This window comes from Mycobacterium simulans (assembly GCF_900232995.1).
GTDB classification, from domain to species: domain Bacteria; phylum Actinomycetota; class Actinomycetes; order Mycobacteriales; family Mycobacteriaceae; genus Mycobacterium; species Mycobacterium simulans.
Genome location: NZ_OCVX01000003.1, coordinates 2,404,429 through 2,447,987, shown reverse-complemented (window position 1 = coordinate 2,447,987; position 43,559 = coordinate 2,404,429). Strand labels below are relative to the sequence as shown.

The window sequence follows — 43,559 nt, the reverse complement described above, 5'->3', positions numbered from 1 at the left end:
TTTTTTTTTTACAACAAAAGGCGGCCTCCGGATTTTTCGCCCTGTCGCGGGGGCCGGGAGTTTTTTAAAAGAGCAGGGGGGGCCCCCCCGTTGGGGAAAGGCGCCCCCCCCCCCCCCCGCCCCCCCCGCCCCCCCCGTTGCCGAACAGCCACCCGCCATTACCACCCTGACCGCCCGCCCCGCCGGCCACGAAGCTACTTTGGTCGCCGCCGCCGGCGCCACCACGTCCGCCGTTGCCCCACAGCCCGGCGTTTCCGCCGTTGCCGCCGGCCTGGTTGGCCACGGTGCTGTTCCAGCCGTTGCCGCCGTTGCCGTACAGCCAGCCGCCATCCCCGCCGTTGGGCGAGGCCGCCGTCCCGTCGGCGCCGTTGCCGATCACCGGGCGCCCGGTCAGCGCCTGGAAGGGCGCGTTGACCGCGCCCAATGCGTCCTGTTGCACCCCGCTCGCCGCGGCCAGCGCCTGCTGCATCGGGTTCGCGTTAGCGACTTCGGCGCCGCTATAGAGGCCCGCGCTGGTTGCCAGGTTGTGCACAAATTGGTCGTGAAAAGCCGCCGCGTGCGTGGCCAAGGCCTGATAGCTCTGCGCGTGTGCGCGAAACAGCGCCGCAATCCCCGCCGACACCTCATCGGCGCCGGCCGCCAGCACCGAGATAGTCGGAGCCGCCGCGGCCGCGTTGGCCGCGCTGATCTCCGACCCGATACTCACCGCACTCGTCGCCGCCGCCACCAGCGCCTCGGGCGCTGCGAATACGAATGACATGCGAAACCTCCCAACGGGGTCCTCGAACGCATCGCGGCGAAAACTGGCTAGGAATTTCCCTTTTACGAAACGCCGCTATCCGAGGAAAGATAAACACGAGCGATCGCTCGCATTCAATTCGTTTTCCGTAGCGCAGTCTCAGGTCAAAAACGGCTGGTCAGCGCGGATGTATGGGGTGACGCGCCGACAACTGCTCGCATTCGGTTGCTTGGTCGCGGTGGTTGGTTGAGCGGAGTACGACTGAGAAGGTGATCATCGTCGGATGCTGAAACCGCGCTGCCGATGTGCACCGAAGCGCGACCTCGAAGAAGCCAGAGCGTGGGACGGGTCGAAGCTAAAACGTTCTGCCGCGAAGCGGCTGTTGACGCGCCTATCATGACTCCGTGCCCCATCTGATTGCTCGCAAGACACCAGCGCAAGAGCGGTCGAGGGAAACTGTCCAACGCATCCTTGATGCGGCCGCAAGGATCCTGAAAGAACGCGGGTACGGCGGTGCGTCGACGAATCGGATCGCCGCCGCGGCTGGCATCAGCCCTGGCTCGCTGTATCAATACTTTCCCAATAAAGACGCGATCCTGAAGGCGATGGTCGCCGACTATACGGAGCAACTGCAGGACGAAATTTCGACCAAATTGCACGATCTGTTCAAACCCGACGGCAACCGCTTAGCTCTGATACCGCAGGCAGTGCGGATATGCGTCGACGCCATGTTTGAACGACCCGAAATCTTGCGCGTGATCTCCGGACAGCTGCCGGGATATAGCGCCGCGGACGTGATCAAACCCGTCGAAAATCTGGTCAGCGAACTCATCAAGGGATACATGCTGGCAGTTCCCGATCCGCCCGCCGATCTGGACGTCGATGGCGCGACGTGGGTCATCGTCCAGCTCCTTGAAGTGCCGATACGCTACGTCGTCGAGCGACCGCCTATCGCCAAGGATGTGTTTGTCCACGAGCTGACGCGACTGGTGCTGGGCCATCCGATTGCGCAGGCCTTTCCAGGAACCGGCGGTTGAAGTCAGTGCGCAACCGGCCTACAAACCGGGCGCCGTCGCTTGAGTCTCTAGGCGTAGCGGTCTCGCCGATCGCCAATACGCAACCGAATAGTCGACCAGTGAGACCGCGGTAGCTAGGAACGCGGCGGTGACGACTACAGAACTCAACATGAGCCAGGCCGCGGTCGGGTGCGACGCTAATGCGTAATAGCTGGTCAGGGTCACTATGCAGAAGCCCTGAGCGATTCCTTTGATCTTTCCGCTACGCCGCGTGCCGGCGCCAACGCCCGACCGGCGAAGCGAGAGCTGCCGAACCGTCGCAACCACGGCATCGCGCCCGATCATCACCACGAGGAGTGAGGCTGGAAAGACGCCGACGGCGACGAGAGCCACCGCCTCGGTCGTACGCGCCACGTGGTCTACGGTGCTGTCGGCCATTGCCCCTAGTGGCGTTACTACGCCTAACCGGCGCGCCAGGTAACCGTCAAGAACGTCGCTGACCTCGACTAGCACGCAAAGCGCGACCATTGTCGATCGTGCCTGACCGTTCGAAAAATACGAGCAGAAGAAAAACCCGAGAGCGAGCGGCAGCCTGGCGATCGTGACACCGAACACCAGTCGGCGTAGCGCCGTCGCTGACATGCCCGCGAGCGGCTCCAACGGCGTGACCTTCACATCGACCTCCCGGCGTAGTGCGGTTGAGCGCACACGAGAGGCCCGTCGACGGCTGCCCTCGGCTCCGCTGGCGTGGCGATCACAAACGGCATATCAACCCCATTTCTCGACGACCCAGCAGCTCATATCAACTCCGTCGCGACGGCATCGCGGGGATCGAAACTGTCTAGGAATTTCTTCCTTTTGCCGCTATCCGGGGAAAGATAAACACGAGCGATCGCTCGCATTCAATTCGTTTTCTGTAGCGCAATCTCAGCGCAAAAACCGCTGGTCAGCTCGGACACATACGACGACACGCCCGCAACTGCTCGCATTTAATTGCTTGGTCGCGGTGGGTTGCTTGCGTTGTTTTGAGTGGAGTACCGAACCCTCGAGGAAGCCAAGCGCGCTCGGCAAGTCGGCGCTAAACCTTCTCCCTGAGGGGTCGTTGACTGACATATCATGACCGCCGTGCCCCATGTGATTGCCCGCAAGACGCCGGCGCAGGAACGGTCGAGGGAAACTGTCCAACGCATCCTCGATGCGGCCGCGAGGGTTCTCAAAGAGCGCGGCTACGGCGGTGTGTCGACGAATCGGATCGCTGCCGCGGCCGGCATCAGCCCTGGCTCGCTGTACCAATACTTTCCCAATAAGGACGCGATCCTGGAGGCGATGGTCGCAGACTATACCCGGCAGCTGCAGGACGAAGTCTCAACCAAATTGCACCAATTGTTCAAATCCGAGTGCAGGCGCTCAATTCTGGTGCCAGCGGCTGTGCGAATATACGTCGATTCCATGCTTGAACGGCCCGAAATCTTGCAAATAATCTCCGGACAATTGCCGGGTTATAGCGGAGCGGACTTGATCAAGCCGGTGGAAAAACTGATCAGCGAAATCATTAGGGGATATATGCTGGCAGTTCCCAATCCGCCGGCAGACATGGACATCGATGCCGCGACGTGGATCATCGTCCAACTGCTTGGTGCGCCGATACGCTACGTCGTCGAGCGACCGCCGATCGCCAAGGATGTGTTCATTAATGAGATGGCTCGACTCGTGCTGGCCCATCCGATTGCGCTGGTTTTTCCGGGAACTCCCACCGAGAAATAAGCGCGGTAAGGCGTGTGAGCTTACAACCGCCACCACGGGTTGAATCGCAACGGCGCAGCGGGGTCGATCCGCTGGCCGGGCAACGGCACGGCCACCTGAACCCCGTCCGGTTCAGCCGCTTTCAGCACCCGCTCGACCGGCTCCGCCCACGGGTGCGGAGCCAGCCGGAACGTGCCCCAGTGAATCGGCACCAACAGCCCCGATTCGCTGACATCCAGGTGTGCCCGGACCGCTTCCTCCGGGTTCATGTGGATGTCCGGCCACGCCGTGTTGTAGGCCCCAATCGGCATCAGGGTCAGGTCGAACGGCCCGTGGTCCGCGCCGATCTGGGCGAAGCTCTTGGTGTAGCCGGTGTCACCGCCAAAATACGCACGATGGCCGGGCCCAATAAACGCCCACGACGCCCACAACGTGTTGTTCCGGCTAAAGAAACGCCCCGAAAAGTGCCGCGCCGGCATGCAAATCACCGTGAGCTCGTCGACCTGTGCGCTCTGGTTCCAGTCCAGCTCGACGATCCGTTGCTCCGGAATCCCCCATGACCGCAAATGGGCACCCACGCCCAGCGGGACGAAGAACGGCGCTCGCTGCGTCCGGGCCAACCCGCGCACGGTGTCGATGTCGAGATGGTCGTAGTGGTCATGACTGATGACCACCGCATCAACAGCGGGCAGGCCTTCCAGCTGCACCGGTGGCGGATGCAGCCGCTGCGGGCCGACGAGATCCGACGGCGAGCACCGATCACTCCACACCGGATCCGTCAGCACCCGTTACCCGTCGATTTCCACCAGTGCCGTCGAGTGCCCGAACCAGCTCACCGCGAGCCGGCTTGCATCACCCCGAAAAATCTCCGGCGCCGCCAACGGAATCGGCGCCGCGGGCCGTCTGGTACTGCGCGCCCCGACCAACTCCCATGCGATGAGCCGCAATTGCTCGCGGTCCATGACGTACATCGAGGCCGGGTCGAGGTTGACGAAGGAGCCGTCGCGATAGTTCGGAGAGCCCTCCGACACGGCCTGGATCGACGAGGGATCGGCCCCGGGGGCCGCGGGTGCGCCGTGCAGCGCACGCAACAGCCAGCCCCCCGCCGCTAGCGAGGCGGTACCGGCTGCCAGTCGCAGCGCTCGGCGCGTCATGGCAGTTAAGCCCCCTGGAACCTCGGCGGCCGCTTCTCCACCCGGGCAATCTGCGCCTCGATGACATCCTGGCTGCCCCAAGCCTTGTCGAAGAGCTCCTTGTGTTCGGGCCCCGGTTCCTCGATGGAACCGTCGTCGTTGAGTACCCGCTTGGCGTGCTGTATGGCCAGCGGCGCCAGACCCGCGATCTCGGTGGCCCACTCTTGAGCGTCAGCCAAGGTCCCGATGCGGTTGGCCATACCGGTGTGCAGCGCCATCTCGGCGGTCAGCTTCTCCGCGGTCAGCAGCATCGCGCGGGCCCGTCCGTGACCGACCAGCGAGGACAATCGGCGGATGCTCCAATTATCAAGGGCCAAGCCATATTTCGACGTCGGAAACTGAAAGAACGCTTCCGGAGCCACGACCCGAAGGTCGCACTGCATGGCCAGCTGCAGGCCCGCGCCAATGGCGGGCCCGTTGATGGCGCCGATCACCGGTATCAATGTCTGATCCAGGACCCGATGTAGCTCGATGAGCCGGTCGGGGTAGTCCGCGGCGAATGCGTCTCCGGAGAGGTCCGCCCCGGCGCAAAACGCCGTGCCCTGGCCCGTCAACACGATGGCCCGAACGGACCCGTCGCCGGCCTTCAGCACGGCCTCGCGCAGCTCCTCGACCAACTGGGAATTCAGCGCGTTGCGCCGCTCGGGCCGCTGCAGCTCGATGGTCATAACGGCTTCGGTCTGGGTAATGCCGATCATGGGGGTCAGGATATATAGCCTCGTCGCTGTGAGTCGTATCACGACCGATCAACTGCGGGACGCGGTGCTGGACGAGGGCTCTTTCGCCAGCTGGGACAGCGAGCCGCTTTCCATACCAGTCAGCGAGTCATACTCCCGCGACCTGGCCGCCGCCCGCGCCGCCACCGGCCGTGACGAATCGGTGCTGACCGGCGAGGAGCGCGTCTTCGGACGCCGGGTGGCCGTAGTGGTCTGCGAATTCGACTTCCTGGGCGGCTCGATCGGGGTGGCGGCGGCCGAACGGATCACCGCGGCGGTGGAGCGCGCAACAGCCGAGCGGCTGCCGCTGCTGGCGTCGCCGAGTTCGGGCGGCACCCGCATGCAGGAGGGCACAGTCGCGTTTCTGCAGATGGTGAAGATTGCCGCGGCAGTCCGGCTGCACAAACAAGCACATCTCCCCTATCTGGTTTACCTGCGCCATCCGACCACCGGCGGGGTTTTCGCGTCGTGGGGTTCGCTGGGCCATATCACCCTCGCGCAGCCGGGAGCACTGATCGGACTGCTCGGCCCACGGGTCTACGAGCAGATCTACGGCGAACCATTCCCCCCCGGCATCCAGACCGCGGAGAACCTACAGCGCCGCGGGTTGATCGATGACGTCGTTCCGCTCGACGGGTTGCGACGAACGCTGCACCGGGCGCTGACGGTGATCTCCGACGCCCCCGGCCCGCTACCCGCAGCACCGCAGTCCGAACCGATACCCGAGATAGCGGCGTGGGACTCGGTGGTCACATCGCGACGACCAGACCGGCCGGGGGTCGATGACCTGCTACGACACGGCGGCACGGAGGTCGTGTTGCTCTCCGAAACCGGGCCCGAAGAGGCGGCGACCATGCTGCTGGCGCTGGCGCGATTTGCCGGTCAGCCCGCGGTGGTGCTCGGCCAGCGGCGGGTCGTCGGGGGGATCGTTGGGCCGGCCTCATTGCGGGAGGCGCGCCGCGGAATGGCGCTTGCCGCCGAACTACGCCTACCGCTGGTGCTCGTCATCGACACCGCCGGCCCGGCGTTGCCGGTCGAGGCCGAGCAGGGCGGGCTGGCGGGCCAGATCGCGCAGTGCCTCGCCGAGCTCGTCACACTGGACACCCCGACGGTGTCGGTCCTGCTTGGCCAGGGCAGCGGCGGACCGGCGCTGGCGATGGTGCCAGCCGACCGGGTGCTGGCCGCGCTGCACGGCTGGCTGGCGCCCTTACCGCCGGAGGGCGCCAGCGCCATCGTTTTCCGCGACATCACTCATGCCCCGGAACTGGCTGCGGCCCAAGGCATTCGGTCGGCGGACCTGCTGGTGTCCGGGATTGTCGACGCGATCGTGCCTGAGCTTCCCGACGCGGCGGACGAGCCGGTCGAGTTCTGTGAGCGACTGTCCAGCGCCATCGCCTCCGAACTCGACGCGCTGCGTGAAATGCCAGCCCCCGAACGCCTCGCCGCTCGACTGCAGCGGTACCGCCGCATCGGCCTGCCCCTCAACCCGCGACACTAACGTCACGCACACGACGCGCCGAAAAACGTGTGCCTGACTTGAATCTCAGCGAAGTGAAACCCCCCAGCCGGCGACGGCGTCCTACGGAGCATGAGGGAAGTCATCGTTGGCAGCGAAGCCCTACGCCAAGGCAAGCTAAGCCGCTACCAGCTGCGGACCCGTTACCGCGCAATCTATCCCGACGTCTACCTCGCCGCAGACACACCACTCACACTGCGCAGACGCTCCGAAGCGGCGTGGCTGTGGTCGGGTCAACGCGGTGTCCTCGCCGGGCTCGCCGCTGCGGCACTGCACGGGTCCAATTGGATCGACGACGACGAGCCCGTCGAGCTGATCTGGCGCACCCCCTCCCCACCCGCTGGCGTGATCACCCGCAACTGGCGCCTCGACCGCGACGAAGTCACCCGCGTCGCGGGGCTACCGGTCACCACACCCGCGCGGACGGCGTTCGATTTGGGACGGCAATTGCCCGCCGCAGCGGCGGTGGCCCGGCTCGACGCGCTCATGCGGGCCACACCATTCTCTGTCGAGGAGGGACTGCTGATCGCTAAGCGGCACCCCGGTGGCCGGGGCATCCGGCAGGTCAAGAAGGTCCTCCTCCGAGTCGATCCTGGCGCGGCATCTCCAAAAGAGACATGGCTACGGCTGCTGCTGATCGACGCGGGATTACCGACTCCGCAGACCCAAATTCCGCTGGTAGCCAACTACCGAACGGTCGCCCTCCTCGACATGGGCTGGGAACGGTTCAAGGTCGCGGCCGAGTACGACGGCGACCAGCACCGAACCGTCCGGCGCCAATATGTGCACGACATACGCCGACAGAAGGCGTTAGAAGAACTTGGCTGGGTCGTCATCAGGGTGATCGCCGAAGACCATCCCGAACACATCTCGCGCAAAGTCTTCGAGGCGCTGCACCGCCGTGGATACCGTCAGCCAGCCGGCCCCAGGTAGCGCTGGATCGTCGGGCCGAGCCACTCGACCACCTCGTCGCGCGTCATCTCAACGACCGGCTGCAGCCGTAACACGAAGCGGCACACCGCCATTCCCAAGATCTGGGTGGCAATCAGCCCTGCCCGCACGCGGGCCTCGGAAGCCGGCACCAGGGAAGCGACCAAGGGCTGCAGCTGTGTCCCGAAGATCTCGCGCATCCGTTGCGCGGCTTCGTCATTAGTGGCGCTGGAGCGCAGCAGGATGACGAGCGCCTCGTCCCCCTCCCAGCGTTCGAGAAAGTGCCGCACCAACAACCCCCCGAGTTCGTCGCGGTCGGCCCCTTCAAGAGAAGGAAACCGCAAATCGAACTCGACCGCGGCGGCGAACAGTTTGTCCTTGTTGCCGTAGTAGCGCATCACCATCGCGGGATCGATCCCGGCATCAGCGGCGATCGCCCGAATCGTGGCGGCCTGAAAGCCCGATGTGCCGAACCGTTCACGCGCCGCCGCCAGGATGACGGCCTTGGTTTCCTCCGACGACCTCCGCATGTCAACAATTGTAGGCCAACAACTGTTGACATCAAGTCCAGGCGGCGTCAACATGGAGTTATGCCAACAAGCGTTGACTAAACGCGACGAGGAGGAACCACTATGAACGACACCGATGTCCTGGTCGTAGGCGCGGGCCCCACCGGCCTCACCCTTACCGCTTCCCTGCTCAATCAAGGCATCCAGGCGGCCATAGTCGACAAGCTGCCGGCGGGTGCAAACACTTCCCGCGCGGCCGTTGCCAACGCACGCAGCCTTGAGGTACTCGAGAACCTCGACGTGTCCTGGCGCATGGTCAAGGCCGGACTCGTCGCGCCGCGATTCTCGATGCGCCAGGGAGACCGCACGCTGATCCCCATCGACTTCAGCACCCTGCCAACGAACTACCCCTACTCACTGATGATCTCCCAGGCCGACACCGAGCGCCTACTGGAGGAGCGCCTCAACGAACTTGGGGGTGAAGTGCTCCGCCCCAAGACTTTGAGCCGCATCGCCCAGGATTCGACCGGCGTCACCGCAATCTTTGACGACGGTGAAACCCTAAGGGCGAGTTACGTTGTGGGCGCCGACGGCACCCACAGCACGGTTCGTCATCAGGCCGGCATCGGGTTCGCCGGTGGCGAATTCGCAGAGTCTTTCGCGCTGGCCGACGTTCGCGTTGCGGGCGAGGCGCCCCGCGACGAGGTGATCCTGTTCTACGGCAACGACGGCCTCACTGTGCTGGCACCCTTGCCCGACGGCGTGTTCCGCATCGTCGCGCCGCACCCGGACGCACCGCAATCACCGACGGCCGAGTTCGTCCAGGACCTGCTGGACACCCGCGCTTTCGGACCGGGCCGCACCGAGGTCACCGACCTGCTGTGGGGATCGCGATTCAAGATTCACCACCGCGTCGCCGATACCTTCCGGGCCGGTCGCATACTGCTTGCCGGCGATGCCGCCCACGTGCACAGCCCCGCGGGCGGTCAAGGCATGAACCTCGGCATTACCGACGCCATCGAACTAGCCACAGCACTGGCCACCACGCTCCACGGCGCGCCCGACACGGCATTGGACGCCTACAGTGCAAGCCAGCGTGCACGGGCACAGCAGGTGCTGACCCTGACCGGACGGCTGACCCGGGTCTCCACGTTGCCGCGCCCGTTACGCCCGATCCGCAACTCGGCCATGCGGTTGGCCGCACACGTCCCCGCCGTGCGCCGCCAACTCGCCTGGCGGTTGAGCGGCCTGGTGTACCGATGATCCGATCGTTCCGCCGATCGGTATGCAGGGGTTGTCAGCCCCAGCTGGACCCTACTGCGGAGTCGGTGCTAGCCATGTTGCTGCCGGCAGCCTGGATCTTGGCGCCATGAGCATTGGCCTGCTCGCAGATCACTTGGAAGTTGCGGGCGTCATTCGACTCGGTGATTTCGGAATTGGCCAGTGGGTCGTGGACGGGTCCGGCGGCGGCGGCCATGGGGGCGGTGGCGACGCCGTATGTGGCGTGGCTGAGCATGTCGGCGGGACTCGCCGACACGTGCAAATCCGCGGCCAACCCCTCCCACGCCGTTGCCGCCGTGAGCCGTGGGCAGAATCGGATCTCGCCAGCGCGCTCGATGTGCATATCCGTATCCGATGTGGCAATGTATCGTTACCGCAGCGATTCGGAGGCAACACAGATGACGTCACCAACAACCTCCGCCCCTAAGCCGGCGCGCGTGACCAAGCGTCGCGCCGAAACACGCGCTCGCCTCATCGACGCGGCGTTCCGAGTGTTCGCCGACAAGGGCTACGGGCACGTAACCATTGAGGATGTATGCGAGGCGGCCGGCTACACCCGCGGGGCGTTCTACTCGCAGTTCGACAGCCTCGAGGAGCTTTTCTACATCCTTTACGACCAGTGGGCAGCCCGCACTGCCGAACAGGTTCGCACCGCCATGGCAGGCGGTGACGCCATCACCGACCTACCCGGAGTGGTCGAGCGCATCGTCGAGACCCTGCTGCTCGACCGCGACTGGCTGCTCATCAAGATCGACTTCCTGATGCATGCCGCGCGCAACCCCGAACTGGCCCAACGCTGGTCCGTCCACCGCGGCCAATTGCGACGAGTCATTGAAGAGCGGCTCATAGCTAGTGGCATCGAGTTACATAAATCGATCGACACGGTCGGCGACACGGCCCGTGCCATCATCGCCGCCTACGACGGGGTCAGCGTTCAACTCCTGCTCGACAACGACCAGGCGGCCGCCAAGGCCTGGCTCACGCAACTACTCAACGTTGTCCTGACCCGTTGACGCCGCGAATTCTCATGAGCGGTCAATGCGAGACGCTCCGATAACAACTGCTGGGAGGCTGTCGCTATGGACGCTGACGTCATCGTGATCGGTGCGGGTCTGGCAGGGCTGGTCGCGACCCACGAGCTGACCCGCCGAGGCAAGAAGGTCGCGGTGATCGATCAGGAAAACGAGGCCAACTTGGGCGGCCAGGCGTTCTGGTCGTTCGGCGGGCTCTTCTTGGTCGACACTCCCGAACAGCGCCGCCTGGGCATCAAGGACTCCTTGGAGTTGGCCTGGAACGACTGGTCGGGCAGCGCGGCATTCGACCGACTCGACGACGAAGACATCTGGGCCGCGAAGTGGGCGCGCTCCTATGTCGAGTTCGCCGCTGGCGAGAAGCGCGCATATCTGACCGATCTCGGGATCGAATTCATGCCCACGGTGGGGTGGGCCGAGCGCGGGGACCTGCGCGCGAACGGCCATGGCAACTCCGTGCCTCGTTTCCACATCGCATGGGGCACCGGCACCGGAGTCGTAGAGCCGTTCGTGGACTCGGCCCGGCAAAGCGCGGCGGACAAGCTGGTGACGTTCTACCATCGCCACCGCGTCGACGAGTTGATCTTCACCAACGGTGTCACCACCGGGGTCAAAGGCGCAGTGCTGGCGCCCGATGACGCAGTGCGCGGTGCGCCTTCCAACCGCGACGAGGTCGGCGAGTTCGAGCTGTCCGCACAGGCGGTAATCATCACCACCGGCGGAATCGGCGGCAACCACGAGATGGTGCGGCGCTTTTGGCCGGAGCGGATGGGCACCCCGCCGGCCTCGATGATCACCGGCGTGCCCGCCTACGTCGACGGCCGGATGCTCGACATCGCCAATGACAGCGGGGTGCGGCTGGTCAACCGCGACCGGATGTGGCACTACACCGAAGGCGTCAACAACTGGGACCCCATCTGGCCCAAGCACGCCATCCGGATCATCCCCGGCCCGTCGTCGATGTGGTTCGATGCGCTGGGACGGCGGCTACCGGCCCCCTACCTGCCCGGTTACGACACCCTGGGTACCTTGCGGTACCTGCGCACCACGCCCGACATCGCGAACTACGACCACTCCTGGTACATCCTCACCCAGAAGATCATCAAGAAGGAGTTCGCGCTGTCGGGCTCGGAACAAAACCCTGACATCACCGGTAAGAGCCGTAAGGCCGTTCTGCAGGAGAGGTTCCTCAACAAGGACGCCACGGGTCCCGTAGAGGCATTCAAGTCCCACGGCGCCGATTTCGTGATCGCCGATAACCTCGAGGAACTCGTCGAGAAGATGAACGCCCTGACCGACGAACCCCTGCTGGATCCGGCCAACATCCGAGCGCAGATCGAAGCCCGCGATCTGCAGGTGGTCAACCCGTTCTGCAAGGACGTCCAGGTCCAGGGCATCCGCAATGCCCGGCGCGCACTCGGCGATCGACTCGGCCGGGTCGCCGCCCCGCACCGCATCCTGGATCCCAAGGCGGGACCGCTTATCGCTGCGAAGCTGCACATTCTGACCCGAAAGACATTGGGCGGCATACAAACCGACCTTGACTCGCGCGCCCTGGGCATCGATGGTCAACAGATCCCCGGCTTGTATGCCGCCGGGGAGGTCGCCGGGTTCGGCGGCGGCGGGGTGCACGGCTACAACGCGCTGGAAGGCACCTTCCTGGGGGGATGCGTCTTCTCCGGACGCGCCGCCGGACGTGCCGCCGCGCAAGATATCTGAGTGCGCTTACGGGGAAGTGCGACGAGCTGGCGCTGTCCATCGACGGATGCGTCACACCGGGCACTCCACCAGCCTGCGGGGCTGCCTGGCGAAATCAGCCAACCGACGCCTTTCCCGGCCAGTCGATCAAGCGCCAATCCGCGCCAACCCGGTTGAAGCACCAGCCGCTCGGTGTCTAGTCCGCGCGGATCGCGGCACACTCCATCTATTGGGGTATGCCGTTAAACATAGCCGTACTCTTTCGCAGTAAACTTTGTGAGGTTATAAGCCACAGTGTACGAAGTAAAGATCGCAAAGAGTATCCGATGTCCAAACAGCAGGCAATAAATGAGCGTGGCAATAGGATAATACAGCATCAATTCATTCAGCCGCGCTGGTATGCCTTTAGAACGAAACCTGCAAAGCACTAAAATCTGCGGTCCCCATAAGTAATAAGGCTGCCGAAAATGCCCCCACAATAGCCCGAACAGAATGTCGCCGTGCTTGAACAACTTGAGCCCGTGTTCATTCAGTAAATCGGCCATTTTCATGGTAGCACCAAATAATATCGCACAAACGACAAGTGCGGGTGGACTAGCAATTAATTCCACCCCTGAAAGCGCTTCCTAAGTAGACCAGGCAAGAATCGGACAACACGCCACCGCCGGCTGGAGTTGATTTGTCATCCGCCACTTTCACCAGATAGCTGCTGACGGAAGGAGGTGAGCAGATGCTGGTGGCCAACAGGAGGGGCCCGAACCGAGTTTTACAAGCTCAGAGACTTGGTCGCGACACCAGGGCGACACGACAAACGACCCATCTGCGACGCTGTCGGCAAACCTGCACCAGTCGAGAAAGCGAATGGCGTCGGTTTCCTTCGGGTTGGGCTGCGGTATTTGCGATGTTGTCGCCGCCAACACCGGGCATAGCTCATTTTCCACGATGCCGTTGTTCATGACGGCTCTGTACCGGAAATCGGGCAACATCAGCCTGACGTTGTCAATGGAAATGCCAAGCTCCTGACGCGCTCGTCTCCTTGCGGCGTCAGCAAGAGGCTCGCCGGGCGCTGGATGCCCACAACAACTGTTGGTCCATATGCCCGGCCATGTCCGTTTTGTAAAGGCCCGCCTTGTGACCAAAATCTGACCTTTCGAGTCGAAGATATAACAGGAGTAGGCCAGGTGCAGCGGCGTCTGCAGGTGGTGAATCGAGAGTTTTTCGGCCAGTCCGGTTGCACAGCCGTTCTCGTCGAGCAGAATAACTTGCTCCATTCGTCCCCTTATTGCAGTGGGTTCGGTACGGCCGCACGGATGCGCGGTGCGGGATCACACTGCTATATGTGGTCCCTTTCTCGGCGCGGTGTGCACACGGAATTTTCGGCGTTATGAAGCCGCCGTCTATCCTTAGCGGTTTTGGCGCCCCGGGGTATCCGGTGAATGGTTGATCGTGAGGTTGAGATAACCTCCATCGGGCAACGACCGCTGCACGGTGTTTAGTGAAGTTGTCGCGCAGCACATTCGCGGCGACAAGCCCTGCCGAACCCACAGATCGCTAGGCGCGCCGTCAGCGACGATCTGACCCCGCCCGCCGAGCACCACCACTCGGTCGACGCCTTCGACGACGCGATGCGAGATAATCAGCACAGTCCTGTCCGCAAACATCGTCTTCAGGGCCTGTCGCACCGCGCGCTCACCGGGGGCATCCAGCGACGACGTCGCCTCATCCACGATCAGCACGGCCGGGTCGGCCAGGAATGCCCGCGCCAGGGCAATGAGCTGGCGCTGACCGGCGGATAGCAGCGCACCCCCGTTGGTGATCTCGGTGTTATAGGCGTCGGGGAGTGCCGCGATGAACCGGTCCGCGTCGATCGCCCTCGCCGCCTCGACTACCTCCGCGTGCGTGGCCCCGGGGCGGCCAAACCGGATGTTGTCGGCGATCGTGCCGGAGAACAGATGGCTCTCCTGGGTGACCATCACGACATGGCGGCGCAAATCGGACCGCGCGAGATCACGCAGATCGACGTCATCCAGCATGACCGATCCCGACGTCGGGTCGTGGAACCTGGCCAATAGTTTGGCCAGGGTGGTCTTGCCAGATCCGCTCGCCCCCACCAGCGCGACGATCTGACCGGCCGGCACGGTAACGGAGACCCCCGATAGCACCGGCCGCCCCGGCGCATAGCCGAAGTGCACGTCATTCACAGCGAGCGCGCCCCGGACCGAGTTCCGTATCGGTGCGTCGACGAATTCGATTGCGGGCCGTCTGCCTAGTACCGCGGCCAACTTCTCCAGCGCTGACGTCGCTGCCTGAAAGGCATTGACGAAGTGCGTGATTTCGTGCATCGGCTCGAAAAACATGCGCAGGTACAGCAGGAAGGCCGCGAACGTCCCGATCGTCATTTCGCCGCGCAGCACCAGCAGCCCGCCGTACAGCAGCACCACACCGATGGTGACGTTGCCGATCACCTTCACCCCCGGCGCGAAGACCGCCACGAGTTTGAAGGATTTTTCATTGATCACCCGGTAATGGTCGGCGATGTCTTCGAAGACGACCTGGTTGCGCGGCTCCTGCCGGTACGCCTGCAAGGACTTGATCCCGGCCATCGCCTCGATGAATTGCATGATGACCAGCGCGGTGCTCTCTCGCACCTCCCGATAGGTCTTGGAAGATTCGGCGCGAAACCACGCACCGAGGGCGAGCATGATCGGGAACACCGCCAGGCACATCAACCCCAGCTGCCAGTCGAGCACGACCAGCAGGACCGCTATGCCGATCGGCGTGAGCGCCGCGGTGATCAGGCAGTCGAACCCGGCAGCCAACATGTCCTGGACGGCTTCGACGTCATTGGTCAGCCGGCTCACCACCCGGCCGGTTGTGTAGCGGTCGTGAAAGGCGGTGTCGAGTTGCTGGAAGTGCCGAAACACTCGACGCCGCAGATCCAGCAGCACCTGCAAACGAACGACCCCGGCGCGGTTGAGGAAAAGCCATCGGCTGAAGCCATGGACAACCACCGTCAAGCACAGCATGGCGACGATCAGCAATAACGCACGCGCCGACCCGCCATGCATGATCGACGGAATGCCGTAATCGATGCCGCGCCGTACCAGCAGTGGAACCGTAAGGCGTGCAGCGTTTTCCACTATCGCAACGAGAAGCAACAGTCCCAGCGTCAAAGCATGCGGCCGCATCAGCGAGCCCAGCAGCATGCGTGCATCTCGCCCGTGCGTCAGAGTCTCGTCGATCGCGGGATCGACGCTGGCGTTGGTGCCCTCGGGGACTCGAATGGGCCGGGTGTCCAGTGTTGTCATAGTTGTTTCGCCAACTCTGCTGGCGCGCAAGTCATTAGGTTCCGATACCGCGGCACCTGGGCGAAAAGCTCTGCGTGCGTGCCAATGTGGGTGATCGTCCCGTCCTCCAGCAGCGCCACCCGGTCCGCGAGCGCGACGGTGGACGGCCGGCGCGCCACCACAATGCCGGTCACCCCGTTGAGCACCCGGCGCAACGCGGCGGTCACCTCGGCCTCGGTGCGCGGGTCCAGGCCGGACAAGGCGTCATCGATCACCAGGACCGTCGGAGCGGCAACCAGCGCCCGAGCCAGGCACAACCGCTGGCGCTGCCCACATGACAGCCGTAGGCCCTGCTCCCCAATGCGGGTGTCCAGCCCGAAGGGCAGCTCGTGGACGAACTCCGCCGCGGCGATCTCGATGGCGTTAGCCAGGTCGGCATCGGTGGCATCGGGCCGGCCCAGGCGCAGGTTCTCGGCCACCGACATCGAGAACACCGTCGGATCCTCGAACGCCGTGCTCACCGCCTTGCGCAAGGCGGGCAAGGACAGCTCACGGATGTCGTGGCCGTCGATGAGGATCTGCCCCTCCGAGACGTCGTAGATCCGCGACAGCAGCGACGTCAGCAGGGATTTACCGGAACACATGGCGCCGACGAGAGCGAGCGTCTCCCCTGGCGCGACGGTCACGGTGATATGGCGCAACAGCCATCTGTCGCCCTCCGAATCCGGGATCCGGAAGCCAACGTCGCGCAGTTCCAGCCAACCGACCAGCGCTGGATCCGCTGTCCCGCCGTCGATTTCACAAGGGGCATCGAAGATTTCGGCGATCCGGTTGGCCGCGGTCATCGCTTCCTGTGTCATCGACAACAAGAAGCCCATCGCCGTGACGGGCCAAACCAGCGACAGCGTCATCGTGATGAACGCGGCCAGGGTGCCGATCGTTACCATCCCGTGTCCTACCGCGTACGCGCCGAAGCCCAGCAGCACGATCAAGGCCAGGTTCGGGATGACTTCGAGCGTGGTCCAGAACTTCGCGGCCACCGACACCTTGCGCCGGCCGACGTCATATAGCGTGGTCGCCTCCGCGTCGAACTGGTCGAACACGTGGTCTTCGCGCCCGAATGCCAGCACCACATCGCGGCCCAGCGTGGACTCCTCGACATGCGTTGCGATGTGGCCTGATTGGTCCTGGACGTGGCGCGACAGCAGGGTGAACTCACCTTGGTAGTGCAGCACCGTGGCGACGATCGGCACGATCGACCCCAGCACCACCAGGCCCAGCGGCCAATACATCACCAGCAGGCACACTGTTACCACGGTGATCTGGAGAATGTTGAGCATCATGAATATCGCACCGAAGGACAGCAGGTCGCGGATGGTGCCGAGATCGTTCATGATCCGCGACACCAGTTGCCCGGACTGCCATCGCTGGTGAAACGACATCGGCAGGATCTGCAGACGAGCGTGCAACTCCCTGCGAATATCGGCTTCGACGCCCATGGTCGCGTGCGCGGTGAGCCAGCGACGGATGAACAGCATCGCCGCCTCGGAGAGGCCGAGGGCCATGGCCGCCGCACCTAGCGTCCAGAGTCCCCGCAGGTCGTGGTGGCGTACCGGCCCATCGATGACGACCTTCGTCATGATCGGGATCCCCACCGTGGCAACGAGGCTGGCCGTCGCGGCCCCGACGATGACGATCCAACGCGTCCGGTAAGGGATCAGGTAGGTCGTCAGCCGTCGTAGGTCCGTGACCGCCCGTCGGCGCTTCGGCGCACACGTGAATTCACCCACGACGAAACTTGTCTCCCGATCCCATTACGAAAGGCGGCCAAGACAACGAAAGTCTTGACCTGCCATCTGAATTCGATGATGAGGCCGGGCAGTCGCAGGCGAGCGTCAAAACCGTAACCATTCGATGTCCCGCTCGATCTCCCGCGAGCAGTCGCGCCTAACAGCGCCCCAGCCAACAATCGGGCAAAATGGGCCGCATGGACACTGGTGTCACCTCACCTCGGGTCTTGGTTGTCGACGACGATTCCGATGTGCTCGCCTCGCTGGAACGCGGCCTACGGCTGTCCGGATTCGAGGTGTCCACCGCCGTCGACGGCGCCGAGGCCCTGCGCAGCGCTACCGAGACCCGGCCGGACGCGATCGTGCTCGACATCAACATGCCCGTGCTGGACGGCGTCAGCGTCGTCACCGCGCTACGAGCCATGGACAACGACGTCCCGGTCTGCGTGCTATCCGCGCGCAGCTCGGTCGACGACCGAGTGGCCGGCTTGGAGGCCGGCGCCGACGATTACCTGGTCAAACCGTTCGTGCTGGCCGAGCTGGTGGCGCGGGTGCGCGCCCTGCTGCGGCGCCGCGGCGCCACCGCGACGTCCTCCTCGGAAACCATCACCGTGGGCCCGCTGGAAGTGGACATTCCCGGTCGGCGGGCCCGTGTCAACGGCGTGGACGTCGACCTGACCAAGCGGGAGTTCGACCTGCTGGCGGTGCTGGCCGAGCACAAGACGGCGGTGCTGTCCCGGGCCCAACTGCTCGAGCTGGTCTGGGGCTACGACTTCGCCGCCGACACCAACGTGGTCGACGTCTTCATCGGGTACCTGCGACGCAAGCTAGAGGCCAACGGCGGCCCCCGGCTGCTGCACACGGTCCGGGGAGTCGGGTTCGTTCTCAGGATGCAGTAAGGCTGCAGCGGTGCTAATGAACATCCTGTCGCGGATCTTCGCCCGTACGCCCTCGCTGCGGACCCGTGTGGTGGTCGCGACGGCCATCGGCGCCGCGATTCCGGTGCTCATCGTCGGCACCGTCGTCTGGGTTGGGATCACCAACGACCGCAAGGAGCGGCTGGACCGTCGACTGGACGAGGCCGCGGGTTTCGCGATCCCCTTCGTGCCGCGTGGCCTCGATGAGATCCCGCGTTCGCCGAACGACCAGGACGCCCTGATCACCGTCCGGCGCGGGAACGTGATCAAGTCGAATTCCGACATCACGCTGCCGAAGCTGCAAAAGGATTACGCCGACACCTACATCCGCGGGGTGCGCTACCGGGTACGCACGGTGGAGATCCCGGGGCCCGAACCCACGTCGGTGGCCGTCGGTGCGACCTATGACGCCACCATCGCCGAGACCAACAATCTGCATCGGCGGGTGTTGCTGATCTGTACTTTCGCCATTGGCGCGGCGGCGGTGTTCGCCTGGCTGCTGGCGGCGTTCGCCGTCAGACCGTTCAAACAGCTGGCCGAGCAGACCCGGTCGATCGATGCGGGCGACGAGGCGCCGCGCGTCGAAGTGCACGGCGCCAGCGAGGCCGTCGAGATCGCCGAAGCGATGCGGGGCATGCTGCAGCGCATCTGGAACGAGCAGAACCGGACCAAGGAAGCGCTGGCGTCGGCTCGCGACTTCGCGGCCGTGTCCTCCCACGAATTGCGCACCCCGCTTACCGCTATGCGGACCAACCTCGAAGTGCTGTCCACCCTGGATCTACCCGACGACCAGCGCAAAGAAGTGCTCAACGACGTGATCCGCACCCAGTCGCGCATCGAGGCCACGCTGAGCGCACTGGAGCGGTTGGCCCAGGGCGAGCTGTCGACGTCCGACGATCACGTGCCGGTCGACATCACCGACCTGCTCGACCGTGCCGCGCACGACGCCACCCGGATATACCCCGACCTCGACGTATCACTGGTGCCGTCACCGACCTGCATCATCGTGGGATTGCCGGCAGGGTTGCGCTTGGCCGTCGACAACGCCATCGCCAACGCCGTCAAGCATGGCGGCGCAACCCGGGTCCAGCTGTCCGCGGTCAGCTCGCGGGCCGGGGTGGAGATCGCCATCGACGACAACGGAACCGGAGTGCCCGAAGACGAGCGCCAGGTGGTGTTCGATCGGTTCTCCCGGGGGTCGACGGCGTCGCATTCGGGCTCGGGACTGGGACTCGCGCTGGTAGCCCAGCAGGCTCAGCTGCACGGCGGGACGGCTTCGCTGGAGAACAGCCCGCTGGGCGGCGCGCGCTTGGTGCTGCGCCTGCCGGGGCCGACCTAAGTCACTTTCGTTGCGCGCTCTTGCGCCACGGCGTGAAAAACGCTCGCGCGGCGCACTCTTCGTCCTCGAACCAGACTTGCGCGACGGTCGGGTCGTAGGCCGGATCGTCGGGAGTGTAATAGAGCCTGGTATCCGAGCGACCCTTCACCAGCCATCCGTCTGGTCCGCTGCCATCTGCTTCGGCGCGAGCCGAGCCGGGGCCGTACGGCGCGAACCGCGCCCCTGCGGCAACAGCACCCTTCGCAACCGGAATCCGCTCTGTGGGAAGGTCTTTCGCGACCGGAATCCTCGCGGTGGGCGCCCCTTTGGCTGCGGGCACTCTCTTCCGCGGCGGGCGCTTGGCGACGGCTCTCTTCTTCGGATGTGCCCCTGGCTTTTTCGCGGCGCCGGGCTTCTTCGCCGGAGCCGCCCTGGCGGGCGTCACTACCGCACGGGGCGTCGCCAGCACCGGAACCCGCAGATTGACGGGGCGAACCAACTGCGTGAATGTCAGCAGCATGCCGAGCACAAATGACAGGGCGACTAGCCACCAGTGCACCTGGCCCATCACGGCGCTCCAGTTTCCTGCGGTAATTCCGCCGTGGGCATTTCCTCTGTGGGTGCTTCCTCGACTTTGGGCGCTTGTTCGTTCTTCTCCTTAATCGACACGGCGACGATCACCCAGGCAACTGCCGAGCCGGCCACGAAGGCAGCCAGGTAGCACAACCACTGGATCACGAAGCCCATCCTGGATTCTCCTTAGCTGACCACGATCTCGGCGCGGCGATTCTTGGCCCGGCCCTCGGCAGTGTCGTTGCCGGCGATCGGGTTGGTCGAACCGAGACCCTTGGCGACGACGTGATCGCGCGCGACGCCGTGGGCAACCAGAAAGTCGGCCACCGTGTTAGCCCGCTGAGCGCTCAGCGGAATATTAAGGCCCTCGCTGCCGAAGTTGTCGGTGTAGCCGTTGATCGTCACGCGCGCGTTCGGACATGCCTTGAGCTGGTCTGCGACCCTGGTCAGGATCTGATTGTCGGCCGGGGTCAGGCTTACCCCGTCGTCGGCAAAGAAGATCGGCCCGCCCGTCACCGCGTTGATGGCTGCTTGCAAGTCGGCACATGGCGCGGCGCCGGGCGGTCCAGGCGGTGCCCCCTTAGCCGCAATCTTGTTGGCGATATTCATCCCGGGCCAAGCAGTTACTGCCGCTCGCTCGACCGCGTCCTTCTGGTCACCCGATGCGGCAGTCCCCGTCAACGTGATGGTGTCCAGCTCGACCTTGAGACTGAAATCGGGGATCGGCACGCTGGCCGTGAAAACTGGTTCTGCACTTGAGAAGTCGAGCGAATGAACGATGGGGTCGATCCGGATTTGATCGATGACGTTGACGCCCGGAGTCAGTAAACCTTTGAGGGACTTCATCAGCGCCGCCTTGGCGGCGTCATCGGGACAGTCACCGATAAGAGTAATGGTGCTGCCGCTGCGACTAATCGAAAGCAACGACAACGACAGTGCAGGAGCGCTCGGAGTGCCGCTGGTGGTCGTCAGTGTCGGAAGGTCGCCAGTCGGCCCGGTGACCGCCTCGGGCCGCTCATAGGCACCGTAACCGATTGCCGTTATCAGCAACGGAATAGCAACCAGGCCAATGAGCCAGGAAAGGCCCAGTGGGTGCCGCTGAAATTTCGGAGTTCGGCGCGCGTCGGTGGGTGGCGCGGGCGATTGGCCCACACCTGCCTTCAAACCCACCATGGCTCCCCTCCCTCAGGAAAATTTGCCCAAGTCCGTGCTACGGGCGATATGCAGCCTACCGAGTCAACGCGCCCGAAACGGCCGATGTCGGGCACACTGGGGCGATGAGTAACGGCAGGAAACCGACGGACAGCGAGACCTTGGCTCACATCCGCGACCTGGTTGCCGCGGAGAAAGCACTACGAGCTCGACTGCAGAACGGCGACATCACCGAGTCTGAGGAGCATGAGCAACTGCGCCGCATTGAAATTGAACTCGATCAGTGCTGGGACCTGCTTCGCCAGCGGCGCGCGCTGCGCGAAACCGGTGGTGACCCGCGCGAAGCGAACGTCCGTCCCGCCGACCAGGTCGAGGGTTACACCGGCTAGAAACTGAACCCGGTATGAGTTTCGACGTAGTTGTCGTTGGCGGCGGCCACAACGGCCTGGTCGCGGCCGCCTACCTGGCCCGGGCGGGCCTGCGCGTCCGGTTGCTGGAACGGCTGGATCACGTCGGCGGAGCCGTGGTGTCGGCGGAGCCCTTCGACGGCATCGACGTCCGGGTGTCACGGTATTCCTACCTAGTCGGCTTGTTGCCGTCCCGCATTGTCGACGACCTGGGCGCTCGGATGCGGTTGGCTCGGCGGCAATTTTCGTCGTACACGCCCGACCCTGCGACGGATGGGCGCTCAGGACTGCTCGTCGGACGCCCCGACACGTTCGCCTCGATCGGCGCTGCCGGTGATGAGCACGGATTCGCCGCGTTCTACCGACGCTGCCGGCTGGTGACCGAGCGGCTCTGGCCGACGATGCTGGAACCGCTGTGCACCCGCGAACAGGCCCGCCGGCACGTACTGGAATGCGGCGATCCCGACGCTGCCGCTGCCTGGCAATTCATGGTCGATGAGCCGATCGGGCACGCCATTACCGCCGCGGTGCGCAATGACCTGGTCCGCGGCGTGATCGCTACCGACGCGCTGATCGGCACATTCGCCCACTTAAACGAGCCGTCGCTGACGCAGAACATCTGCTTCCTGTATCACGTGCTCGGTGGAGGTACCGGTGAGTGGAAGGTTCCAGTCGGTGGCATGGGGGCCCTGACCTCTGCCCTGGCCGATGCTGCTGCCGGCTACGGCGTCGAAATAACCTCCGGCGCTGACGTTTTCGCTGTCGATCCAGATGGTGAAGTACGTTACCGCACTGGCGACGACGAACATCGCGTGCGAGGCCGGTTCGTTCTGGCCGGTGTCACACCGGCGATGCTGGCCCGCCTGCTCAACGAGCCCGAACCGTCGCTTGCCCCGGGCGCGCAGGTCAAGGTGAATATGCTGGTGCGACGCCTGCCTCGGTTGCGCGACGACAGCGTCACCGCAGCGCAGGCATTCGCCGGGACCTTCCACGTCAACGAGACGTGGAACCAGCTGGACACCGCCTACTCACAGGCAGCTAGCGGCCAGTTACCGGATCCACTGCCATGCGAGGCGTACTGTCATTCGCTGGCCGATCCGAGCATCCTGTCCCCGGAGCTGCGCGACTCGGGCGCGCAGACGATGACGGTTTTCGGCTTCCACACACCACACTCGGTGTTCGGCAACATCGACGCCGACTTGTTACGCCAGAGGCTCACCGAATTGGTGCTTGGATCGCTGAATTCGGTTCTGGCCGAACCGATTCAGGATGTCCTGATGCCCGATGTGAACGGCCGGCCCTGCAGCGAGACCACCACCACCGTGGACCTGCAGCGCACCCTGCTGATGACCGGAGGCAACATCTTCCACGGCGCATTGTCCTGGCCGTTCGCCGAAGACGACGACCCGCTCGATACCCCAGCGCGGCGGTGGGGGGTAGCAACCGAGCACGAACGGATCATGCTGTGCGGCTCGGGCGCCCGCCGCGGCGGGGCGGTGTCGGGGATCGGCGGTCACAATGCCGCGATGGCCGTGCTGGCTTCGCTGTAGGTACTTTCTTGGCGGCGAGGGTGCGCAAATGTACGCCTATTACGGCGTGTCGTCGTACGAACACGCACGCTCGTGAGCTGCCCAGCGGGCCTACCGCGCGTCGATCGTGGTGTAGTCGCGCTCGGTGTAACCCGTGTAGATCTGGCGCGGACGTCCGATCTTGCTGTCACCCTCGTCGTGCATCTCACGCCAGTGCGCGATCCAGCCGGGCAGCCGGCCCAGCGCAAACAGGACCGTGAACATCCGGGTCGGGAAGCCCAGCGCCCGGTAGATCAGCCCGGTGTAGAAGTCGACGTTCGGGTAGAGCTTGCGTTCGATGAAGTAGTCGTCGGTTAGCGCCGCTTCTTCTAGTCCCTTGGCGATGTTCAGCAGGTCGTCGTCGCCGCCGAGCTTGGCGAGGATCTTGTCGGCCTGCTCCTTGACGATTCGCGCGCGAGGATCGTAGTTCTTGTAGACGCGGTGGCCGAAGCCCATCAATTTGACGCCGGCCTCGCGGTTCTTCACCTTCCGGACGAACTCACTAACGTCATCGCCGCTCTGGCGGATCTGCTCGAGCATCTCGAGCACCGCCTGGTTAGCCCCACCGTGCAGCGGGCCCCACAGCGCGTTGATACCGCCCGAGATCGAGGTGAACAGGTTGGCCCGCGACGAACCCACCAGTCGCACCGTCGACGTCGAGCAGTTCTGCTCATGGTCCGCGTGCAGGATGAACAGCATGTCCAGCGCCCGCACCACCTCGGGATCGGCCTGGTAAGGCTCCGCGGGGAACCCGAAGGTCATCCGCAGGAAGTTCTCCACCAGCGTCAGCGAGTTGTCCGGGTACAGGAACGGCTGTCCGACCGACTTCTTGTAGGCATACGCGGCGATAGTGGGCAGCTTGGCCAGCAGGCGGATGGTCGACAGCTCTACCTGGTTGTTGTCCATCGGGTCCAGGGCGTCTTGGTAGTAGGCGCTCAACGCATTGACCACGCTGGATAACACCGGCATGGGGTGCGCATTGCGCGGGAAGCCGTCGAAGAACCGTTTCAGGTCCTCGTGCAGCATGGTGTGCCTCTGGATCCGGTGCGTGAACTCGGCCAGCTGGTCGGTATTCGGCAACTCGCCGTAGATCAGCAGGTAGCTGACCTCGATGAAGGTCGATTTCTCGGCCAGCTGCTCAATCGGGTAGCCGCGATACCGCAGAATGCCGGCATCACCATCGATGTAAGTGATCGAGCTCTTGGCGGCAGCGGTGTTGACGAAACCGACGTCGAACGTGGTGTAACCGGTCTTCGCCAAGAGTGGGCCGAGCGCAATGCCGTCGTTTCCCTCGGTGGCGCGCACGATCTCCAGGTCGAGCTCGCCCCCCGGATAGCGGAGGGTGGCGGTGTCGTCGGTTTCGGCCACGAGAACCCCTTTGCGCTGTACTGATATGGCTGCCCGCACTGCGTGCGTATAGGTGAAGGTAGTCGTTATCGCGGCGGGGCGCCTGCCCGGGGGGGGGTCTGTGATCATCCTCGGCGCTCGCTGAGGAATGACGGCCGAGCGGCCAACGACCAAGCCCGATCACGAACGGATTGAGTCCGCCGCCTCCTCAACCTATTAGCGAAGTGTGCGTGGACGGAAACCGAGCCCCGCGCAGGGGCCGAATGTCGAGCTGATCCGCAGGATTCACTACACAGGCCTTGCCAAACATGCAAAGCTGTGCGCGTGTCGACCACGCCCCTTGCGTCCCTCGACGTAGGGCGCCTCGAGCATTGGCGGACGCTCTGCCCCACTCTGCACGTAGACGGCTGGCTTGACCCGCCGGCGTCCGACATCAGTGACGTGGATGAGCTGGTCGAACAGCTCCGCACCGAGGGCTACGTCAATGTGCCGGGCGTGCTGGAGCAGTCGGTGTTCGAGCCGCTCCGAGACTGCATTGCGACGCTGCACCGGGAAGGTATTCCGCTGGCATTCGCGTTCGTCTACGACGAATTCTGGCTCGCGTTCCAAGGCGTCTCCCGATTCATCGAGGCCGCGCTCGGGAAAGGTTATGTCGCGCTCCCGGATTTTTGGGTGTGGCACTTGGCCGCCTCCGAACAGGCGTCCGGTTTCGCGCCGCACCGCGACCGCGTTCAGCCGACGCTCGAAGCAGACAACTCGCCGCATTCGCTCACGGTATGGCTGCCGTTTTCCGACGCGACGCCGCTCAACGGCTGCATCTACGTGCTGCCCGCCCACCGCGACGAGCGCTTCCGCCGCCGCGTCTGGGACGGACCTGACAACACCAAGGTCGAGAAGCCACAAGATATCCGCGCCCTGCCCGCTCGCGCCGGCAGCTTGCTCGCGTGGAATCAAGCGATCCTCCATTGGGGCGGACGGGCGAGCAGCCGCGCACAAGTGCCACGAACGAGCGCGGCGTTCGAGTTCCAACGCGGCGACAGGCCACCTTTCAACGAGCCGCTGCTGGCCCCGCAGCGCATCCCATCGTTTCCCGAGCGCCTCGGCCTCATCGGCAAGCAGGTGTTGCAGTACCGGCACATGTATCCCCTGGCTCCGGATGTCGAGCGCGTCGCGATCGAACTTCGCGACCGCTTCATGCCGCACGTCGTGAGCGCGATCGGGCCAGTCTCACCGCGCATCGAACCACAACACCAGCCGCACCAGGCCAGTAACAACCGCCTTCCGGAACAGGAGCCACAGGACGGGCCGGCGGAGCCGAGCGCGCTCACCGAGCAACCAAGGAAGTCTCCGTTGATTGATTCGAGGCGGCTACGGGAATCCATGGCCCGGCGATTGTTTCGCCGCTCGGTGGCCACTGGGAATATCACGCTGCCCGCCGTTCCGAGCATGATCGACGAGTACGTGACGATGTGTGACCAGGTGTTCGCGGCCGTCGGCAGCAGATTTAACGCCGAGGAACTCGCCCATCTCAGGAGTGTGATTGAGGGCCAGTTGGCGAAGGCCTACGCGTCCTCACAGCGTTCGACCGTCACTATTTCGTACGACGCCCCGATCGGCCCGACGCTGAACTACACCATGCGAGCCGAATGGAAGACGATAGCCGCGACCTACCACGATTGGATTGCGACCCGGGAGCCGCCACTGTTCGGTACCCAACCGGATGCTCGCGTGTGGGCGCTGGCGAACGAGGCGGCGGATCCCAGAACGCATCGGATCCTCGAAATTGGCGCAGGAACTGGGCGCAACGCCCTGGCCTTGGCGCGACGTGGGCACCCGGTCGACGTGGCGGAGTTGACCCCGAAGTTCGCAGAGATGATCCGCTCCGACGCCGAACGGGAATCGCTCGAGGTGCGAGTGCTGCAGCGCGACATCTTCTCTACGACGGATGATCTGCGGCAGGACTATCGACTGATTGTGCTCTCTGAGGTGGTGCCGGAATTCCGAAGCACGCAGGAGCTGCGAAGCCTATTCGAACTCGCCGCCCGTTGTCTGGCGCCTGACGGACGCCTGGTGTTCAACGCCTTCTTAGCGCAGCCGGAGTACACGCCGGACCAGGCCGCGCGCGAACTCGGGGAGCAGATGTATACAAGCATTTTCACGTGGCCCGAAGTGTCAACTGCAGCAGCCCAACTACCCCTCGAGCTGGTTGCCGACGACTCGGTGCACGAGTACGAAAAAGCCCACTTACCCGAAGGTGCTTGGCCGCCCACGAGCTGGTATGCCGGTTGGATCACCGGCATCGACGTGTTCGACGTGGATCCGGAGGAATGCCCGATCGAGATGCGGTGGCTCGTGTACCGGAAGACGGGTTGAGGTCCGTCAGGGCTGCAAGCGCTCGACCTGACCGCCGATGACCCGAATCCGGTTGTGCAGCCGATTTTCCCGGCCCTGCCAGAACTCCACCACCTCAGGCGCAATGAGGTAGCCACCCCAGTTGGGGGGCACCGGCACCTGTTCTGTGTCGGCGAAACGTGCGGTCACCTCGGCGAGCTGACCGAGCAGCACCGCGCGCGACGCGATCGGCCGCGACTGATGCGACGCCCAGGCACCGAGCTGGGAGCCGCGGGGCCGCTTGGCCCAATAGTCCCGAGTCACCTGCGGGTCGACCCGGCTCACCGGGCCGCGGACGTGCACCTGCCGCCCGAGTTGGTACCAGGGGAAAGTTGCCGACGCGTATGGCGTCGCAGCCAGTTCGGCACCCTTGTCCGAGTCATAGTTGGTGAAAAAGGTGATCCCGGTCTCATCCGCGCCCTTGCATAACACCGATCGGCTGACCGGCCTGCCGTCGGCGACGGTGGCCAGCACCATCGCATTGGGCTCGGCGAGCCCAGCGCGTTCGGCGTCGTCAATCCACTTGCGCAACAACGCAAGCCAACCATCGGCGAGCCAGTCCGTGTCCAGGTCGGGGCTGCCGTCCTTCTCGACGAACCCGCTGGCCGCACGCAAATCGTCTGGTCCTGCCACCGCGTCCACGCTACCGGGGTGGCTACCGGCCGCCAGCGTGGCCCCGAAGGGGAGGTGCGAGAATTTGCCCATGACTGTGGTCCCCGAAAATTTTGTCGCCGGCCTCGAAGGCGTGGTGGCCTTTACCACCGAAATCGCCGAACCGGATAAGGACGGCGGCGCGCTGCGCTACCGCGGCGTCGACATCGAGGATCTGGTGAGTCAGCGGGTCACATTCGGCGACGTGTGGGCGCTGCTCGTCGACGGAAAGTTCGGCAACGGGCTGCCGCCCGCAGAGCCATTCCCGCTGCCGATCCACACCGGCGATGTGCGCGTCGACGTCCAAGCCGGTTTGGCGATGCTGGCTCCCATCTGGGGCTACGCACCACTGCTCGATACCGACGACGACACAGCGCGCGACCAACTGGCCCGGGCCTCGGTGATGGCGCTGTCCTATGTCGCGCAATCCGCCCGCGGAATCTACCAGCCCGCGGTCCCGCAGCGAATCATCGATGAATGCCCAACTGTCACAGCACGTTTCATGACCCGCTGGCAGGGTGAGCCAGACCCACGGCACATCGAGGCCATCGACGCCTACTGGGTATCGGCCGCCGAACATGGCATGAACGCCTCGACGTTCACCGCGCGGGTGATCGCCTCCACCGGCGCCGACGTTGCTGCATCGCTGTCCGGGGCGATCGGGGCGATGAGCGGTCCGCTACACGGCGGGGCTCCGGCCCGCGTCCTGCCGATGCTTGAGGAGGTCGAGCGGACTGGCGACGCCCGCGGCCTGGTCAAGGGAATCCTCGATCGCGGCGAGAAACTGATGGGATTCGGACACCGGGTCTATCGTGCGGAGGATCCCCGGGCACGGGTGCTGCGAGCGACCGCCGAGCGGTTGGCCGCACCGCGCTACGAGGTCGCCGTAGCGGTGGAGCAGGCGGCCTTGGCGGAGCTGCGGGAACGTCGTCCCGACCGCGCGATCGAGACCAATGTGGAGTTCTGGGCCGCGGTCATCCTCGACTTCGCCCGGGTGCCGGCGAAGATGATGCCGGCCATGTTCACCTGCGGCCGCACCGCCGGGTGGTGCGCCCACATTCTCGAGCAGAAGCGGCTCGGCAAACTCGTCCGGCCGTCGGCCATCTATGTGGGACCGGGCCCGCGCCGCCCGGAATCCGTCGAAGGGTGGGATCGGGTTCTCACCACCGCCTGAGGCCGCACTCCCTGTCAAAGCCCCACATTGTCGACGTCGTAGTGGAACCCGACCACTGGAGGGCTGTGATCCGATAGCGGCTCTCCCTTGGAATTGAGAAACTTTGGCGCTTCGTTGCTGTACGCGACGGCGTGCAGCGTCACTCCCTGCCCGCTTCGATAGAAGATCTTGTCGAGCAGCTCGCACTCGTTACCCACTTGGCAGACTGGCGCGAAGGGCGGTGTGGTTGGGCCGTGCTGCACTTCCACCCAGGCGTCGGTGAGTGAGTTGTTCGTGGCAAAGGCAAGGAGAGCATTTTGGTCGTCCGAGTACAGGGCGTTGAAGTCGCCCGTGACGATAACCGCGCGACCAGCGGAGTTCTGCTGGATGTAGTTGGTGATCTGCGCAAGGTTGTCGTTGGTGAACACCCCACCGCCCGTGTTCGTATGCAAGTTGTAGAGATCGATCGTTTCACCTCCCGGCATTTGCAGCTGGCTGTAGGTGAAGCCCTTCAAGGTGAGGCAGTTGTCGGCCGAGCATTGCCACCACGTCTGCCGATCGAGCCTCTTCACCTTGAACTCCGCGAGAGTGTTGAGCCCATCGGAGAAGGGCACCCCGATGGGCCACAGCAGGGTGGGCGGCTCGGGCGGTGTTTGGCTGGGCATCTGGGACTTCTTGACCAGAAAATCGTGGTAAGCGAAGTCCTCCTGGACGTTCGCGACATAGTAGTTATTGAGCCGCTGCCCAATCTGTTTGGTGTACAAGAAGCGCGGCAGAATTGCGCTGGACAGCGGGAAGGGCAGCCCCGCGATGTTGTACGTCAACATGCTGAAGTCACCGCTGATTGTCGTGGTCGGGGTCGCGCCCACGAAGACGGTCACGGTGGCGACGTCGTCGTGCCCATGGAACGGACCTAAATATCCCGCCAGGCCGTGTACGTGAAGGCTGGTGTCATCGCTGACGGCCACGGTGAAGGTGTCGCTTCCGACAAAAGCCGGATCGGCCGTGTAGGTGAAGCTGGCGGTTTGTTGGTCTACCTGCACGACGCCATGCTGGGGTCCACCAGGCACACCGCGCTCACGCACCCTGAAAGTCATCCTGTTGCCGTCGGGGTCGAAGGCAGTAAACGCGACCGGGCCTACGGTGCCGCCCTGGGGGACGCTGACTTGTTGCGGGGTCGCGACGGGAGTGCGGTTGAAGACGATAGGCACAATCCCGTTTCGTATCGCGGCCAAGGCTTCCAGCAGGGCCGCAAAGAGTTCGTTGGGGTCGATCTGCGGCGAGGTGCCCAGTGGGAAAGCCTCAGCCGACGGCGACGATGGCTTCGCCCGCGGATCTCCGGTTGCGGAGCCCGAATCCCCCGGCGCCGGATAACCGACCGCAGGGATGCTTATCGCCGCTCCCACCCCCAGGACAACTGCTAGCGCACCAACCCGGCCGATACCCCTGGCGTAGCGCATCGATTCTCCTTGTGCGGCTGTTCGCGATAGGTCGTTGGTCGGAGCGAATGTTCGACCTGCAGGAAAGGCATTGTCAATACGCGTAGTTGATCGATTTCCGGCGTTGGTCGCGACTTGTGCGCTGTTCAAAACGCGCGCCGCCAGGGCGCGGAAACCACAGGCGCGGTGCAGCGCCGGGGCGGCAGTCGCGGCCCAAGTAAGCTGGAGCTCCGACATAGTCGCTGCGGCTCGTGAGCCGGGCAAAATACCGACGCGCCACGACCTTTGGGTTTCGCTGCGTACTGCGGACGAGCTGAGTTGCCGCACAGTGTGATTGACGGAATTCGTCGTATCGCCGATGTTCGCCAACAGACCGACCTGCGGGATAAATCGCTGCTCTAGCTGGTACATAGTCGCCATCTGCAAATAGCTGGACCGGGGCTACTGGTCCGCAAGACCTATTGGTCACCAACAACCTTTGCGCGGTCGAGCACGCGCAATTTGTACACAGTTTGTACAAACTGTCGTCCAGCCCGGTCGGCCGGGAGGGCGGCAGATCGGCTCGCGGCAGGACTCATCACACCGTTTGCATTGGTTGGCCAATATCCGTGAAGCGAACATGTCTGCCGTCGCGGAGGCCCAATCAAGAATTCGGGTGGTCCGTGACAGAAGCGTATTCGTGCCGACACGGAAAATTTCTCGTGTCGTGACGGGAACGTTTTCGGTTAGAGACGGCTTAGAGACAGCTTGGAGACGGTTTAGTCACGGTACGGTTGCCGACACCGCCCTTGCCGGCCACCCCGGCACAGACAGTTCCGACCTCCCGGCGCCGGCACCCCGCGTCGGTGCCAGGAGGCGCTCTCAACCGTGGTCACGCTCCTCCGGCGGAAAATTGTCGGTGCCCCGAGATTGAATGGCGCTGTGGCGATGACTTTCCGTCGTCGCCGCAGTCAATACCCGTGAGCCCGTCCGGGATACCAACAGTTAAGGAGACCGTCATGGCGATCAACGTCGAACCCGCAGTGATCCCCCACCTCGTCGTCGGCGACGCCGCCGCAGCCATCGATTTCTATGTCAAGGCGTTCGGCGCCGAGGAACTAGGGCGCGTGCCCGGTCCCGATGGCAAGCTGATCCACGCGGCGGTGCGCATCAACGGCTTCACAGTCATGCTCAACGACGACTTCCCCGAGATGTGCGGCGGCAAATCGATGACCCCGCAGTCGTTGGGCGGAACTCCGGTCACCATCCACCTGACGGTCACCGACGTCGACGCAAAGTTCCAGCGTGCCGTGGACGCCGGCGCCACCGTGGTGGCGGCGTTGGAGGACCAGTTCTGGGGCGACCGCTACGGGGTGCTTGAAGATCCATTCGGCCACCACTGGTCGCTGGGACAGCCGGTGCGCGAGGTCAGCATGGAGGAAATCCAAGCGGCCATGTCTGCGCAGTCGAGTAGCTAACCCGCGACCTGCTCACGCAACCGGGCCAGCAGGCGCCGTCGTAGCGGCGGCGCCTGCGGTACGGGAGCCGCTGCCGCGAGCATCTCGGCAGCATCGGTGAACTTGTTGCGCGGCCGGCCGTCGGCACGGCCGCGCGCCACCTCGGCGGCGTCGATAGCGCGCCATCCGGCGGAGTCGACGCCGTCGGGCTGGCGAGCGTGCACCAGCTTCTCTAGCTCCGCCGGTTGCGCCGCCGGAGCGGTCAGCTTGCCCGCATTGAAGTCGGCGACTAGAGCCTGAACGGTTTGGAAAGAGCACGACTTATTCGTGCCGATGAACCCTGTCGGACCGCGCTTGATCCAGCCGGCAACGTATGCGCCAACCACCGGCCGGCCGGTGTCCGGGTCGACAACCCGACCGCCGTCGTTGGGGACTATCGCCGCCGCTTCGTCGAACGGGAGATCGCGGATCGGCTTGCCGCGGTAGCCAATCGACGTCAGTACCAGGCCGGCGTCGAGCCGACACACCTCATCGGTACCGGTGACCACGAACTCCACGGCGCCGGCCCGTTGCTGACCGAGGACGCGTTGCGGCGTGAGCTGATACGCCAGCCGGATCCGCGGGCGCCCGATTTTTTGGGTGGGCGCCGTGGCCCCCTCACAAGCAATGCCCAAGCCGCTCAAGATCTGCAGCTTGTTCCTGGTCACCGGGTCGGAAGCGGACGCCAGGTCGTCGAGTACCCGCTGGTGATCGACGGCGTCGAGCACAACGTCGGACGCGCCCGTGAGTCCGAGCAATTCGGGCAGAGTGAACGCCGAGTGGGCAGGCCCGCGCCGGGCCGCGATCACCACCTCACGGACCGCCGATACGCGCAACGCGCGCAACGCGTGATCGGCGATGTCGGTGCGGGCGAGGTCGTCGGGGTCCGCGGCGAGCACCCGCGCCACATCGAGGGCGACGTTGCCGTTGCCGATGATCACGACGCGTTCGTGGCTGAGATCGACAGGCAGATCCGTGAAGTCGGGGTGTCCGTTGATCCACGCGACCAATTCAGTGGCGGTCCCGGTACCCGGGAGACCCATACCCGCGATATCGAGTCGGCGGTCATCGGGCGCACCCACCGCGTACAGCACGGCGTGATGGTGGCTCAACAGTTCCGCATGGCTCAGGTGCTTCCCGATCTCGACGTTGAGATAGAACCGGAAGCGTCGATGCCCGGCGACGCGGTCGAACAGTTGGGTGACCTTCTTGGTGTTCTGGTGATCCGGCGCAACCCCGGCGCGGACCAGTCCATAGGGTGTTGGCAGCTTCTCAAAGACGTTGACCCGCACCCCATGCTGGACCAGTAACTCATCGGCGGCATACATCGCTGCGGGCCCGGAGCCGACAATGGCCACCGTCAGCGGGTCACGGTGTGCATGGACCTCGGCGGCCGGAATCACCGGGGCCAATTTCGAGGTCGGCGGCAGCTTCACGTCGGCGGGCCGCTTTGGGTAATGCGAGGCGTTAATCTCAACGAACGGCAGCTGTTTGGAATCCAGCCGGCTGTCGGGTGCGATCGCGCCGACCGGACAGGCACTCACGCAGGCACCACAGTCCACACAGGCCAGCGGGTCGATATAGAGCATTTCCGACGTCGCGAAGCCCGGCTCGTCCGGAGTCGGGTGGATGCAATTCACCGGGCAAGCGAAGACGCAGGACCCGTCATTGCAGCAGGACTGCGTAATAACGTGCGGCATAAAAGAACTCGTAGGACGTTATGCGGCCGGCGTGGCCGCCAAGTGTTGGCGTTGCGGCTCGCTGCGGTACCGCGAAGGCCTTCCGTCGATCTTGCAGATCCGCCACATCAGCCGGGCAAGACGGCCGTCCATCAAGCCGGTGTCGTAGGCGAGCATGCGGACGTCGGCGAACATGTCGCGCAACCACTTTCGCGATTCCGGCGACCGGAAGAACAGTTCCTTCTTGACCTCACGCGGGATGTCGAATTCGTCCCAGAATGCCTTGGGCGGAATCAAGATGGCATTGCACAAGCTCCGCATAGTCAGCGGAAAGTACAGCGAGATCCAGAACCGCTGCGTCCGAGTCAGATTCGGTAACCGCTTACGCAGGTACTCGTGAGCGAACGAAATGTGTCGCGCTTCTTCGGCCACATGGATGGCCATCACCCGCTCCATGATCGGATGCAGCGACTTGCCTTCGCGGAGAACCTGCTTTTGGGTGTGGTCAATCGGCTCCTCGCCGGCAAGTACGCCAACGAAGAACGCGACCGGCAAAGGCCCGGCCACTAGCGGAATCAACGGGGAGATCCAGCGCAGCCGCCGTGGCATCCCGGGAACGTCTGCGCCGATCCGGTTGACCATCTCCTGGAACATCATGGTGTGGTTGCACTCTTCAACGCATTCGTGCAGGCAATACCGATATTCCGGGGAGCCGTTGGGCATCCAGAACGTGTAGTTCATCAGGCCGCGGATCAGGATGGATTCGAAGTGCAACCCCACCTTGGCCACGTTGGCCTGGCGCCACATTCCGATCTCGATCTGGCGTTCCTGCGTCTGCGCTTGGTACCAGGGATGGCGGCCCAACGGGTCGGTCGCCGGGAGAATCCACCGGGGATCGTTGTCGGTGACAGCGAACTCCGGTGACTCCCAATCGATATCGGTGTACGGGTTGAAGTTTCGCCGCACAGACCCCTCGGACAGTGTGGCGAGCGTTTCCACGTACTCGGCGTCGTCACGCACCTCCATATTGCGGCGCCAACGCCTAACCATGCGCGTCCCGGCCTTCCCAGCAGCCATGAGCAGCCTCCTCAATGAGGTTTGTCTCGGACGTGTATGGAATACGGTACCGCTGGTACCGGGAATTCCGCACTTTCATGTGTCTCAGATCACACGCTGGTCCCCTCTCGAGGCCCGTTCAGCTAGGTTGCAGGGTCGCTCATTACCCTGATGGCCATGGCTGACCAGCTCGAGATTCCCGCTCACCTCAAACCCCGCGACGGCCGCTTCGGATGCGGACCGTCGAAGGTCCGTCCAGAGCAGTTGCAGGCCCTGGCCACCTCCTCGGCGGCCTTGTTCGGCACGTCGCACCGCCAGGCGCCAGTCAAGAATCTGGTGGGCCGGGTGCGCTCGGGGCTGGCCGAGCTTTTTTCGGTGCCCGACGGTTACGAGGTCATTCTGGGCAACGGTGGCGCGACAGCGTTCTGGGACGCCGCGGCGTTCGGGTTGATCGACAAGCGATCGCTGCACCTGACCTACGGCGAGTTCAGCTCGAAATTCGCCTCAGCCGTCGCCAAGAACCCGTTCATCGGCGACCCGATCATCATCAAGTCCGATCCGGGCAGCGCACCGGACCCGCGAAGCGACCCGTCCGTCGACGTGATCGCCTGGGCACACAACGAGACATCGACCGGTGTCTCGGTGCCGGTGCACCGGCCGGCCGATTCGGCCGACGCGCTGGTCCTCATCGACGCCACCTCCGGGGCCGGCGGCTTGCCGGTCGACATCGCCGAGGTCGATGCCTACTACTTCGCGCCGCAGAAGAACTTCGCAAGCGATGGCGGCCTCTGGCTGGCCATCATGAGCCCGGCAGCGCTGGCCCGCGTCGAGGCCATCGCCGCGTCCGGTCGCTGGGTTCCCGACTTCCTATCGCTGCCGATAGCGATCGAGAACAGCCTGAAGGACCAGACGTACAACACGCCGGCGATCGGGACACTGATAATGCTGGCCGAACAAATCGACTGGCTGTTGAGCAACGGCGGGCTGGACTGGGCTGTCAAGCGGACGGCGGACTCGTCGCAGCGGTTGTATTCGTGGGCCCACGAGCGGCCTTACACCACGCCGTTCGTCGCCGACCCCGGGCTGCGCTCGCAAGTGGTCGGCACCATCGACCTCGTCGACGAGGTGGACGCTGCGGCCGTGGCCAAGACTTTGCGTGCTAACGGCATCGTCGACACCGAGCCGTATCGCAAACTCGGCCGCAACCAGCTACGGATCGCGATGTTCCCCGCCGTGGATCCCGACGACATCAGTGCGCTCACCGCATGCGTCGACTGGGTGGTCGAGCGGCTCTAACGAAGCGCGTGGCCGCGTCCGCGTGTCAACGAGGTTAACGGGGCTTAGCCCACTAGAGTGCGCACGTATCAGGTCCAGTGCTGACCTGCACGGAGCCTGCGAGGAGAAGCCATGCGGGAACTCAAAGCAGTTGGGCTCGATGCCGACGGCAAATACATTATCTGCGAAGCGGCCAACCCAGCCGAGAAGTTCAGGCTCCCGGCCGATGATCGGCTGCGAGCCGCCTTACGTGGGGAGGCCCCGCCGCCAGAACAGCCGCCACTCGACATGCAAGTAACTAACATGTTGAGCCCCAAGGAAATTCAGGCACGAATCCGCGCCGGCGCGTCTGTCGAGCAGGTCGCCGCAGCCTCGGGTTCCGACATCGCGCGTATCCAGCGGTTCGCCCACCCGGTGTTGCTGGAACGATCGCGCGCGGCCGAGTTGGCGACGGCGGCCCACCCGGTTTTGGCCGACGGCCCCGCGGTGCTGACGCTGCTAGAGACCGTCACCACAGCACTGATCAAGCGTGGCCTCAACCCCGACAAACTCGGCTGGGATGCCTGGCGCAACGAAGACGGCCGCTGGACGGTGCAGCTGGCCTGGAAGGCCGGCCGTTCCGACAACATCGCACATTTCCGATTCACGCCGGGCGCACATGGCGGCACCGCCACCGCGATTGACGACGCGGCCAGTGAGTTGATCGACCCAGACTTCAAAACACCGCTGCGGCCGCTGGCGTCGGTGGCCCACCTCGCCTTCGATGCCGTCCAGGAACCCGCCAGGCCGGCACCACCCCCGCCGCCGGCCGAACCGGCGGTCAGCAGCCGACGGGGCAAGCCGGCCATTCCCGCCTGGGAGGATGTGCTGCTCGGGGTTCGCTCAGGCGGCCAGCGCTAGCAGTATCAGCCTCCCGGCCGCCACACCTACTGCGGCACCCAATACAAACCAGCGCAGCACCAGGGTGCGTCGCCAGCCCCACAGAGTCGGCGCCAATCCGCCGGCCGCCACAATGTTGAGCCCGACCGCCAACAGCGGATGCACTCGGATCAGCCCGAGACTCAACACCACAACCGCGGTCCCGGTAACCGCGGCGACGAACCCGGCAACCGCTAAACCCGTTGCCCAGGGCACGGACTCGTCGCTCACGACGCAAGCCTATTCCGTTCGTAGAACGCCAGCGCGGCCGCAGTCGCGACGTTGAGGGAGTCGGTACCTCGCGACATCGGGATCCGCACCCGCATATCGCTCATCCGCAATGCAGCCGCTGTCAGCCCGGGGCCCTCGGCGCCCACCAGCAACGCAATCCGCTCGGCGCGTACCGCGTCCATCGCGTCGGCCAGCGCGCAGGCGTCGCCTTGTGGAGTCATCGCCAGCAGCCGGAAGCCACTTTGTTTCAGCATCACAAGGTCGGCGGGCCAGTCGGTGGCCCGTGCATAAGGGACCAGCAGTGCGTGACCCATGGAGACCCGGACCGCGCGGCGGTAGAGGGGATCCGCGCAGCCGCTGCCGAACACCACCGCGTCGACACCCAGGCCCGCCGCGTTGCGGAAGATCGAGCCCAGATTCTCGTGGTCGTTGACTCCTTCGAGCACCGCAACGGTGCGAGCGCCGTCAACGACCTCTGCGACGCTGGGCTCTGGTACCCGACGCGCGGCGGCCAGAACGCCGCGGTTGAGATGAAACCCGATCACCTGCGCCATGACGTCTGCGGACGCCCGATAGTAGGGACCGGCGACGGCGGCCAGGTCGTCCTTGAGCTCGCTGAGCCTGCGGTCGGTACCGAGGAAGGCCAACGGGGTGAACCGAGAGGCCAGCATGCGCTGCACGACGAGCACACCCTCGGCGATCACCAATGCCTTGCCGGTCGGCAGGTCGGGACGGCGGTCGACGCTGTTCAGGTCACGAAAATTGTCCAGCCGCGGGTCGTCGGGATCGCTGACATCCTCGACGGCACTCACGGGCTTTCGTCGACCAAGGCCGAGATCAGGTCGGCGGCGTTGCGCAGGATGTCGCGTTGTCCGCTATCCAGCGTGGCCAACCGCTCGGCCAGCCATTCCTGGCGCGCGCGCCGGGCCGCCCTGACCAATTCAGCGCCGGATTCGGACACCGAGACCAGCACCTGTCGGCCGTCGACGGGATGCGGCACGCGGTCCACGAAACCCATATCGGCCAAGGAGGCGATCACCCGGGTCATCGATGGCGGACGGACCCGTTCCCGGATCGCCAACGCACCGGGCGTCATGGCGCCCTCGTTGGCCAACGTCGTCAACGCCGACAGCTGCGACAGCGACACCGGCGATGACGGGTTCCGAAACCGCAGTTGCCGGGCCAGCCGCATAACCGCCAGCGACAAGTCGCTGGCCAGCCGCGCGTCGCTGTCAGGCACAGCGCGAGGTTACATCGGAACCTGAGGATCCGCGGTCAGAACCGGCAAACGACGGACTTCGATTTCTTTCACCGCACCGGGGCAATTCCGGCGGTCACTTTGGTTGCTGCGCGGTCCTTTGGATTACCCGCCAGGGGGTGCCGCACGGCTAGCCATGTTGCAGTCTGAATGTTGATACCGCATGCGCTATCACGTTTGCGGTTTGGGTGTGCGCAACTGTGGCGGTGATCCCCAGGCCGCTCCACGGCCTGCATCGTCGCGACACCACGCCCAAATCGCGCCACTCCTCCCCAGGCCGCTCCACGGCCTGCATCGTCGCGACGCCACGCCCAAATCGCCCCACTCCTCCCCAGGCCGCTCCACGGCCTGCATCGTCGCGACGCCACGCCCAAATCGCCCCACTCCTCCCCAGGCCGCTCCACGGCCTGCATCGTCGCGACGCCACGCCCAAATCGCGCCACTCCTCCCCAGGCCGCTCCACGGCCTGCATCGTCGCGACGCTATCTTGAAACGCGATGAGCGTCGAACCCGACCAAAGCCCCGCACCGCCGCTGCCGGCCGTCCTACTCGAGGTGTGGCCGGTCATCGTGGTTGGGGCGTTTGGTTGGCTCGCCGCCACGGCGGCGGCGTTCTTGGTACCCAGCCTGGAGAGCTGGCGTCCGGTGACGGTCGCCGGGCTCGGAACGGGGCTGCTCGGCACGGGCATCTTCGTGTGGCAACTTGCCGCCGCCCGCCGTGGTGCACGTGGCGCGCAAGACGGACTCGAAACCTATCTGGACTCGAAATAAATCCGGGAGGACGAATGGTTGCCCCACTATTGCAAGCGCAAATTGATATCAACGCACCGGCGTCGAAAGTCTGGGCGCTGATATCCGATTTCCGACGAATGCCGCAGTGGAGTCCGCAATGCCGCTGGATGAGGCCGTTCGGCCCGCTGCGCCAGGGCACCCGCACCATCAATTTCAACCGCCGTAACCGGTTGTTCTGGCCCACCACATGCACGGTCACCGAGGTCATCGCGGAGAAGAAGCTGGCGTTCCGGGTCGACTCCAACGGCAGTGTCTGGAGCTACGAACTCGAGCCGAATGGCCAGGGCACCCGGGTAATCGAGAAGCGCCACGCCGAAAACGGCATCAGCGCATTCTCGAACCTATCGATCAGCAAGCTCTTCGGCGGAACAGCCAGCTTCGACCGTGAATTGGTCGAGGGCATGAACACTTCGCTCGCCAACATCAAAGCGGCCGCCGAGAGCGGCTAGGCGGGAGCCTCGGGCGCCGACTTCTCCATGACGTCGAGCAAACCGTCGTCGTACGGCTCATACGCTGGCGAGCCGATGCCCGCCGGGGCGGGAGTGTCGGAGTGCGCACCACAGCCGTAGTACTTGTCGACGACATGGCCGTCGGCGGATAGTTCGTTGCCGCACACCCCGAACATCGCGCCCAGCGATCCGGCCAGTGGGAGGAAGAAACCGCAGTCGCGGCACACTCGCTTGGTGGACCGCGCCATCGGCGAACCCGGACCATAGTCGCCGTCGTGCCATCGTTCGGCCGCATCGGCGCGACCCGAAGCACTCATCACCCAGCGCCGGCCCAGTCCTACTTCGGCAGCGGTCTCGTCAACCTGCGCGTCACCACTGGCGGTGTAGCCCGGAACCAGCCGCGGGTCGTCCTTTGCCGGTGCTAGCAGGTCCCCTGGGCTCAAGTCACCTGGCTGAATCCGCTTCTCCCACGGCACCCAGTCGGGTGCCAGCAGCGCGGTCGGACCGGGAATCAGCACCACCTCGCTGATCGTGGCGTGGTCGGCGCCGGCGCAAGTGGCGACAACGACGGCCCACTGCCATCCCTGGTAGCCCGGCAGATGCGCCAGAAACCTGTGGGTCGCCGTGTTCGGGTCTTCATAGCTGACGCCCAAGTAGTCCCCGACGGCCTCGGGGCCACTGAACTCCGCGACAGCCGCCCTGGCCTGGTCGACCGCACCCGTGAGCACCGCCGCTAACCCTTCGGGCCACTCGGCTACGGTCGTCACGGCGTATTCCTCAATGGGTCCGGTCACGCTGTCCCCTCCTCTGCGATGCGTATTCAATACTGCCGGAAGACACGGTGGACGGGCCACACCCGGTTGCCAACGCGAGCAGGCGGCATAGGACAGAATTGAATCGTGTCTGGACGGCGGCGTGATCATCCGGGCCGCATGGCCCCACCCCCGGGCCGCCGGACCCGAAACGGATCGCTCAATGAGCATCCGGGCACCCCCCGCCGATGCCTAGCGCCAACCGCTACCTCCCGCCCCTGGGCCAGCAGCAAGAACCCGAACGCAGCACACCCCCGCCGCCGCGTGGTTTAAACAACGGCGAACGGATCACCGTCACCCGGGCCGCGGCGATGCGCAGCCGCGAAATGGGTTCTCGCATGTACTGGATGGTTCAGCGCGCCGCCACCGCCGACGGCGCCGACAAGTCCGGGCTCACCGCGCTGACGTGGCCGGTGATGGCGAACTTCGCCGTGGACTCGGCAATGGCCGTCGCACTGGCCAACACGCTGTTCTTCGCGGCGGCCAGCGGGGAGAGCAAGGCCAAAGTCGCTCTGTACCTATTGATCACCATCGCACCGTTCGCCGTGATCGCGCCGCTTATCGGTCCGGCGTTGGACAAGTTGCAGCACGGCCGGCGCGTCGCGCTGGCACTTTCGTTCGCGCTTCGCACCGCGCTGGCGTTGGTGTTGATCATCAACTACGACGGCCCCACCGGCAGCTTCCCGTCGTGGGTGCTCTATCCATGCGCGCTGGCCATGATGGTGTTCTCGAAATCATTCAGTGTGCTGCGCAGCGCCGTGACGCCGAGGGTGATGCCGCCGACGATCGACTTGGTACGGGTCAACTCCCGGCTGACCGTGTTTGGTCTGCTTGGCGGCACCATCGCTGGAGGCGCCATTGCGGCCGGTGTCGAGTTCGCCTGCACACATTTGTTGCAGCTCCCGGGCGCGCTGTTCGTCGTCGTCGCGATCACGATCGTCGGCGCCTTGCTGTCGATGCGCATTCCGCGCTGGGTTGAGGTGACAACCGGTGAGGTTCCGGCCACGTTGAGCTATCACCGGGATAGCGACCCGCTGCGACGACGGTGGCCGGAGGAACTCAAGGAAGTCAAAAAGGTCGGCGGCAGGCTGCGACAACCACTGGGCCGCAACATCATTACCTCGTTGTGGGGGAACTGCACAATCAAGGTGATGGTTGGCTTTCTGTTCCTGTACCCGGCCTTTGTCGCCAAAGCCCATGACGCCGACGGGTGGGTTCAGCTGGCCATGCTGGGGATCATCGGCGCCGCAGCCGCAATCGGAAACTTCGCCGGCAACTTCACCAGCGCACGCCTGAAGCTGGGGAGGCCGGCGGTACTGGTGGTGCGCTGCACCGTGGTGGTGACCGCGTTGGCATTGGTGGCCGCTGTGGCCGGCAACCTAGCGGCCGCCGCGATTGCCACTCTGATTACCTCGGGGTCCAGCGCGATAGCGAAGGCCTCGTTGGACGCCTCGTTACAACACGATCTGCCTGAGGAATCGCGGGCCTCGGGGTTCGGGCGTTCGGAGTCAACATTGCAGCTGGCGTGGGTGCTCGGGGGCGCGGTTGGGGTCTTGGTGTACACGGAGTTGTGGGTCGGTTTCACTGCGGTCAGTGCGCTGCTGATCTTGGGTCTAGCGCAGACGATCGTCAGCTTCCGGGGTCACTCATTGATCCCCGGCCTCGGAGGTAATCGCCCAGTGATGGTCGAACAGGAGGGCCGGCGCCTCGGCGCTTCAGCCGCGGGAGCGATGCCCCAGTGAAACGCGGTGTGGCCGTGCTGATCGCGGTCGTGGTAGTACTGCTGTCGATCGGGGCGGGGGTCGGCGCGTGGCTATTGGTTCGTGAGCCCGGTCCACACCGACCGGAAATCAGTGCGTATTCGCATGGACACCTGACCCGGGTCGGGCCGTACCTGTACTGCAACGTGCTCAACCTCGATGACTGTCAGACACCGCAAGCGCAGGGCGAGCTGCCGGTGAGCGAGCGCTATCCGGTACAACTGTCAGTGCCCGAGGCAATTTCGCGGGCACCCTGGCGATTGCTGCAGGTGTATGAGGACCCGGCAAACACGACCACTACCCTGTTTCGGCCCAACAGCCGGCTAGCGGTCACCATCCCCACCGTCGACCCCCAGCGCGGGCACCTGACCGGGATCGTTGTGCAGTTGCTGACTTTGGTGATCGACACCTCGGGTGAATTGCGCGAGGCTCCACACGCGGAATGGTCAGTGCGCCTTGTCTTTTGACGCCTGGCTAACACGCGGCTGCGCCAGCACCTAGACACCGCGGCCGGCCATTCTGGCCTCGCCGCTCCGAGTCAACCTGGCTAGCCCTGACGGCCCCTTGCACCCGTCGCACCCTGGTCGCCACTGCCACCGGCTTTGCCGTTAAAGAGTCCGCTTCCGCCCTTGCCGCCGGCGCCTCCGGCGCCGCCGGTCCCGCCGTCACCCCCGAAACCGCCAGAGCCCGAACCGCCCGACTGACCTAGGAGTCCGCCAGCACCGCCGGCACCGCCAGCGCCCCCGTCACCGCCGGCGCCGCCGGCACCGCCGTCGCCGCCGCGGCCCCCATCACCGCCATTGGCTTGAATCGTTGCTTGGCCGCCGGTACCGCCATCGCCACCAATGCCGCCAATCGCGCCGGTTCCCCCGATGCCACCACTCCCGCCGAACCCGCCGGCGCCGCCGTTGCCAATCAGGAAACCGCCGCGACCCCCGGCGCCGCCGCTACCCCCGTGACCACCGACGTCGCCGACCGCGCCGGTACCGCCGGTACCGCCGGTACCGCCCTTACCTGCGGCATTGTTGGACAAAAACACCTGGCTGACATCGACATTCCCGCCGTCGCCGCCGCGACCTCCCGCGGCTCCGGTGCCTCCGGTTCCGCCCATACCCCCGGCACCGGCAGAACTGTTGAAGTTGGCCGTGGCCGAGATGTTGCCGCCGTGGCCACCGGAGCCGCCGGGCGCACCTGCACCCCCGGTGCCCCCGGTGCCACCCGTACCGCCGACAACGGCGCTACTTGCAGATTTGCCGCCGCCGCCACCCCCGGCGCCTCCGGCGCCGCCTGACGCACCCGTGCCGCCGTCGCCGCCTTGGCCGCCGTTGCCGCCAGTCACGGGGTTAGCCACGTTGTTTGCGGCATTTCCGCCTGCGCCTCCGGTGCCGCCGGCCTGCCCATCCGTAGTACCGGGTAGACCAGATTGGCCAACTGTCCCATTGCCATTAGCGGCAGTGAATCCATTGGCACCGCTGTCAGCTTGGCCGGCC

General features: G+C 64.8%; 39 protein-coding genes and 6 pseudogenes (1 of these 45 running past the window's edge). 22 read left to right on the top strand and 23 right to left on the bottom strand.

Going from position 1 to position 43,559, the window contains the following annotated elements:
* Window positions 1–82 precede the first annotated feature (82 nt).
* A pseudogene (locus tag MSIMFI_RS11910) lies at window positions 83–760 on the bottom strand (PE family protein); the annotation flags it as partial.
* A 383-nt stretch (window positions 761–1,143) separates the two neighbouring features.
* Here MSIMFI_RS11910 and MSIMFI_RS11905 point away from each other — a divergent pair.
* Window positions 1,144–1,776 carry a TetR/AcrR family transcriptional regulator gene (locus tag MSIMFI_RS11905; RefSeq protein ID WP_191497350.1) on the top strand — a complete coding sequence of 211 codons (633 nt, stop codon included), beginning with the start codon at window positions 1,144–1,146 and terminating at the stop codon, window positions 1,774–1,776.
* Between the two features lie 18 nt (window positions 1,777–1,794).
* Here MSIMFI_RS11905 and MSIMFI_RS11900 read toward each other — a convergent pair whose 3' ends face one another.
* On the bottom strand, window positions 1,795–2,430 hold the full coding sequence (locus tag MSIMFI_RS11900; protein WP_191497349.1) for a CDP-alcohol phosphatidyltransferase family protein: 636 nt from the start codon (window positions 2,428–2,430) through the stop codon (window positions 1,795–1,797).
* Window positions 2,431–2,880: 450 nt separating this feature from the next.
* On the opposite strand from MSIMFI_RS11900, the gene MSIMFI_RS11895 reads away from it, so the two are divergent.
* Complete coding sequence (locus MSIMFI_RS11895) at window positions 2,881–3,519, top strand: TetR/AcrR family transcriptional regulator (protein ID WP_224770159.1); 639 nt, start codon at window positions 2,881–2,883, stop codon at window positions 3,517–3,519.
* Window positions 3,520–3,539: 20 nt separating this feature from the next.
* On the opposite strand, the pseudogene MSIMFI_RS11890 reads toward MSIMFI_RS11895, so the two are convergent.
* A pseudogene (locus tag MSIMFI_RS11890) lies at window positions 3,540–4,652 on the bottom strand (MBL fold metallo-hydrolase).
* Between the two features lie 5 nt (window positions 4,653–4,657).
* The gene (locus MSIMFI_RS11885; RefSeq protein ID WP_191497347.1) at window positions 4,658–5,389 is read right to left on the bottom strand and encodes an enoyl-CoA hydratase; all 732 of its coding nucleotides are present in this window, start codon (window positions 5,387–5,389) and stop codon (window positions 4,658–4,660) included.
* Between the two features lie 28 nt (window positions 5,390–5,417).
* On the opposite strand from MSIMFI_RS11885, the gene MSIMFI_RS11880 reads away from it, so the two are divergent.
* Complete coding sequence (locus MSIMFI_RS11880) at window positions 5,418–6,905, top strand: acetyl-coenzyme A carboxylase carboxyl transferase subunits beta/alpha (protein WP_191497346.1); 1,488 nt, start codon at window positions 5,418–5,420, stop codon at window positions 6,903–6,905.
* Window positions 6,906–6,995: 90 nt separating this feature from the next.
* The gene (locus MSIMFI_RS11875; protein ID WP_191497345.1) at window positions 6,996–7,856 is read left to right on the top strand and encodes an endonuclease domain-containing protein; all 861 of its coding nucleotides are present in this window, start codon (window positions 6,996–6,998) and stop codon (window positions 7,854–7,856) included.
* Here MSIMFI_RS11875 and MSIMFI_RS11870 read toward each other — a convergent pair.
* Window positions 7,835–8,383, bottom strand: a complete 549-nt coding sequence (locus tag MSIMFI_RS11870) for a TetR/AcrR family transcriptional regulator (RefSeq protein WP_186244579.1) — start codon at window positions 8,381–8,383, stop codon at window positions 7,835–7,837. The two genes, MSIMFI_RS11875 and MSIMFI_RS11870, sit on opposite strands and share 22 nt — an antisense overlap.
* Before the next feature lie 102 nt (window positions 8,384–8,485).
* On the opposite strand from MSIMFI_RS11870, the gene MSIMFI_RS11865 reads away from it, so the two are divergent.
* Window positions 8,486–9,625 carry an FAD-dependent monooxygenase gene (locus MSIMFI_RS11865; RefSeq protein WP_186244580.1) on the top strand — a complete coding sequence of 380 codons (1,140 nt, stop codon included), beginning with the start codon at window positions 8,486–8,488 and terminating at the stop codon, window positions 9,623–9,625.
* Window positions 9,626–9,659: 34 nt separating this feature from the next.
* Here MSIMFI_RS11865 and MSIMFI_RS11860 read toward each other — a convergent pair.
* Window positions 9,660–9,770 (bottom strand): annotated as a pseudogene (locus MSIMFI_RS11860) (type VII secretion protein EsxI); the annotation flags it as partial.
* A 16-nt stretch (window positions 9,771–9,786) separates the two neighbouring features.
* On the opposite strand from MSIMFI_RS11860, the pseudogene MSIMFI_RS29640 reads away from it, so the two are divergent.
* The 3 genes and pseudogenes from MSIMFI_RS29640 to MSIMFI_RS11850 form a co-directional block, all read left to right on the top strand.
* Window positions 9,787–9,876, top strand: a pseudogene (locus MSIMFI_RS29640) (PPE domain-containing protein); the annotation flags it as partial.
* 204 nt (window positions 9,877–10,080) lie between these two features.
* Complete coding sequence (locus tag MSIMFI_RS11855; protein ID WP_224770257.1) at window positions 10,081–10,656, top strand: TetR/AcrR family transcriptional regulator; 576 nt, start codon at window positions 10,081–10,083, stop codon at window positions 10,654–10,656.
* A gap of 66 nt (window positions 10,657–10,722) precedes the next feature.
* The gene (locus MSIMFI_RS11850; RefSeq protein WP_191497343.1) at window positions 10,723–12,393 is read left to right on the top strand and encodes an FAD-binding dehydrogenase; all 1,671 of its coding nucleotides are present in this window, start codon (window positions 10,723–10,725) and stop codon (window positions 12,391–12,393) included.
* A gap of 221 nt (window positions 12,394–12,614) precedes the next feature.
* Here MSIMFI_RS11850 and MSIMFI_RS11845 read toward each other — a convergent pair whose 3' ends face one another.
* From MSIMFI_RS11845 to MSIMFI_RS11830, 4 genes are all read right to left on the bottom strand, one after another.
* On the bottom strand, window positions 12,615–12,923 hold the full coding sequence (locus MSIMFI_RS11845) for a hypothetical protein (protein ID WP_191497342.1): 309 nt from the start codon (window positions 12,921–12,923) through the stop codon (window positions 12,615–12,617).
* A 144-nt stretch (window positions 12,924–13,067) separates the two neighbouring features.
* Window positions 13,068–13,643, bottom strand: coding sequence for an isopentenyl-diphosphate Delta-isomerase (idi, locus tag MSIMFI_RS11840; RefSeq protein WP_191497341.1), 576 nt, complete (start codon window positions 13,641–13,643; stop codon window positions 13,068–13,070).
* Between the two features lie 132 nt (window positions 13,644–13,775).
* A complete protein-coding gene (locus MSIMFI_RS11835; RefSeq protein ID WP_191497340.1) occupies window positions 13,776–15,680 on the bottom strand; it encodes an ABC transporter ATP-binding protein in 1,905 nt (634 codons plus the stop codon).
* Window positions 15,677–17,449 (bottom strand): ABC transporter ATP-binding protein, encoded by a 1,773-nt coding sequence (locus MSIMFI_RS11830; RefSeq protein ID WP_191497339.1) that lies wholly within the window; start codon window positions 17,447–17,449, stop codon window positions 15,677–15,679. Before MSIMFI_RS11830 ends, MSIMFI_RS11835 begins: the two co-directional genes overlap by 4 nt.
* A 188-nt stretch (window positions 17,450–17,637) precedes the next feature.
* Between MSIMFI_RS11830 and prrA the strand changes: the two genes are divergently transcribed.
* Together prrA and prrB are read left to right on the top strand one after the other, a co-directional pair.
* Window positions 17,638–18,348: a two-component system response regulator PrrA gene (prrA, locus tag MSIMFI_RS11825; RefSeq protein ID WP_191497338.1), complete on the top strand. Its 711-nt coding sequence runs from the start codon at window positions 17,638–17,640 to the stop codon at window positions 18,346–18,348.
* A 16-nt stretch (window positions 18,349–18,364) separates the two neighbouring features.
* Window positions 18,365–19,705 (top strand): two-component system sensor histidine kinase PrrB, encoded by a 1,341-nt coding sequence (gene prrB / locus MSIMFI_RS11820; RefSeq protein WP_186244587.1) that lies wholly within the window; start codon window positions 18,365–18,367, stop codon window positions 19,703–19,705.
* Between the two features lies 1 nt (window position 19,706).
* Here prrB and arfC read toward each other — a convergent pair whose 3' ends face one another.
* From arfC to arfA, 3 genes are read right to left on the bottom strand one after another with little or no spacing between them, the layout of a single operon-like run.
* Window positions 19,707–20,252 carry a channel accessory protein ArfC, sunset domain variant gene (gene arfC, locus MSIMFI_RS11815; protein ID WP_191497337.1) on the bottom strand — a complete coding sequence of 182 codons (546 nt, stop codon included), beginning with the start codon at window positions 20,250–20,252 and terminating at the stop codon, window positions 19,707–19,709.
* Window positions 20,252–20,431: a channel accessory protein ArfB gene (gene arfB, locus MSIMFI_RS11810; RefSeq protein ID WP_186244588.1), complete on the bottom strand. Its 180-nt coding sequence runs from the start codon at window positions 20,429–20,431 to the stop codon at window positions 20,252–20,254. Before arfB ends, arfC begins: the two co-directional genes overlap by 1 nt.
* Window positions 20,432–20,443: 12 nt before the next feature.
* A complete protein-coding gene (gene arfA, locus MSIMFI_RS11805; protein WP_191498153.1) occupies window positions 20,444–21,427 on the bottom strand; it encodes a channel-forming protein ArfA/OmpATb in 984 nt (327 codons plus the stop codon).
* Window positions 21,428–21,534: 107 nt separating this feature from the next.
* Between arfA and MSIMFI_RS11800 the strand changes: the two genes are divergently transcribed.
* Both MSIMFI_RS11800 and MSIMFI_RS11795 read left to right on the top strand, forming a co-directional pair.
* Window positions 21,535–21,798, top strand: coding sequence for a DUF2630 family protein (locus MSIMFI_RS11800; RefSeq protein ID WP_186244589.1), 264 nt, complete (start codon window positions 21,535–21,537; stop codon window positions 21,796–21,798).
* 14 nt (window positions 21,799–21,812) lie between these two features.
* Window positions 21,813–23,366 (top strand): phytoene desaturase family protein, encoded by a 1,554-nt coding sequence (locus tag MSIMFI_RS11795; RefSeq protein ID WP_191497336.1) that lies wholly within the window; start codon window positions 21,813–21,815, stop codon window positions 23,364–23,366.
* Window positions 23,367–23,456: 90 nt separating this feature from the next.
* Here the strand turns inward: MSIMFI_RS11795 and MSIMFI_RS11790 are convergent, their stop codons facing one another.
* A complete protein-coding gene (locus MSIMFI_RS11790) occupies window positions 23,457–24,752 on the bottom strand; it encodes a citrate synthase (protein ID WP_085249022.1) in 1,296 nt (431 codons plus the stop codon).
* Window positions 24,753–25,049: 297 nt separating this feature from the next.
* Between MSIMFI_RS11790 and MSIMFI_RS29245 the strand changes: the two are divergent.
* Together MSIMFI_RS29245 and MSIMFI_RS11780 are read left to right on the top strand one after the other, a co-directional pair.
* Window positions 25,050–25,709: pseudogene (locus tag MSIMFI_RS29245) on the top strand (phytanoyl-CoA dioxygenase family protein); the annotation flags it as partial.
* Window positions 25,710–26,111: 402 nt separating this feature from the next.
* Entirely contained in the window at window positions 26,112–27,104 is a 993-nt protein-coding gene (locus MSIMFI_RS11780) for a class I SAM-dependent methyltransferase (RefSeq protein WP_191498152.1), read from the top strand.
* A 6-nt stretch (window positions 27,105–27,110) separates the two neighbouring features.
* Here the strand turns inward: MSIMFI_RS11780 and pdxH are convergent, their stop codons facing one another.
* Window positions 27,111–27,755: a pyridoxamine 5'-phosphate oxidase gene (gene pdxH / locus MSIMFI_RS11775; protein WP_396820199.1), complete on the bottom strand. Its 645-nt coding sequence runs from the start codon at window positions 27,753–27,755 to the stop codon at window positions 27,111–27,113.
* 70 nt (window positions 27,756–27,825) lie between these two features.
* Here pdxH and MSIMFI_RS11770 point away from each other — a divergent pair, with 70 nt between their 5' ends.
* Window positions 27,826–28,947 carry a citrate synthase 2 gene (locus MSIMFI_RS11770; RefSeq protein WP_186244592.1) on the top strand — a complete coding sequence of 374 codons (1,122 nt, stop codon included), beginning with the start codon at window positions 27,826–27,828 and terminating at the stop codon, window positions 28,945–28,947.
* A gap of 14 nt (window positions 28,948–28,961) precedes the next feature.
* On the opposite strand, the gene MSIMFI_RS11765 is transcribed toward MSIMFI_RS11770, so the two are convergent.
* Window positions 28,962–30,386: an Ig-like domain-containing protein gene (locus MSIMFI_RS11765; RefSeq protein WP_191497334.1), complete on the bottom strand. Its 1,425-nt coding sequence runs from the start codon at window positions 30,384–30,386 to the stop codon at window positions 28,962–28,964.
* A gap of 977 nt (window positions 30,387–31,363) precedes the next feature.
* Here MSIMFI_RS11765 and MSIMFI_RS11760 point away from each other — a divergent pair.
* Window positions 31,364–31,822, top strand: a complete 459-nt coding sequence (locus MSIMFI_RS11760; protein WP_191497333.1) for a VOC family protein — start codon at window positions 31,364–31,366, stop codon at window positions 31,820–31,822.
* Here the strand turns inward: MSIMFI_RS11760 and MSIMFI_RS11755 are convergent.
* Both MSIMFI_RS11755 and MSIMFI_RS11750 read right to left on the bottom strand, forming a co-directional pair.
* The gene (locus tag MSIMFI_RS11755) at window positions 31,819–33,540 is read right to left on the bottom strand and encodes an FAD-dependent oxidoreductase (protein WP_191497332.1); all 1,722 of its coding nucleotides are present in this window, start codon (window positions 33,538–33,540) and stop codon (window positions 31,819–31,821) included. The genes MSIMFI_RS11760 and MSIMFI_RS11755 overlap by 4 nt on opposite strands.
* Before the next feature lie 18 nt (window positions 33,541–33,558).
* Window positions 33,559–34,596: an AurF N-oxygenase family protein gene (locus tag MSIMFI_RS11750; protein WP_191497331.1), complete on the bottom strand. Its 1,038-nt coding sequence runs from the start codon at window positions 34,594–34,596 to the stop codon at window positions 33,559–33,561.
* 156 nt (window positions 34,597–34,752) lie between these two features.
* Here MSIMFI_RS11750 and serC point away from each other — a divergent pair, with 156 nt between their 5' ends.
* Complete coding sequence (gene serC, locus MSIMFI_RS11745; protein WP_191497330.1) at window positions 34,753–35,871, top strand: phosphoserine transaminase; 1,119 nt, start codon at window positions 34,753–34,755, stop codon at window positions 35,869–35,871.
* Window positions 35,872–35,982: 111 nt separating this feature from the next.
* A complete protein-coding gene (sepH, locus tag MSIMFI_RS11740; protein ID WP_191497329.1) occupies window positions 35,983–36,750 on the top strand; it encodes a septation protein SepH in 768 nt (255 codons plus the stop codon).
* Here the strand turns inward: sepH and MSIMFI_RS11735 are convergent.
* From MSIMFI_RS11735 to MSIMFI_RS11725, 3 genes are read right to left on the bottom strand one after another with little or no spacing between them, the layout of a single operon-like run.
* A complete protein-coding gene (locus MSIMFI_RS11735) occupies window positions 36,733–36,999 on the bottom strand; it encodes a DUF2537 domain-containing protein (protein ID WP_191497328.1) in 267 nt (88 codons plus the stop codon). The two genes, sepH and MSIMFI_RS11735, sit on opposite strands and share 18 nt — an antisense overlap.
* Window positions 36,996–37,811, bottom strand: coding sequence for a TrmH family RNA methyltransferase (locus MSIMFI_RS11730; protein WP_191497327.1), 816 nt, complete (start codon window positions 37,809–37,811; stop codon window positions 36,996–36,998). Before MSIMFI_RS11730 ends, MSIMFI_RS11735 begins: the two co-directional genes overlap by 4 nt.
* Window positions 37,808–38,239: an Rv0880 family HTH-type transcriptional regulator gene (locus tag MSIMFI_RS11725; protein ID WP_186244601.1), complete on the bottom strand. Its 432-nt coding sequence runs from the start codon at window positions 38,237–38,239 to the stop codon at window positions 37,808–37,810. The genes MSIMFI_RS11730 and MSIMFI_RS11725 overlap by 4 nt, the downstream gene beginning before the upstream one ends.
* Before the next feature lie 515 nt (window positions 38,240–38,754).
* On the opposite strand from MSIMFI_RS11725, the gene MSIMFI_RS11720 reads away from it, so the two are divergent.
* Together MSIMFI_RS11720 and MSIMFI_RS11715 are read left to right on the top strand one after the other, a co-directional pair.
* A complete protein-coding gene (locus MSIMFI_RS11720) occupies window positions 38,755–39,027 on the top strand; it encodes a DUF2530 domain-containing protein (RefSeq protein ID WP_186244602.1) in 273 nt (90 codons plus the stop codon).
* Window positions 39,028–39,041: 14 nt separating this feature from the next.
* On the top strand, window positions 39,042–39,497 hold the full coding sequence (locus MSIMFI_RS11715; protein WP_191497326.1) for an SRPBCC family protein: 456 nt from the start codon (window positions 39,042–39,044) through the stop codon (window positions 39,495–39,497).
* Here MSIMFI_RS11715 and MSIMFI_RS11710 read toward each other — a convergent pair.
* A complete protein-coding gene (locus tag MSIMFI_RS11710; protein WP_191497325.1) occupies window positions 39,494–40,291 on the bottom strand; it encodes a DUF3027 domain-containing protein in 798 nt (265 codons plus the stop codon). The two genes, MSIMFI_RS11715 and MSIMFI_RS11710, sit on opposite strands and share 4 nt — an antisense overlap.
* A 138-nt stretch (window positions 40,292–40,429) precedes the next feature.
* Between MSIMFI_RS11710 and MSIMFI_RS11705 the strand changes: the two are divergent.
* Window positions 40,430–42,051: pseudogene (locus MSIMFI_RS11705) on the top strand (MFS transporter).
* On the top strand, window positions 42,048–42,536 hold the full coding sequence (locus MSIMFI_RS11700; protein ID WP_191497323.1) for a DUF2771 domain-containing protein: 489 nt from the start codon (window positions 42,048–42,050) through the stop codon (window positions 42,534–42,536). Before MSIMFI_RS11705 ends, MSIMFI_RS11700 begins: the two are co-directional and overlap by 4 nt.
* Window positions 42,537–42,616: 80 nt before the next feature.
* Here MSIMFI_RS11700 and MSIMFI_RS28920 read toward each other — a convergent pair whose 3' ends face one another.
* Window positions 42,617–43,559, bottom strand: partial view of a hypothetical protein gene (locus MSIMFI_RS28920; protein ID WP_191497322.1) — the 3' portion only. Its footprint extends 707 nt past the window's final position; only the last 943 of its 1,650 coding nucleotides appear in the window; the start codon falls outside the window, past its right edge; the stop codon is at window positions 42,617–42,619.

Bases quoted from the DNA above. Each gene is read 5' to 3' on its own strand.
- MSIMFI_RS11870 (WP_186244579.1), bottom strand. From the start codon at position 8,383: ATGCGGAGGTCGTCGGAGGAAACCAAGGCCGTCATCCTGGCGGCGGCG.
- prrA (WP_191497338.1), top strand. From the start codon at position 17,638: ATGGGCCGCATGGACACTGGTGTCACCTCACCTCGGGTCTTGGTTGTC.
- MSIMFI_RS11845 (WP_191497342.1), bottom strand. From the start codon at position 12,923: ATGAAAATGGCCGATTTACTGAATGAACACGGGCTCAAGTTGTTCAAG.
- MSIMFI_RS11760 (WP_191497333.1), top strand. From the start codon at position 31,364: ATGGCGATCAACGTCGAACCCGCAGTGATCCCCCACCTCGTCGTCGGC.
- MSIMFI_RS11780 (WP_191498152.1), top strand. From the start codon at position 26,112: ATGGCCCGGCGATTGTTTCGCCGCTCGGTGGCCACTGGGAATATCACG.
- arfC (WP_191497337.1), bottom strand. From the start codon at position 20,252: ATGGGCCAGGTGCACTGGTGGCTAGTCGCCCTGTCATTTGTGCTCGGC.
- MSIMFI_RS11865 (WP_186244580.1), top strand. From the start codon at position 8,486: ATGAACGACACCGATGTCCTGGTCGTAGGCGCGGGCCCCACCGGCCTC.
- arfB (WP_186244588.1), bottom strand. From the start codon at position 20,431: ATGGGCTTCGTGATCCAGTGGTTGTGCTACCTGGCTGCCTTCGTGGCC.
- MSIMFI_RS11875 (WP_191497345.1), top strand. From the start codon at position 6,996: ATGAGGGAAGTCATCGTTGGCAGCGAAGCCCTACGCCAAGGCAAGCTA.
- MSIMFI_RS11800 (WP_186244589.1), top strand. From the start codon at position 21,535: ATGAGTAACGGCAGGAAACCGACGGACAGCGAGACCTTGGCTCACATC.
- MSIMFI_RS11765 (WP_191497334.1), bottom strand. From the start codon at position 30,386: ATGCGCTACGCCAGGGGTATCGGCCGGGTTGGTGCGCTAGCAGTTGTC.
- MSIMFI_RS11715 (WP_191497326.1), top strand. From the start codon at position 39,042: ATGGTTGCCCCACTATTGCAAGCGCAAATTGATATCAACGCACCGGCG.
- MSIMFI_RS11795 (WP_191497336.1), top strand. From the start codon at position 21,813: ATGAGTTTCGACGTAGTTGTCGTTGGCGGCGGCCACAACGGCCTGGTC.
- MSIMFI_RS11750 (WP_191497331.1), bottom strand. From the start codon at position 34,596: ATGGCTGCTGGGAAGGCCGGGACGCGCATGGTTAGGCGTTGGCGCCGC.
- MSIMFI_RS11885 (WP_191497347.1), bottom strand. From the start codon at position 5,389: ATGATCGGCATTACCCAGACCGAAGCCGTTATGACCATCGAGCTGCAG.
- MSIMFI_RS11755 (WP_191497332.1), bottom strand. From the start codon at position 33,540: ATGCCGCACGTTATTACGCAGTCCTGCTGCAATGACGGGTCCTGCGTC.
- prrB (WP_186244587.1), top strand. From the start codon at position 18,365: ATGAACATCCTGTCGCGGATCTTCGCCCGTACGCCCTCGCTGCGGACC.
- serC (WP_191497330.1), top strand. From the start codon at position 34,753: ATGGCTGACCAGCTCGAGATTCCCGCTCACCTCAAACCCCGCGACGGC.
- idi (WP_191497341.1), bottom strand. From the start codon at position 13,643: ATGGAGCAAGTTATTCTGCTCGACGAGAACGGCTGTGCAACCGGACTG.
- MSIMFI_RS11720 (WP_186244602.1), top strand. From the start codon at position 38,755: ATGAGCGTCGAACCCGACCAAAGCCCCGCACCGCCGCTGCCGGCCGTC.
- MSIMFI_RS11850 (WP_191497343.1), top strand. From the start codon at position 10,723: ATGGACGCTGACGTCATCGTGATCGGTGCGGGTCTGGCAGGGCTGGTC.
- MSIMFI_RS11835 (WP_191497340.1), bottom strand. From the start codon at position 15,680: ATGACAACACTGGACACCCGGCCCATTCGAGTCCCCGAGGGCACCAAC.
- MSIMFI_RS11770 (WP_186244592.1), top strand. From the start codon at position 27,826: ATGACTGTGGTCCCCGAAAATTTTGTCGCCGGCCTCGAAGGCGTGGTG.
- sepH (WP_191497329.1), top strand. From the start codon at position 35,983: ATGCGGGAACTCAAAGCAGTTGGGCTCGATGCCGACGGCAAATACATT.